The organism is Sorangium sp. So ce887 (assembly GCF_051521455.1).
GTDB lineage: Bacteria > Myxococcota_A > Polyangia > Polyangiales > Polyangiaceae > Sorangium.
On sequence record NZ_CP150354.1, the window covers coordinates 9236026 to 9293696 of the forward strand.

Consider the following 57671-nt stretch of genomic DNA (forward strand, 5'->3'; position numbering starts at 1 on the left):
CCACCGCGCTCGGCGTCCACCCGACCACCCACCATCGAGCCATCCTGGCTGTTCCACAATCGTCGCCGGAACTGGCCTGATCGAGGGGCCGGAATCTCGGAGTTTTCGAGGGCTCGAAGGAGGATCGTGCGACGTGGCGGAAACGGTGGTCTTTGCAACGAGAGCCGCCGCTGCGAACCGCTCCATTATCCGCTCCGGGCCTTCGTCATCCCTATCTGCGGCCTGCTCACCTGGCGCATGGACATCGCTCGATGGCGAAGCTCAACACCAACAACACCGGATTATCGAAGTTGCAGGGCCTGGGCGATCGGCTCCCCAACCCCACCGGCTTCGGCGTCTTCACGTGGCGCACGGTGCGGATTCTCTACTCGGCAAAGACCACTGGTGCGAACGCCGGCGCAGGCTCCCTCACACTCTGGCACGGAGGAGGACAGCAGTCACCTGAGTTCGATTCATCTTCTGGAGCCAGCACAGGCGATGGGGGCGAGGGCGCCTCCCAACCTCTACTCTTCCTTACTCCGCCACTCCCTGAACCCGACCGTCTCTAGACGCCGAACGACTCGGTCCACATCGGTGGATTCAGAATGTTCCTGCGCTGCGTACACATCGTTCAGCACGATCCCGCGATCCCTTCCCGTGAGCTCCGCGGCGACGATGACGACATTCTCATCGCACAGGTATCGTGCCAAGACGGTGAGTAACGGCATGTACTCATCCTCGGCGACTCCGTCTCGAAACGCACGCAAGAGGAGCGCGAACGTATCACGCAAATGATCGGGCACGGTCATGATGGCTTCCTCCTATTTTCCACGCAGCGAAATGGGACGATGAATGAAGGCGGGGAATACCACGCCCTGAGCCTTGGCACCCTTCACAAAATTTTTATCGTTTGACATAGTCACCGCGCCAATCTGATCTCCCGTCCCGAAGATCCCAATTATCATTTGCTCCGACTTTCTGCGTCGGCCGAAGGGCGATCGCTCGCGCTGACGGCTCGTCAGACAAAATCGTTACCCTTCCGAGAAGGCGCTCCGCTCTTGCCAACTCTGAGGGTCCCGCAGCTCGAAGATTGCCGCGGAACTCGGTCAAGGCAGTCTGACTCATGACCATGTCTTTGCCCTCAACAAACTGCCGCAACTCACGCCGTATCGGCGAGCCCTCCGCGACGAATGCCACAGCTGCTCCGATATCCAGATTCACTCTAGGCCTCACCTGACCCGACGCTTGAATCCGATACCCACCGACGGGATCTCGCTCGATCGGACCCGGTAGGATCGCCCCCTTAGGTCCAGTGAGCCGCGGCGGGAGCACGCCCCGCTTCTCAAGGTCCGCCTGGATCTTGATCGCATCCGGATGGACGCTCACCTCCTTCGCCTCAAGAGACTCGATCTCGGCCTCGATCCTGTCTTTGGCCGCTTCGCCTTCGAGAAGGACGGCATCTACTGGACCATAGCGAAGGTACTGCGCAGCATCCTCTCGAAGCTCTCTCTGGTCGGGTGGAATGGACGACAGCTCCGCCGCCCGTCGGACTTTCTCCATGTCGCCGGCAAGCGGGTGCTCCGGCCGGAGCTCCTGGACCGGGAGAGCGGGCGCTTTCGTTACCTTTACGGGGGTCTTCTTGACCTCCGCCAACTGTGCCTTCTTTTCTTCTTCCGTTTCGACCTCAAGGCCCAGTTTTGCCGCGTTCACTGCGTTGATGTTCTGGAGCGCTTCGCGCCCATAGCTCGGCTCATCGCCGGCCATGCCACTCGGATCAATCATCCCAACGGGATTCCCCCGCACGTACTCATACAGGTTCGGTCCATCCACCATTCCCGCTGGATCCGCGCTCGTCCACCTCCCGAGCCACGGCGCATAGTACCGCGCCCCATAGTAGTAGAGCCCCGTCTCCTCGTCCTTCTCCTTGCTCGTGTACCTGTATCTCCTCTGCGAGACCTCGATCCCCGATGCCGCCGACCAGTACGACGTCGTCCCGTAGGGGTGGTACTCCTCGTACCCGATCACCAGCCCCGCCCCGTCGACCTCCAGCGACGCCGACCCGAGGTGATTATCGAGCTGATACCGCACCCGCGGCGTCACCGTGAACGGCCCCGACGTGTCCACCGTCTTCGTCTCAACCATCGCCACCCGCCGCGCGCCATCCATCACGTGCAGCGTCTGCCGCTCCAGCTCCAGCCCCGACCCGTTGCGCCTGCGGTACACCTCGTAGCCGCCGAGGTAGATGCGCTCGTCCACGAGCCCGTTGTGCTCCCAGACCTTGCGCACGCGCTGCCCCGCAGCGTCGTAGTCGTAATAGACATCGCCGCCGCCGTCGAGATCCGTGCTCCGCACCTGGTCGCTCTCGTCCCAGGTCAGCGCCGTGATGTGCGGCATCGACGTCATGTTGCCGTGCGCGTCATGCGCATAGGTGCTGAACGGCCCGTGCTCCGGGTCCCCGGTCGTGCTCGTCAGCCGGTTGCTCGCCGTCTCGTACGCATACCACCGCGTCCAGCTCCCCGTCCCCGCCTGGTGCACCATCCTCAGCAGGTTGCCCACCGCGTCGTAGACGTACTGCTCCGTATAGTTCCTCAGCGCCTGCGCGTTGTTCGGGTGCGGCAGCGACTGAATCGGCAGGTCGTTCTGGTCGCGCGGCGCGTCCGACAGCCCGCCCGCGTGCTCCCGCCCCGTCCCCTCGATCAGCCGGTAGACCGCGTCGTACACATACTGCGCGCTCGGCGACACCACATCGTTGTTGAAGAACACCGTCTGCTGCGCGCTGTCCCCGATCTCCACGATGTTCCCGACCGGGTCGTACACATACGTCAGGTTCTGCAGCACCGCGCTGTCCGCGCTCCGCGTCGTCTTCAGGCGCGCGAGCCGGTACGTGAGCGAATCGTACGTGTAGGCCGTGAAGGTGCCGTTGCCGGGGACAGAAGGCCCGCGCCGAGGTTCTGCTTGTAATAGAGCGCCTCGCCCTCCTCGATCAGCACGCCGGGCAGCGCCAACGAGCACGATGACCGTCGTCAGCATTCGCGAAGCCTGCGATGGCAAGTTGGCGATTGCCGGCGCAAGGAGGGTTCAGCGGGATGGTGGCGATTGCCGAGACGAGAGCACCACCAGCGGGGCGCGAGAGGTCACCGATGTCAAGCCCGGCCTCACGGGGACCAGAGCGGCATCGCGCCGATCATCGGCGCCCCCAGCTCCGGCAAGAGCTGCGGCAAGAACTTGATATAGCTATCCAAAGATCGCATCATGCAAACACGATAGGATCTCTTGTTCTTCCCACGGAAGTCTCCCTCCTTGACAGCGGGCTGAGCGAGTGCGGCATGCAGATGCTCTAGAGCATTGCCGAGCTCACAAGCATCGGATCGTGAGCACCATGTCGGCGCGAGAGAACCGCAGGAGGAGATCGTGTTAATGGTCCTCACGGGACGACCTGAGGCGGCGTTTCAAGATCTCTTTTCTTGTTTTCAGATCAAATGGATTACCGACGCTCACGCCGGCTTCGAGCATGCGCCGGACGACCTCGTGCGCGACCTCGTTATCTTCGATGATAACCCCATGATTCGTACTAATGTCGACGATCGCATACCTCTTGCTCGAGAAGTCGCCGCCTTCGACTTCGCTCAGCATGTAGCACTCCTTGTCCGATTGCCACATATGCTCAAACTCTTTCAGTTTGCTGTCGTCCATGATCCAATTTCCTCTATTGCTTCTTGGGGCGAGGCTGGCCGAATGTGATCACGTTCATATCATGCTCTATCACCGTAGACACGTTCTGTGGCGAGCCCGCTTTGCGCAAATTCCTGAGGAATCCGCGGTCCTGCTCGCTGGGCCCGTAGTCACCGCCCTTTGGATGAGTGTGGCTGATGAGACGGATGTTTGGCCCAATGGGCGGCCTGACCCCTGCGACGGACCCAGAGTAAAGCCAGTACGTGCCGCCTCCACCACCTCGTCCCATTCCGGTTCGATAGACCAGAGCGAACTCGACTCCGAACTCCTTCTGCAGCGACCACATCTCCGTTGGGGTGAGGCGTCTTGAGATCATGACTCCGACTTCGCCGGGTGGCTCGGAGACGATGATCGATGGACTCCGCTGCTCAAGCGTCGCGATGGGGCGCCCTCCTGGGGATCTGAAAGCCTTGCCGGACGGTAACACGTAGGATGCTGACAGGCCTGGGGTGCTCTCTCGCCCCTCATTTTTCCCCGCCGCAGGTCTCCGCGTCGGCGAGATATTCGCCCTGGCGGCGGAGCTGAGAGCCCGAGCATCGGAACGGAGCATGAGAATCGCTCCTGCAAGCTGGACCGCACCCACGACGGCCCCAAGGACGGGGTTCTCCTCCGTCAGGTATCGATAGACCGCGGCGGTCTCCGGGGACATCCCATCAGTCGGTCCGCCGCTGCTCCTGCCAGGCGGCACATAGGTAGCTCCGGCCGGGCTTGTTCCTCGTCCCGGCGGGGTCGAGTGAATCGCTCGCGGAGACGATGTGCTCGTCTCGGGAGGCGGGGCAACCTGGAGCTCACCGATCTGCTTGATGTCCTTCCTATCCCCGAAGATGCTTCTCGTCTTGTGCTGGACGGGCTTCACCGTGTCATCGTCAGCGGATACGGTCTTCAGCTGAAGCCGCAGGCTGGCCTTGAAGTCATCGGCCTCCTTCGAATCGCTCCCGTTGGGGTCCACCAACTTTATCGGATTCCCCCGCACATACTCGTAGAGGTTTGGCCCATCGACCATCCCCGCCGGATCTGCGCTCGTCCACCTCCCGAGCCACGGCGCATAGTACCTCGCCCCGTGGTAGTAGAGCCCCGTTTCCTCGTCCTTCTCCTTGCCCGTGTACCTGTACCTCCTCTGCGAGACCTCGATCCCCGACGCCGCCGACCAGTACGCCGTGGTCCCGTAGGGATGGTACTCCTCGTACCCGATCACCAGCCCCGCCCCGTCGACCTCCAGCGACGCCGACCCGAGGTGGTTGTCCAGCTGATAGCGCACCCGCGGCGTCACCGTGAACGGCCCCGACGTGTCCACCGTCTTCGTCTCCACCATCGCCACCCGCCGCGCGCCATCCATCACGTGCAGCGTCTGCCGCTCCAGCACCAGCCCTGAGCTGTTGCGCCTGCGGTACACCTCGTAGCCGCCGAGGTAGATGCGCTCGTCCACCAGCCCGCTGTGCTCCCAGACCTTGCGCACGCGCTGCCCCGCAGCATCGTAGTCATAATAGACATCGCCGCCGCCGCCGAGATCCGTGCTCCGCACCTGGTCGTTCTCGTCCCAGGTCAGCGCCGTGATGTGCGGCATCGACGTCATGTTGCCGTGCGCGTCATGCGCATAGGTGCGGAACGGCCCATTCGCCGGGTCCCCGGTCGTGCTCGTCAGCCGGTTGTTCACCGTCTCCTCGTACGCATACCACCGCGTCCAGCTCCCCGTCCCCGCCTGGTGCACCATCCTCAGCAGGTTGCCTACCGCGTCGTAGACGTACTGCTCCGTATAGTTCCTCAGCGCCTGCGCGTTGTTCGGGTGCGGCAGCGACTGAATCGGCAGGTCGTTCTGGTCGCGCGGCGCGTCCGACAGCCCGCCCGCGTGCTCCCGCCCCGTCCCCTCGATCAGCCGGTAGACCGCGTCGTACACATACTGCGCGCTCGGCGATACCACGGCATTGTTGAAGAACACCGTCTGCTGCGCGCTGTCCCCGATCTCCACGATGTTCCCGACTGGGTCGTACACATACGTCAGGTTCTGCAGCACCGCGCTGTCCGAGCTCCGAGTCGTCTTCAGGCGCGAGAGCCGGAACGTCAGCGGGTCATACGTGTACGCCGTGAAGGTGCCGTTGCCGTACTCGATCCGCTCGCGCTGCCCCTTCGCGTCGTAATCGATGTCGTCGACGAACGTCGTCCACGTCACCGCGCCCCGAACTCGCGCCTCGACCCGATCGAGCAGCCCCGCCTCGTTGTACGTCGGCTTGACCTCGCTCGTATCCGGCGCCGTCACGCTCGTCGGCCGGTTCAGCGCATCGTACGCCGTCTGTGTGCCGAAGCTCTCCACCTCCAGCAGCGGGTCGGCCGCCATCACGATGGCGGACACATCCGTCAGCGCCGACAGCACCGACCAGTCGGCGTCCGCGTGCACGTCGCTGCGCAGCCGGCGCGACGCCTGCAGCACGTTGCCCTTGAAGTCGTACGCCTGGCTCGTCACCACGCCCGCGCCATCATACACCTGATACGACCGTCCGCGCAGGTTGAGCGCCGTCGCCTGAGGATGGGCTTCACCGTGGACGTAGCGTCGCATGAGCCGCTCGCTGCCCGAGCCGAGCTGCACGTGCTCGTGCGTCGGCCGGCGCAGCCCATCGTACGACGAGCGGTAGACGAATCCCCGCCCGTTCCAGGCGCGCAGCCGCTGTCCCGTCGCGCCCGCCAGCATCCACCGCTCGCCGCTGTCGTTGCTCTTCTGGTAGAGCAGCTGCCCGCCGAGCCCGAAGCGATGCTGCATCGCCTGGTTTCCGCGCGCGTCGGTGATCAGGAGCGGCCGCCCCTCGATATCGAGCGTCGTCTGCGTGATGTACTGCCCCTCGGCCCCGTTGTCCGCCACCGCGCGGAACACCCGCCCCAGCGCGTCCAGGTGGCTCACCGCCGGCGTACCCGCGTGGGCCGCGGCCAGATCCGCCGCACGGCGCTCCGAGTCGCCCTGGGGCAGCGCCTGCCGCGCCGCGTACCACGCGCTCTCCAGCACCGTGTCGTTCGGATCCTGCGACGTCTGCTTCCACGCATCGAATACCACCCGCGAGAACGTGCCATTCGGCAGGTCGGTCCGGATGAGACGGCCGAGCGGATCGTACCGCAGGATCGGCGTGACCCCCCACGCCACGAGCTCCGCTTCGTCCTCGTACTCGTGCGTCGCGCTGAAGAACGGTTCGTACTGCTTGACCGGATTGCCCTTGTTGTCCACCACCGTGCGCCCGGTGCCGACCCAGCGCGACGTCGCGTGCGAAAAGACCAGGTTGCCCTGCGTGTCGTGCACCAGCGCGCCGTTCGCGTCGCGCTCGGGCGCGAGCCCCGGCTCCGCCTTCACCTTGCGCAGCACCTCGTTGCCCGAGCCGTCCGAGTAGATGTACGTGTCCAGCCAGCGCGGGTTGCCCGGTCCGTGCTGCTCACGGGCGCGGGCGTGCACCATGTTCGGTTTGCCGGTGAGCTGGAATCGCTCCAGGTCATACGCGAACGTGGCCGTCGGATCGTCGAGCGGGTCGCCCTCGCCGGCCCCCGGCTTGCCCATCACCGCCAACAGCGTGACCCTCCCCAGCGCGTCGAAGCGCACCTCGCTCACGTTGCCGTTCGCGTCCGTCAGCTTCGACGGGGCGAGCACACGGTAGTCGGGGACGGCTTCCACGACGTTGCTCAGGGGATCCGTCACCTGCGTCACGAGCAGGCAATGCGCATCATAGACGACCTGCGACGTGTTGCCGAACGGATCGACGAACGTCGTCGGCAAGTAGAAGTGAGCCGCCGAGGGCACCGCCCGCCCCGAGGACACCCAATAGTCCGGATCGTCCGGGAGCTGGAGATAGCCCCCCTCCGCGAGCATGCCGCTCGTGACGCGAGAGCCGAACACGGACGCGGTCAGCGAAGGCGTGAGGACCTTGGCGAAGCTCTCGTAAACGAGCGCCCTGCCCCCGACCTCGCCGAACGGCAACGGCCCCGTGAGATCGTCGCTCCAGTACCTCGTGCGCGTGTGCTGCAACAGGCGCTTCTGGAAGCCCTCGCTCGGCGTCCCGTCGTACGCGAGCGTCGGCACGTCCTCCGCCGCGGCCGCCGCGTCGAAGACTGCCTGGAACCCGAGCACCCCCTCCGAGCCGAGCGGCAGGCCGTGCAGCTCGTAGGTCCGCGTCTCGGTCGGGACCCCGATCCGATAAGCACCCTCCTCGTCCGGGACCAGGTGCTTCACCTTGTTCTCCGTCAGCGTCGCCTTCCCCTGCCCCTGCTCGGGGAATACCGTCACCGCCGCCCGCCGGCGATACCCGATCTGCGCCGCCTGCATGACCACGCCGTAATCGTCGACCTTCAGCGTGAGCGCGTGCGTCACGCGCGGATCGCTCTCGCTGCGCTCGTAATGGTACTCCAGCGCCTCGCGCGCATGGGCGAAGAACGCTGCGTGCGCATTGCCCGCCGCGGGCTGGAGGCGCCGCATCTCGTAGCTGTGCTCCGTGACGACGTACGGCCGCGGCTCCTCCGCCGACCCGTCGAGCGCATAGATTTCCTGGCGGAGGGGCCGCCCCTTGAGCGCCCGGCACGCCTCGCGCATCTCGATGGCGCGAAGCTCCTCGGAAAGCACCGTATCCTCCAGACGGACCGCGCCTGCGTCACCGGCGTAATACTCGCTCTCGTACTGCGCCGAGATCTTCGCCCCCTCGATCCACGCGCCGGTATGGAACCACGTCTTCGTCAGCACCGGCGGCAGGTGCAGCTCGGGATCGGCGTTGGCCGCGGGCGGCGCGAAGCCGGCCCCGCTGAACGCCGAGACCGACTCGGTGTCCCGCTGCTCGACCATGCCAAAGCCGCGCATCTCCCGCTCCACCCCGTCGTAGTCGCCGTGGTGGTAAGCATACGTCGTGACGAAGCGATGCCGCGAGACGGCATCGAAGACCTCGACGCGCTCGATGACGTGGACCACGAACGGGAGCTTCGTCACCCACGGCCGGCCGGTCGCCCGGTCGGCGAGGTAGAACTTCGTCGACGGAGCGTAGGTCACCGTCGTGGTCCTTCCGAGATTGTTCGCGATCGAGGTCAAGAGGTGCGGCTTGTTGCTCCCGAGCAGATCGATGTAGCGTATCCGCGGTCGCGCCCCGGGCAGCGATGAGGCCCATACGAGACACCCGGTCCCGGAGCCGAGCAGATCGATCACGTCCACCGCCGCGAGATCGCTCACGTCCGGCAGCCGCGGCAAGATCACCGGCGAAGCCAACGTATTTCCCGCGTTGTTCGCATAAAAGCGCACGCCGTCCGGGTGCAGGTAAAGGATGTCGGTCGTCCCCGAGCCGTCCACGTCGGCGAGGCGGATGCGCTTCGGGTCGAAGCGGCCCTCGTGGTCGAACCGCATGCTGCCGCCCATCTGCACCTTGGCGCCGAAGCGGCAATGGCCGAGGCTGGGCCAGTAACACACGTTGCCGTTCCGGATCCGCACGAGGTCGACCAGCCCGTCGCCGCTCATGTCGGCCAGGAAGATGCTCTGCACCGCGTCGGAGAAGACGAGCGCCGGCCCGCGCTCCTCGTCACCCGGGCGCGAGATCGTGATCGGCCGGTCGAAGCCGCCCTTGGCGAGCGACGGATACCAGGTGAACGTGTCCGGCCCCGTGATGAGGATGTCCTCGTGGCCGTCGCCGTTGAGATCGATGAGGCGGAGATTCGGGTCGCTCCAGTCGACGTTCGGCTGCGATGCGAACGGGCGGAACGGCGCCCAGCCCGCGTCGGTGCGGTCGAAGTAGCCCGACACCGGCCGCTCGAACACCACCATCTCCTTGCGCCCGTCTCCGTCGATGTCGAGCAGCTGCCCACCGCCCAGGACCGCCGGCCGCGACGCGAGCGGCCGCGCCGGGGACAGAAGGCCCGCGCCGAGGTTCTGCTTGTAATAGAGCGCCTCGCCCTCCTCGATCAGGATGCCGGGGAGCGCCTCGCCATCGAGATCGACCCACCGCCGCCCGGACCCCATCGTGCCGCCGGGCAGGTCGCGAAGACTTTCGGGATCGAGCGACTTCACCTCGCGGTGAATCACCGGCTCGCTGTACGTCAGCGCGATGGGCGGCAGCGCCTCGCGGCTGTACGCCTGCGTCTGCGGATCGCGGAGATATCCCGCCTGCGTCGCGGCGGCGAGGCGCGTGAGGTGAGGGCCCGGCACGTACGTGAGATCGAGCGACCGCACGAGACACGGGGTCTCGCCGAGCTCGGACATATGGTGAAACATCAGCACGCGACGGCAGAGCCGGTACGTGCGGACCTCGAACCCGGCGCGGTACACCGAGAACGCGTCCTGGCGGACCGGCCACGGAGTGCTCTCCGCCGGCGCGGGCGCCACGGCGTCGTGCTCGCCGTAATCGAAGACGACCTCGAACAGGCAGCTCCCCGCGTCGCCCGGCGCGGTGTTCCCGTAGCGGACGCGCTTGAGGTAGCGGTTCGCGACCGCCGCGCGGCCCGCATGGCGGTGGCTCTCCGCGGCCTCGTCGCGCGCCACGCCCGTCAGATCCTCCGCCTTGTAGTCGTAGACGACGACATTGCCCTTGTCGTCCCGCGTCTCCTCCAGCAGCCACGAGAAGATGCGCTCCGGCCTCGCCGGGTCGGCGATCCGCGCATGCTCGCTCCGCCCGTAGACGCTCGTTATGTTGTCCGGCGTCGTCGCCGTCCAGTACACGTTCCCGCTCGCCTTGACCTCGCGGCGCTCGATCCGCGCGAACGCGCCCTCGACGCGCGGACGGTAGCGGATCACCCGCTCGCTCTCCGTCTCGTACCGGTCGAGCTCCGCGCCGTCGATCGAGCGGGCGGGCACCAGATCCTCCGCGCCGGACAGGACGAACACATCGCTCTCGTGCGCGTCGTCGTAACGGGGAAGGCCCTTGTCGGTCCTTCGCGTGATGCGCGGGATCGACAGCTGCCAGCCCACGCCGAACGGGCCGTTGCCAGCCCCGGAGTCGTACGTCACCGCGAGCGCCGGCCCGAACCCGGCGCGGCCGGGGCTCACCGGCAGCGGGATCGAGAACGACCCCGCGCCCGTCACCGGGTTCGCGGCGAATTTCTCATCCACCCCGCGGATCGCGCCGCCGCCCTTCGGCAGCGCGGGCGCGGGCAGCTCCGGCGTCTTGGGCGCGCCGGGGAGGCCCTTCGGAGCCTCGGTGTCTTTACCGGACCTGTCCCGGGCGAGGGACGCGGGGTCTCGGCTCTTGCCGCCGGCTCCGGCATCCGGCGCGGCCGGCGATGCGTTCGGAGCAGCGGTGGTTTCCTTCTTGGGCTCACGAGCGTTCATCCGTCTCCCTATTCCCTTGGCAATGGGCGGCCCGCGCGCACGGAGCGACTCGCTCCGGCACGACGGCGTAGGCCGCCGAGTCCGTGAGCGGCGCGGGGGCACGCGCCGCTCACGGACGATTCCAACTCTCCACGGCCCTGTCCTCGTCGCCCCACCGCCCCCCGGGACAAGGGCACGCACCCTCTGCGGGCAGCGCTACTTGTAGAACACGTTCACGACCACCGTATCCGCCGCGGGGTTGTTCTCGTCGCCGTCCGCCGAGTGCGGGGTCGCGCCGATGCCGATGCCGCTCGAGAACGCGATGCCGTTCGTGTGCTCGGCCGAGATCGCCTGTCCGGCGGGCACGTAGAGCGTCATGAACGCGGGGCTCAAGCCGACGGCCGGGACCGCCCCCGTGTTATAGAATTTCACGAACACGCCGCTCCCTCCCGTGTTGGAGCAGTGCCAGCCAAACACCTGCCCGGCGGAGCTCTTCACGCTCCGCCCCGAGGAGTTCAAGCCGAGGAAGCGGTAGACCGAGAGCCCACCTGCGGTGGCCGGCTTCACATTGACCGCGCCGACCGTGTTGCCGCCGGCCGGGAGCGGCTCGACCAGGCCCACCGGCAGCGGATCGTCCTGCGAGACGTCGATGGCGGTGCCGTCCACGCCTGTCTGCAGCTTGGCGCGCAGGACGTGGACGCCGAGGATCTCGTCGGTGGCGAGGAGCGTGCCCGCGCCCTCAGAAAGCGTGATGTTGTCCGACATATGCTGACTCCTTGATGAGAGATCGCCTGGTTTTATTCTTCGACCTCGACCGCGTCGGCGAAGCCGTACTCGCAGAGCAGGTAGATGTCCTGGAGCGTGTCGTTGAGCCGGTGGCTCGCCGGCGTCGTCGTCGTCGTCCTCAGCTCTTGCGCGATTTCGCCGACCGCGACGCTGCTCGCGCTGAGCGTCCAGGTGCCGAGATCCCGCTCGTTGTTGGACAGGCTCAGCGTGACGCTCTTGCCCGTGCTGCGCGCGTTATTGTCCGGATAGCCGGGGAGCGCGCGCTCGGTCGCCGTGGCCCCTGGCGGTGCCACCAGCACTTCGAGCGCAACGCCGCTCGTATAGGCCACTTTGCCGTTCCACCGCGCATAGAACGTGACGCTCGTCAACGCGACCTTCCGCGTCGCCGGCGCATAGGGGAACATCTCCGGCGTGAGCGGGATCGCGAGCTCCTGCGCCACGCCCGGATTCGGGGACGCCGCCATGAACCGGGCCCACTCGGCCGGCAGCTCGGACCGCAGGCTGAAGAGCCGGCGCCGCACCGGCGGGTGTGCGGTGTAATAGTCCTTCGCCACGCCCGCGAAGGCGCCGTCCGAGCGCGCTGTGTACCGGATGTGCAGGATCACGTCGCTCACCGCCGCGATGTCGAAGCGGTTGTTCGCCGCAGGGAGCTCGATCTTGTAGGTGCCGAGCACGCCCGCCCCCTCGAAGGGGAGATACCGCTCGTCGCGCAGGTTCGGCTCGAACAGGCCCGCGTCGTTCACCCCACCGCTCGTCGCGATCACGCCCGTCAGCGGCACGAGATCCGTCCGGAAATTCTCGGTTTCCGCATAGGTCTCGGCGGTCACCGGTGGCTGCTGCCCCTGCGGCGGCGGGCGCACGCTCGTGTTGCTCAGCGTGAGCGTGCAGTTCACGCCCGCGTACGGGCCGGTCACGGTCGGTACCGTGACGGCGACCGACTTGATGCGCCGGAAGTAGTGACCCGGGTAATCGAGATCGAACACCTCCTGCGTCAGCTCGAGCTCGCAGGTGCCGGTCTCGCGCAGCCGCATGAGCTGCTCGGGCGCGACCTCGGCGAGCGAGACGTTCTTGACGAGCTCCGCCTCTCGCGGCGTCTGCTCCAGGAACGCGACCTCCAGGCGGCGCAGGTCGTGCTGGAGCCGCTCGCCGGCGAGCAGGCCCTGCTTCAGGCTGTCCCATGCGCCGAAGCGCACCATCGCGGGCGTGCCGTCGGCCGTGCCGAGCTCGAACCGGAGCGCCCGTTCCGCGCGCCTGGCCATGTCGTAGGCGAGCGTGTACGTCTGGTAGTGGACGGTCGACAGCTCCGCCACCATCCAGTCGTACAGCTCCTCGGTCGTGCGCTTCCTGCCCTGGAGGAACTCGAGCACCTCGCGCGCCTGCTCGGTCTGCCGATCGTGGTTCCTGAGCTCCACCTCGGCCACCGCGGCGCGGATCTTCGCGGCGACGATCTGCTTCTCCAGCCCCTGCATCTCCTTCGCCGCGAGCCGCTCCTGCAGCGTCCACTCCTCGGCGCGCCGCTCGTAGCCGGCGATCGTGGACGCGATCGACGCCCCCTCGCGCAGCGCGCCGGCGGCCATGGAGAGCGCCTGCGACGCCGCCTCGATCGGCGCGCCCGACGCCTGCCCGCCGATCGTGGTGAGGGCCACCGGGCTCCCCATCGTGCCCGCGCCGCCGAACGTCGTCGCCGGGGTCGCCTCGACGCTGGGGGCGACGGCGGCGATCACCTGCGCCGCGAGCCCAAGCTCCAAGCCCATGGCGCTAATGGCCAGCGCGCCCTGCTCCGCAGCGCTGATCCGCGGCAGGCCCGCGTAATGGTCGCGGCGGAGCCGCGCCGTCTCGTGCGACCGCTCCAGCGAGGCGACCGTCGCCTGCGCCTCCTTGACCTGCTGCGCCTTGATCTCGCGCACCGCCGCGAGGAGATCGACCTCGTGGCCGGAGCGGAGCCGCGCGATCGCCTCGCCGTCCTTCTTCTCCATGGCGGCGAGCAGCGCGGCGCCGAGCCCGGCGACCGCCCCGCAGAGATCCATCGCCTTCGCGTGCACCACCTGGAAGCGGTAGGAGAGCCGCGGGGAGCTCGCCTCGCTGAGCACCGTCGTGAGATCCACGCCGAGCGCCCTGGCCTGCACGAGCAGCATCGGATCGATGGGCGGCTCGAACAGGGGCAGCGTCCGGACCATACCCTCGATGCTCATCGAGTGTCGGATCTTGAACAGCCGATCGGCGACCGTGTCCCACAGCCCCGAGAGCGCCTCGTCGCGGGGCACGCAGAAGTACAGCTCTCCGAGGTCAGGCGCCCGCTCGTGGATCGTGGGGTGCGGCGGCTTTATCAGGATCACCAGGCTCTCCGCCTCGACGCGGGACCGCGCCCCGATCACCGGGTCGGAGAGGTCTCCGAGCCCGAGCGCCTCGAGCTGCCAGTAGTTCCGCGGCGTCACTGCGTCCTGCCGCTCGATGCGCACCGGGCGCCGGCCGAGGATGTTGCCGGCGAGGACGTACATCTGCGTCGCCTCGTTGAGCGACTCGATGGTCTCGCGCCGGAAGAGCTGATCGCCCCAGGCGATCAGGTTCTCGACGTACTTCAACACCACCGCCTTCTGGTAGGCTATCGGCCGCATCCGCGCGACGAGGTGCGGATTGAACGGGTCCTTCCGCCACGCCTCGATCTGCGCGACGAGATCGAGCTTCTCCTGCTCGTCGCCCTGGTTCGTCAGGAGCGCGCTCATCAGCCTGGCCACCGTGCCCTGCTCCGAGGCCGGCAGCTCCCGGAGCTCGTCCTCGATCGAGGCGAGATCCTTGTTCTCGCGGAACGGCCGCACGTTCCAGAAGCGCTCGGGCGCCGGGGCCGGATCGCCCGTGGTCGGGTCGAAGATGAAGTGGAACCAGCGCTGCGCCTCGGCGTGCCGGCCGCTCTGCATCAGCCGGAGGGCGATCAGGAACGGCGCGTGGAAGAACAGCTCCCAGTTGTAGATCGAGTAAGCGCCCTGGAACGAGAAGTCGACCTCGTCCTTCGGATACGGCGTGAGCACGTACTCGGGATCGGGGTCGTACGTCTCCTCGAAGTGGTCGCTGGAGCTGCGCTGGATCGGCTCGGTCGGGTGGAGCGACCACTTGAGCAGCCCGTCCACCCCCGAGCGCTGCAGCTCCTTCCGGAACAGGCAGGCGTAGGGGTGATAGAAGGACATGAAGCGGTATCGCTTCGCGTCTTCGTAGACGTGCGCGATGCGCGTCACCTCGGGCGCCCTCTGCGCCCACTCGGCCGTCGTCGGCCCCGCGCGCAGGGCGAGCACGCCGATGTTCAGGCCGATGTCGCCGTACGCCGTCATCCCGGGCTGGGTCTGCGGCGCATCATGCCACTCGGTGTACTCGGTCAGGACGAGATCGGCGAAGAACGTCGACTTCGCGTCCTTGAAGAAGAACGACACGCCGGCCGAGGCGGTGTCTCTGAAGTCCCCACTGCCGATCTCGCGCGGAACGAGCGCGCGGAACGGGGTGACGCTGCCGAGCAGCGGGATCCGCTTCCGGAAGCCGTTGATCTTGATCGGAACGACGAGCTCGGTCGCATCTTTCGAGACCAATTGCTGCCCCCGCCAGCCGGTCCTGCTGGGCACTGAATCACCGAAATACAGGTAGTGCGGATAGTTGGAAATGAATTGGGTGCCCTCCAGCGCACCGCAAGCGCTCTGCGCGAAGTGCCCGAGGCGAGAGCCGCCGGTGCCGTCGAGAATCGTCACCGCGATCGCGGGCGGATCCTGCTCGTCGTCGCGCTGCACGAGCAGCGAGACACGATCGGTATTCGATCCCGACTCCAGCGTCACCTCCGAGCCGCCGCTCATACGGCGCGCACCCCACGCGCCGTTGCGGCGCTGGCTCGACGCGAGGCGGATGTAATGGCTCGTCACCGCCGTTTTGCCCGGCGTGCGCGTGTCGTCCGGCATCGGCTGCTCCGGCTCGGCGCGCTCCTCGATGATCGGCCAGTACAGGTGTGGCCGACGATCCACCACGGCGAGCAGGACCCTGTCCCCCTCGATGTCGAGATCGATGGGCTCCCAGGGAGTCCAGGACAGCCCGTCCACCCGCGTGCGGTAGAAATGCTTGTACGGCTGGGCCGCGGTGCGGCCGACGACGTGGAGCACGTCGATGGGGAGGTGCGTGTCGTCGCCATCCTCCTTCTGGTGGAACGCGCTCGCGATCTCGAGGTTCGCGACCTCGTCGAGCCTGTCCAGGTACCGCTCGAACGCGCGCTCCGCGGCGTCGTCGGTGATGTCCTGCTGCCGGAGCTCGGCCTCCAGATCCTTGAAGAACGGCGACTTGTCGTCGCGCAGCGACGGGTCGAGGTACAGCTCGGGCTGGAGGAGCACCTTGCGGCTCGCCTCCCAGACGCGGTAGCTCTTCCGCCACGCCCACTCGCGCGCCGCCTCCTCCGGGAGCGTCAGCTGTCCCGACTCCAGGTTCATGAGCGCGCGCTGCACGAACGTCTGCACCGAGCCGATGGCCTGCTTCAGGCGCGAGGTGATCACCGCGGGGCTCGTCTCGACGTCCACGAGGAGCTCGGCGAACAGCTCATCGCTGTCCTCGTATCCCCGCTTCGCCACGAGGTACGCCACCAGACTCGACCGGAGCCGCTCGCGCAGCACGTCGCGCAGCGGCGGCGCCACCCGCGCCCACTCGGCGTCGGAGTACTTCGCCTTCGCGGCCTGGACGATGCGCTTGGCGGGCCCGGTGTCGACCGAGTGCATCGAGATCTCCCAGGCGAACGCCTGCTCGGCCGAGATGCCGAGCCGCTTCAGCACCACGATCGCGCGGCGCACGAGCCCGAGGACCGAGACCAGCTCCGCGGCGTTGCTCGGGTCGAGCGCCTCGTAGCCGCGGGTGTAGAGCAGCCCCGCGACGTCCGCCACGGGCCATCCCGTGGCGGCGGCCAGATCCGCGGGCGCGGCCACGAACAGGCTCGCCAGCGACGGGTTCGGCCCGACGAGGTGGGAGCGGAGCGCGACGAAATCCACGAGCTTCTCCCAGTCCGCGAACGACGGCGAGCCGGCGCCGTCGATCTCGGCGCGCGGCAGCCCGTCGAGGTCGAGCGCCGGGGACGCGCCGGCGAACATGCGCTCGATCTCGTCGGCGCTCGCGCCGAGCTGCTGCACGATCGCCGCGGCCCTCGCCAGGTGCCGGTAGGCGGCGCGCTGTGCGGCGCGGCTGGGGATGTCGAGCGACGGCGGCGGCGAGGCGGGCAGCGAGAACGCGCTGCCGAGCGGCACGTCGCCGGGCTCGCCCGTCGTGAGGATGTCCGCGAGGAGCAGGTGCGTCGACCGCGCGTCCAGCTTCAGCGCCGCGCCGAGCGTGTCCTCGATGAGGGCCGCCTCGGCCTCGCTGTCCGGGTCGCCGTTCTTGCCGCGCAGCGCCAGCAGCGAGCCGAACATCGGGTCGAGCACGGAGTTGATGGCCTCGTCGGTCACGGCGATCCGCGCGCGCGGAGACGGCGGCGCCCGGAAGATGACCTCGAGGTCGGCGGGCGACAGCCCCGAGCGCCGGACGCGATCAACCGTGTCCAGGAAGCGCAGCGTATGCTCGGGGTTGCCGGCCTCGAACGGCTTGTAGGTGCTCAGGTTGTAGAGCGCGTGGAAATCGGGCAGCGACAGCCGCACCGCCCGCGCAAAGGTCACGTAGCGGTGGAGCTTCGCGAGCGTCACCGGCGCGAGGTCGGAGGTGTCCGCCGGGACGAGCGCGGGCAGGCCGAGCCCCGAGTGCGCGGTGAGCAGCGACAGCTCCTCCCGGCTGATGCGCAGGCCGGCGAGGATCGCTGGCGTGTGGGACTCGAGCAGGTTGGCGGTCGAGAGGCTGGCGACCCCCGGCAGCGCGAGCGCGGCGTCGACCGGGTTGGTCACGGCCTTGTTCTGGAAGAGTTGCTCGTAGAACGAGGGCGTCTCGCCGGCGTCGCGGCGCTGGGTGTCGAGCGGCCCGAACCAGCTCGCGAGCACCGCGATCGGCAGCGAGATGCCCCGCTCGGCGCGCAGCGCCTGGATCACCGCGATCACGCGCAGCGCGCGGCCGTTCACGACGTCGGTGCCGCTGGGCGCGCACGCGGCCAGCACCTGATCGAGCTCGCGGATCGACCAGCCGAGGCGCAGCCGGAGCCGCAGGAAGCGGTGCAAGATGTCCAGCGAGGCCACGGCGTCGCTCAGGCCGACGATGCTCTGCGCCTCGATCTTGCAGCTCCCAGCCGGCTGGATCGCCGGCGATCCGAAGCGATGGAGCACGGACGTCTCGAGCAGGTCGCGCAGCTCGCCGTAGGACAGCCCCGAGCGCTTGAGGAACACCGGCACGTTGAACAGCCCGCCTGGGATCACGGAGACGCCCCAGGCGCTCGCCAGGGTCACGCCCGAGATCCAGGTGCCGCGGATCAGATCGCGCTCGCGCCCTGAAAGCCCGAGCCGATGGGCGGCCGCGTCCTCGGGATACATGGCCTCCGGGCTGGACCAGCTCGCCCTCAGCTCGGTCAGGAACGCGTGCAGGGGCACGCCGAGGTGCTCGAGATAGACGCGCGCCTCGTGGTGCCGGTGGTGATACGGCAAGCTGAAGGGGAAGTCGCTTTCTGCCAGGCGCTCGTAAGCCTTCTCGTGCCAGTCCTCCTCGCCGCTCGGCGGGTTCGGCATGGCCGCGAGATCCTCGGCGGTGCCGACGGTCGCGATGTGCTCCGGGAAGGCGGGCGGGGCCTCGTTCTGGTCCAGGGTCTCGCTCACGAAGGCGTGGGCGAGGATCTCGTTCACCAGGTCCACGTACGGCAGCGGCGTGTCGGCGTTCTGGCAGGTGAGGTCGATCCGGCCGATGTCCGGGCGCCGCCCGGCGAGCGCCGGCGTCGAGCCCGGCGCGCTGCCGAGGAGCAGCTCCTTCGCGGTCCACTTGGTGCTGCCGCTCTTCGTGACCCTGGAGTTGTACCGGTCGAGGAAGCGGAGCACGTCGACGAGGTACGCCGCCGGGCCGTAGACCGAGGCGCAGTGCGCGCACGCGCACGCGTCGGAGGAGCCGAAGAGCGCCTCGTACGTCGCGAGGTCGGGCGCCGCCTGGCTCGCGCGGCGCGCGGGGTCGGGCAGGGTGTAGGCCGAGCCTTGGTTGAAGGCCGCGCCGAACTTGAGCGACAGCGCGAGCGCGACATCGGAGACGGCGACCGCCTTTTCGTAGATGTCGTTCGCGATCTCGACGCCTCCGAGGGCAGGGCCGAGCTCGGCGCCGACCCGGGGCTTGCCGCGGATGGAGATCTCCCGCGCCGACTTGAACCCGGCGTCGAGCAGCACCTTCGCCTCCTCGTACCTGGGTGTGAGCTTGTGCAGCCGCTCGACCGCCTTGAGATCGCGCACCGCGACCGTGGGGTTGGAGAGCCCCGCGACCGCCCCCGGGTTCGACGCGATGAAGTGGCCGGCGCGCGCCTCGCCGAGCTTGAACGAAGGGTTGTTGTTGAAGAACGTGGGCAGCTCGCTCCCGCCGACCAGGGCGATCGCGGACGCGACCGCCTTCGACGGGAACGCCTCCTCCAGGGCCCGCCGGAGGACCTTCGCGTAGGTCGCGCGCCTCTCGGCCACCGTCGCTCCGGGCGTGTCGGCCGGGTAGTTGATGGGCGAGCCGTTGCGCTGGATGGTGAGGATCGTGATCCAGTCGGCCTCGCTGTAGGCCGCGAGGTCCTTGAGCTCGGCGAACTGGGCGTCCTGCCGGCGCTCCCACAGCTCTTCGACGAGCGGGAAGTGATAGCGCGCGAGCGCGCCCAGCTGCAGCACGAGCTGGAGCCGCGGGATGTTGAGCGAGCCCTCGCTCTGGTACTCGGGCAGGGACGCGAGGTGGGCCCAGAAGGCCTCCGGCGTGCCATCGAACGCCAGGTACTCGGTGAGGAAATGTTCCGCGTAGCCCTCCTCGGACAGCACGAGCTCGACGAGCTGACCGAGGCTGCAGGTCGCTCCCGCGGGCGGCGCCCCCATGGCGAGGTCGACGGCGGCCTGGGTGAGGAGATCGGCGAAGCTATCGCTGACTTCGCCGCCCACGATCTTTGCTTCCTTCGCCTCGTCGAGCGCGCGGCGCAGCGCGGGTTTGGGGTACGACAGGAGCCCGCGCTGGGTGGCCGGCAAGCCCATGCGGACGAAGGGGTAAAAAGAATCGGCGGACCCGCCGACGCCGACGGACGTCAGGAGGGAGTCGGCCGCGACGAGCGCCTCGACCTGCCCGCGATCCACCTCGGTCGCCTTCGCGACGAAATCGACCTGCTCGCCCTGGAGGGTTCGGAGGACCGCCCCCTGCGTATGGGCCGCGGTGCGGGACTTGAGCTGCTGCAGCTCCGAGGGGCCGCGGTCTTCCTGGTTCTGGCTGGTGACCAGGTCGACGACAGCGGTCGACGGGGAGCGGACGATCAGCGCGGAGCGGCCCAGCTCCTGATTCGACATATCGTAGACGATCAGCCGGAGATCCGGCCGTTGCTTGCCGGACGCCAAGAGGCTCGAGTACGAGATCTTGTAATGGCCCGACGAATCCGTCTGAGACGAGCCGATCTCGATCTCTGACGCCAGGCTCACGTCGTAGGCGCGTACCATCACGAGCGGGACTACCGCGCCTTGCGCGTTCCGCACAGTGCCGCGCACGCCCGATTGGGCCGGAGCGCGCTTGGTCGAGGTCACCGCGAGGTCCACCTCGATCCGAAGGGTGACAGGCGTCGTCGATACCTTCCATTGCGTGTAGCGCGTGACGTACTCCTCGGCCCCGGGCGAGAACATGCGGAGCGCGATCGCCGGCTTCCGCCCCTGGAAATAGCGATCCACGTCGGCCTGATCGAGCGACATCTCGAAATCGCCGTTCTGTTGGGTCACGGCGACGGCGATGAGATCCGTGTAGACCTCGGCGCTGTCCCACGCCTCGATCCGCACACTGCCAACGCCGCGTTCGGTCTTGGCTCGGACGACTCGACCGGAGAGTTGATACGTGCTCATGGGAGCTCCCTTCGATTCCATGGTCAAGAATCCACAGATTGGCGCAATATTCAGCCGCCGAGGTCGATGCGCCTTGTCGCCGGCGGCTAACAGCGGAGATGACGACGAGGAGAGCCGGCCCTGACGCCTGCGGCGCGACGCTCCGCGCGCCGCTCGCCCCGAGCGAGCTCTCCTCCCGCGTCCGCGAGTACTCAGTTATTTCTTGCGATCCCCTGGCTCAATCCATGCGAGCGTCAGCGGCCACTCGCCGCCGCCGCTCCCGCAGGACGTGTTCTGAACTACCACGGCGCATCTCGTTGACCAGATCGAAACACGTCCCCGCCATCCGGCGATCCCGGGGTATGTCCACGCATCACGCGCAATCGACGATCGTCTGTCTCTTGCTGTCGCCGGCCGAGCGCGGCCGCACGGCTGCGGTCATGAGCTCACGCACGCGTGGCGGTTGGCCGGTCTCGTTGGACGCCCCCGCACGCGCGACGCGCCCTCACGCGCCGCCCTCGCGCAGAGCGTCAAGTCGTCCCGGTCACACCCCGGCGACATCTTGCGCGCGCCCCGTCATCTCTTGGCCAGGGATGTATTTTTTCGACTAGAATCGAGGGTCCCTTTCCGGGAGTGCTCATGCGCGGCGAACCCATTGCTGTTGTTATCCTCCTCTCAGCTGCGGTCGCCGCGTGCGAGCCGGCCGCCCCCTCTTCCGAGACGCCACGCGACCCGACGGCCGCCCAGCCGCTGTCCATTGCGGTGGCGCCGGTGATCCACGCCGTCACCTGGCCCCCTCCCGCCTCGGTCGATCGGAGCGCGCTCGCGGCGCTGCCCACGACGGCGGCGCACGCGGCCAGGACCTCGCAGGTCCCGGTCCTCGTGCCGTCCCGGCGCGCGCTCCTCGCGGCGCCGGTCATCGTGGCCAAGGAGCACTGGACCTCGTTCTGGGCAAGGACGGAGTCGATCACCGTCTCGCTCACAATGACCCGTCTCGCGCGCAAAGTTCCGGGTATTCCACCGCTCCAAGGGGCCCATTCCGTGCGCGGGGCGCCGGCGTTCATCACGGCGAACGAGGGTATCTGGACCGCGTCCTGGCTCGAGAACGGCGTCTCGTACGCGCTCGACGTCGAGTGCGCGTCGCCCGAGGCGCCGCCCTGCGCCTCGGACGCGCTCCTCCGCGAGCTCGCCTCGGAGCTCGTCTACGTGGGCGGCGTCGGCGCAAAGGTGGCGGGAGACAGGCCATGAGCTCCGCGCCCCGCCTCCGCCTCCCCCGCCCCGCCGCGGCGGCCTCGCTCCTCGCGACCGCCGCGCTCGCGCTCCTGCCCACCACGGCCGCGGCCGATCCGTTCTCCTACCATCCGGCCGGCGAGCTCGTCGCCGGCTCGGGAGCGGGGCGCGCCGACGGCGTCGTGTATGCGCCGTCCATGCGCTTTCCCCTCGAGGAGGGCCCGGCGTTCGCGAACTCACAGGTGTACAGCAAAGGCGGGAGCGCCGGCCCGCGCGGCGGACAGTGCGACGCGGACAACTACGCCTATCCGTGGCGCGACAACTACTGCGAGTCGCGGTCGTGGGACATGCCGCTCTGCCCCTCCGGCGCGGGTCACCAGGGGCAGGACGTCCGGCCGCCCACCTGCGAGGCGGGGAAGTACTGGGTCGTCGCGGTGGCGGACGGCATCATCACGAGCATCGGCAGCTACTCGGTGTACCTGACCGGCGAGGATGGGACTCGCTACGACTACCTGCACATGTCCGATGTCCAGGTCTCGCCGGGACAGGACGTGTCGCGGGGAGAGCGCATCGGCAAGGTATCCAACGTCTTCGGCGGCACGCCGACGACGATTCACCTGCACTTCAACGTGCGGCAGTCCTTGAGCGGCGTCGGCCTCGTGTATGTGCCGCCCTACACCTCGCTCGTGGCCTCGTACCAGGCGCTCCTCAACAAGCCCCCCGAGGGCGCCCTGGAGACCGCGGACTGCGCCCGCATCCGCGGCTGGGCCCGCGACCCGGACGCGGAGGGCGCGCCCGGCAGCGCGCGGCTCTACTTCGACGCCGCGGCGACCGACGCGGGCGCCGAGGGCCACACCGTCCCGGCGGACCGGCGCCGGGACGACCTCTGCGAGCCGCCCGGCCCGTGCGCGCACGGCTTCGAGGCGCCGATGCCGCTCAGCCTGCTCGGCGGCGATCACGCCGTCCGGGCCTACGGGGTCGACGCGCTGAGCGGCGAGGCGGTCGAGCTCCAGGGGAGCCCGAAGGCGCTCGCGTGCCCGCTCGATCTGCCCGACGGCGTGAGGCGGCCGCTCGGCGACGTCGAGGCGCTGGGCGCCTGGGGGTTCTCGCGGTTCTGGGACGTCGCCAGCGCGCCGGACGCGGCGCTCGAGGCGCTCCCCGAGGGCGACGCATTCCCGTCGTCGCCGCTGCTCGTGCGCGGCGACGACGGCGCTGCGTCCCTCTGGCTGGTCGACGGCGCCGAGCGGCGGGCGGTGCCGGACGCGGAGGTCGCCGCCGCATGGCGCCTCGATCCGGACGAGGCCCTCGTGTGGCCGGCCGCGCGGCTCGCCGCGCTGCCGCTCGGCCCGGCGCTGCCGCCGCGCCCGTTCCTGGCGCAGGGCTCCGCGCCGGCGCTCTACGTCATCGACACGCCGCCGCTGCCGGGCGAAGGCGGCGGTCCCGGCGCCGGCGGCTCCGGCGGCTCCGCCGGCTCCGGCGGCTCCGGCGGCTCCGGCGGCGCCGGGGGCGCTGCGGGCACGGGAGGCGCGGAGATCGATGCGCCCCACACGAGCGGCCGCATCCACGGCGAGCTCCGCTGCGAGTGCGGCGCGGCCGGCGCGGGCGGGGCAGCGGCGGGCCGGCCGCTCGGGCTCTTCGCCGCGGCGGCGGCGCTCGTCGCGGCGCGGCGGCGGCGCGCTGCCCGGCGTGTCAGCCCTCGTGGATCTTGATCCCCGGGATGCTCCGGAGCGGGCTCGCGTCGTCGACCCGCGAGCCCTCGAGGTACACGTTCTTCAGGGTTTTGAGATCCCGGATCGGCGACACGTCGCTCACCCGCGTCCGCTTCATCTGGAGCATCTCGAGCTTCTTCAGGCCGGCGAGCGGGCCCAGATCCGTCACCTCGGTCTCGTCGATCTGGAGCTCGGTCAGGCTGGTGAGGCCGGCGAGCGGGGAAAGGTCGTTCACGGGCGTGCGGCCGATGTCGAGCCGGTCGAGCTTGACGAGGCCGGCGAGCGGGGAGAGGTCCTTGACCAGGGTGGCCGAGACGCGCAGCGACTCCAGCCGGAGCAGGCCCTTGATCGGGCGGAGGTCGTCGATCTTGCCCGGCGGCAGGTAAAGCCCCTTGACGCCCGTGAGCTCGGGGAAGAGGCAGGGATCGAGCTCGTCGAGCCCCTGGGCGTCGGACAGGTTCATGGTCTTGATGTTCTTGAGCTCGGCGCGCTTGATCGGCCCCTCGGGCTTCTGAAGCTGCTGCCGCACCTTGGCCTCGAGCGCCGGATGCGTGAAGGTCACCGGGTCGCTCTTCGTGCACACGACCTCTTTCTTCGGCGGCGCGCTGGCCGCGGCTGCCGGGCTCGCGGCGGGCGGCGCGGAGGCAGGCGCCTGAGCGGCGGGAGCGGCCGAGGTGGCCGGGGCGGCGGGCTTCTGGGGCTCGTCGCAGCCCAGGAGGGAGACGGCGAGGCCAAGGGAGGCAAGGACCAGAGGACGAATCATCGCGGCGATGATACACGAGACGGCGGAAGAAAACCGCCGGCCATCAAGGACGCTCCTGGCTCGAATCGCCGATGTCCGACAGGTCCTCGCCCAGCGTGCCGGCACGCCAGGCGCGCTCGCGGGGGAGCTCGAGTGGGCGCGAATCGACTCCGAGCGTTAATCTTCGATCTGGACGGAGTCATCGTCGGCACGGAGCTGCTGAACGCGGAGGCGAAGCGGCCCACGTTCGAGAGATACGGGATCACGATGATGCAGAAGGAAGCCAGCGCCGGCAGAAGGGCGGACAGCCCCTCACGAGCTCTGGTCGCTGCTCGGGATCGAGGCAGGCAGCGCCGAGTAGACCGGGGCGCTCGCTACAGCGGCAGGAGCAGGAGCCCTTGCCGGGAGTCGAGCTGCTCCGAGAACCACTCGCGATGACGCCGCTCCACCGCGAGCGATTGGCGGAGGAGGTCGCGCGCACGGTCGGAGAGACCTTCACGGGACGATATCATCCGTTCGTAAGCGGCGCAGCTGTCCTCCTCGTAATGTCTCATCGCCTCCAGGATGGCGCGATCCCCGACCATCCCGTTCGTCAGCGCCTTGCACTTCAGCTTGGGTCGGACGACGGTCTCCACGGGCGGGTCGCCGAGCTCGTGGGCCAGGGCGGCGAGCGCCTCGAGGTGGCGCTCGTGATCGTTCAAGAAGGTCGCGAGTCGGCTCTTGTCGCCTGGGCGGCTCATCCGTGAGAGCGCCGCTCGTAGCGCGTCCACCGCGGACCAATTGAGCTCGATCAGTTCAGTCAAGGACCCGATGAACGCGGCTTCGCCGCCGATCACGGACGCCATGGAATATCGCTCCTCTCGCCCTGGAAGCAGGACCGCCCGCGAAGAGAGAGGTGGGCGGGTGCTTCTCCAGGTCGTCGATGCTCGCAAGCCCGGTGCCGGAGCCCGCCTGTGCAGCGGCTATCCATCGCGGCGCGCGCATCGTCCAGGAATCCCGCGCCTTTCCACGCTTGTCGCCGCCCGCCGTGCCCGCGACGGCCTCTCCGGGGCCAGGGCGCCCGGCGGATGCGAAGGCTCAGCCCAGATCGAGGCCACGGTCGCGCCGCGCGAGCCGGACCAGGACGGAGCCGTGAAACGCCGGGGGCGCAGGAGGAGGCGTGCTCACGCCGGGCGAAGCGGCGAGGCCCGAGCGCGTCCTGGACATGAGCGCGCCTCTGCCTCGAGGAGCGGAGGCCGCGCCGCCGAGGTCAGGAGCGGGTGAGGAGCTCGGTGGAAGGGAGAGGGCGGGCAGCGCCAGCGAAGGAGGCGATGCTACTTCTTGCCGAAGAGGCCGCCGAGGGAGCCCGCGAGGCTGCCGACGTCCAGGTTGGCGATGGCCGGGGCCGCCGCGCTGAGCGCGGTGTCGACGTGGGCGGCGAGCGGAGCGGGGAGCTTCTCTTTGAGGAAATTGACCACCGTCTCCACGGCCACGCGGGCCTTGTCCTCCGAGATGCCAACCTTCTCCGCGACCTGTCGTACGAGCTCGTCCATGGCCTCGACGCTCATCCTTTCTGCGCGACCCGCGCATCCGGGGGGAGCATCCACGCGCCGATCGGCGCCGGCAAGCGAATTCAGCGCCGCGCGCTCGGTGACGTGGTCCCTCGCACCAGCGCCGGCGGGCGGCGGCTCACGGCGGAGGCCGCTGTTCGAGCGCTCAGCGAGCGTTGCAGGCGAAGATGTGCTCGATGGCGTCCACGCACATCTGCTCCGCCACCTCCTGGGTGATCCGGGACAGCACCCGAAATCGCGTGAGCTCGGTCAAGGTCTGGCGAACGTTGACCTCGGCGATCACCTCTCCATCGCCCTCGGCGTCGGCGCTGGAGAAGAGGCGGATCAGGTTGTTGGCGTCCGCCGGCACGCCCCGGAGCAGGATGTGAAGCTCGATGCTGGGGGCCTGTTCGCCCACGTCACGCTCGATCCGGTAGGCATGGCCCGACGAGGCGAGCTCATCGCCGATGGCCTCGAACGCGGGCACGATGATGTCGGCCAGGATCCGCCGAAAATCCCCATTGAAACGCTCGCGCCGGTCGGGCAGGTCAGACCCGCTCGCACCCTGGTCCAGCCGATTTCCGTATTTTTTTTGAATGATCGCCAAGCGGACGCGGGCGTGCTCATTGATGGCCATGCTTGTGTCCCTCACCGGGCAGAACAGCGCAGGGTCTGGGGTCGTCCTCGCGGACGACCGGGCGGACGTCAGAGAAGCAGAACCTTGACCTGGCTCGGGACGATGGTCGTACCGTTCGTGTTGATCTGGTTCTGAATGCCCGTGGCGCCGAGCCGCACCGCCGGCTTGTTCTGCACGAGCAGCTTGGGATAGGGGACAAGACGCCGCGAGGGGCCCATGAAGCGACGGGAGACCACGCCGCCGAGGACCCCGGGGTTATCGCCGAAGGAGATGGGAATGGTGGTTTGCAGGGTATGGGCGGGACCGCGTCCCAGAAGGACTTTGCGCGCGAAGGCCGTCCCCATGGATTTGTTCGCCATGTTTGGGTACGGGACGGGCCCAGGCAAGCAGACATCCGGGCAGCCGAAGTCGAGTCCACCGCCCGAGGTAATGGCAAAGCACATATTCGGTCACCCTACCTGGATCTGGTCGCCATCGATCTTCACGAGGTGCGACGCGGTGATCTTGGCGTTCTCGCCGTGGATGGCGAGGTTGCCCTTGGCCGCGTAGTCGATGCGCTCGGCGCGCACATGGTCGGCCTCTTCCACGATACGGTAGGAGCGCTTCACCCTCTGCAACAGCCGTTCGAGCTGCGAGTCGAGGCTCCGGCCAATCAGCTTGGCCCGGTCGACCTCCGCGCGGACCGCCTTGCCGAGGAACGAGAACACCTCCAGCGCGACGTGCCCCTCCTTGGCCTGGACACGGAAGGTCGACGCGACCATGGAGAGGTCCTTGCCGGAGTGCACGTGTACGCCGTCCGGCGCTGCGAGGCCCAGCGAGCCGCTCCGCAGACGAATCTGGAGATCCCCTTCGGAGACGAGGTGTGAGGGCGCGCCTTCCTCCCGCTCGAGGACGGCGAGGATGTAACGCGCGCCGTTCACGGTGGCAAGGAGCACCAGGTCTCCGGTGGCGGGCTCCAAGAGACAGCTCGTCGCCCGCCTCGCGCGGACCTCGCCCTCCTCGGTCTCGACGATGTACGCGGAGTCATCGAGACGGATCACGGCGCCGTGCTCGCCGTAGGCCGCCTGCTCGTACTGTCTCTTCCTTGCTACGCTCTGCATGGTTTCCTCATGAGTGAGGGGTACTTTGACCCCCGGCGGGCCTCCCGAGAACGTTGGCCTGCCAGTCTTCTGCTTCTTTGAGATCCTGGTCGTCGCCGTGCGCCAGCGCCTTGCTCGCCGGCCAGATCGTGCCCTTGTCGTTCACACGATGCAGCCGCGCGCGCGATAGCGTCGCACCGGAGAGGTCAGCAAAGGACACGTCGGCGTGGGTGAGGTCTGCATAGCTCAGGTCTGCCCGGCAGAAGCGGGCCCCCGGGCAGCTCGCCCGGTGCCAGACGCTCGCTTCGAGCCGCGCGCCTGAGAAGTTCGCGACGTCCGCGCGCGCATCGACGAAGAGCGCCTGGCTCAGGTCGGCCTCGGCGAGGCTCGCGTTCATCAAGGTCGCCTCGACAAAGACGGCCATGCGGGCGGTGGCTCCATCCAATCGAGCCGCGGTCAGGTTGGCGCCCGTGAAGTTACATTGCGTCAGCGTGGCCCCGGAGAAGTCGCAGCCGTGCAGGTCGGCGTTGGTGAATTGCGTCCTGCTGAGGTCCATCCGACGGAAGTCCTTGGGCCCCATCCGCACCTCGACCAGGATCGCCTCCACGAATGTGGCGCCCGTGAGGGTGGCCTGGGACAGGTCCTGACGGAACAAGACGACCTTGGTCAGGTTGGCCTGCGAGAAGTCCGCGCCTCCGACCTCGGCCTGAAACAGGTTGGCGTCGGTCAGGTTGACACGGACCAATCGGGCGTTCTTGAGGTTCGCTCGCGAGATGTCGGCCAGCGAGAGGTCAGCTCCGGTCAGATCGGCCGATTCAAGATCCACGTCCGATAAGCCCGCTCCCACCAGCGAGGCGCCGGCGAGCACCCCCCCCGCGAGCGTACAGTTCACCGCGCTGCCAAGGTGAAAATCCAGCCCCTGCAGGTTGGCGCCGGTGAGGTCACAGCGGTGAAAGATCGCCTCGCGCACCTTGACGCCCGCGAGGTTGGCGCCCGTGAAGCGGACATCCTCGAAGATCCCGCCGGAGAGGTCGAGACCCGAGAGGTCGCGGCCCGACAGGTCCAGCTCCGAGACGACCTCGCCTTGTTCAATCAGCTCGCGCAGCGCTTCCCTATCCATGTTGCCTCTAGGCCTGTATCAACCGAAGTCGCTTGAGGTTGGCCCCCGCGAAGCTCGTGTCGCTATCTCCAACCATCCGGTCGGCGCACACACCAAACAGGTTGGCTTTCTCGAAGTTGGCCCCACGGACGCAGGCATCGTTCATGACGCTCTGCCTCAGGTCGGCGGCGTAGAGGGACGCGCCGGTGAGGTTGGCTCCGGTCAGCATGGCGTCGACGAGGTTCGCGCGATCCAGGGCCGCCTCGGTCAAGTCAGCCTCGTTGAGCAGCGCGCCGCGCAGGTCGGCGTCGGAGAAGTCGCTGCCGCAAAGGCGCGTCCCCATCAGGTTCGCGCCGGTGAGCGTCGCGCCGCCGAAGTCTGCGCCCGCGAAGGACGAGCCCTTAACGCTCGCGAGGTCCTTCGCCATGACGTTCCGGAAGATGGCGCCGTCGCCCTCGACGGCGATGAAGGTCGCGGAGCTCAGGTCGACCCCCGTGAAGTCGACATCGGTCACGTTCACCTCGTTGAACGTGCACCCCGAGAGCCGCGCGCCCACGAGGCGCGCTCCCGTGAGGTCCACGTTCTGGAAATTCGCCTTCTCTGCGACGACGTGCTCCAGGTTGGTATCGCAGAAATTGGCCTCGGAGAGGTCAGCACCCGAGAGATTGGCGCCGGACAAGTCCGCTCCCCAGAGGTCGGCCTTGGCGAGCACGGACTCGCCGAGATCGACGCCTCCAACGGCCTTCACGTCCCGCAGGCACGCCGAGCCGAGATTCACCCCATCGAGCTTGGCCTCCGAGAGATCCGCGCCCACCAGGGTTGCGTGCGCCAGGATGGCCCCTGTGAGCGTCGCCTTTCGCAGGTTGCTCCCGGTGAGGAAGGCCGACTCGAGGATGGCCCCCGAGAGGTCGATCCCCTCGAGGTCGAGATGAGAGAGGTCGGCGCCCGTGAGGTCGCACCCCGCAAAGCTCCGCCCCTCCTTGTGGCCGGCCTCCACTTCGTGGCGAAGTCGCAGAGCTTCCTCGCTGTCGAGGGGCGCGGACGCCGGCAAGAGGTGCGCGAGCAGCGGCCCTCCTTCGCCCCGATCAGCGAAGAACGAAGACCTCTCGTCCAGTCCCTCCGCAAACGCAACGTCCTCGTCCCCCGTGAGCTCACCGCCCAGGCCCTCGTCCTCTGGCAGGGGGTCGCCGGCTGGCGCCTCGGGCAGGGCGTGGGCGACCTCGGGCGCCTCGTCGGGGAGGTCGTAGGTGCCGTGGAGGTCGGCTTCATCGGCGGCCTGGGTTTCGTCCTCGAACGCTCGCCAGTCCACCGTCGACACGAGCTCTTCGGTCTTCTCTGGCGTGACGCCCTCGCTCTCCAGCGCCTGCCGCAAGCGCTCGCGGATCTGCGACACCGCGACCTCGCTCGGAGGCTCGGCGGCGCTCTGACGCGCTTTCGCGAACAACGCATCGACGTCGACCCCGTGCACCTTCAACCCAGTGCGGGTCTTGCTATCGACCAAGCTGACCAGGGCCTCCTCGGATTCATCGAGGGGCGCCAGGTCGTCGGAGGGGCCCTCTTGCGCGAAATGCGCCTCCGGATCGATGCCATGGTCCCGCAGGTGCTTCCTGGCCCGTTCCACGAGCGCATCGCGCTCTCGAAGCGCTTCGACGTCCTCGTCGTCGTCTGCCGCGACGGGGGTTGTCGTCGGGGCCGTGGACGCGATCGGCTCCGCGTCCTCCTCGTGATTTACCCTGGCGTCCGCCTCGGACCACGCGAGGCTCTCCTCTTCCTCAGTGTCCTCCGGGAAGTCCATGGCCGGCTCCGCGTCGTCCTCGCCGGCTGCGGCGGCGAGGTGCTCGGGGTCGATCCCCATCTCGGCGAGCTCGGCCTCCATCGCCTGGACGTCGGGGTCCTCCTCTGCTCCGGCTGGGCGGACACCGGTGGCGACGACACCGGCCCGAGCCGCGGCCACGGCCGCGCCCTTGACGGATCGAGCCGGAGTACCTCCCAGGAACCCCTCCCGCCTCAGCCTTGACGCGAGCCCGGAGAGCTTGTCATCAGGCAGCGGCGGCGCCTCCGGATCCTCGGGCTCCGGCATGAGCATGTCGTCTTCGTCATCCGGGAGGGCGTTGTTCAGGGGGCCAAGCCGGGGGGTCAGGTAGTCATGGTAATACGCGACCGGCCTGGGGGCGCCCATGGCTTCGCAGGCAACCAGCACGGCCACCACGTCCTTCGCGTCGTCCGAGGTGATCTCGATGCCGCCGCGAAAGAGAACGACTCCCCGCTCGCGGTGCGGGAACAGGCGCACCGTGTCGAGCTTCATGGCAGGCTCGCGGATCGCCACGCCGTCGCGCGTCTTGAGGCAGACGAAGCATCGGCTCGAGACCCCGGGGAGGGCGCCTTCAATCCGAGGCTTGTCGGGGTGCATGTTCTCGACCACGAAGGTCTCGTCGCCCCGGAAGAACCCGTCGATCTGCTGGTCGTCCGGGGCCATGTTGAACAGCGTCGGGTCCAGATCCCGCGCAAAACCGGGGAAGCACTCGTCGAGCCACGCTTTGTCGTGGGTGCCGATCTTGGAGAACCTCTGGGGCCAGGTCAGGTCGTAGCCGTCGAGACCGGCGGGCGTCGGGCAGTCGTTGCGTGCGTGGATCAGGTGCTTGGGCGACTCGATGTTGGGGAGCGGTGCGCTCTTGTCGCCGTGGCCCTTGCCCAGCGGGTTCCTGGCAAAATCCTTTCCGCCGAAGGCGTTTCGCCAGGTGACGGGCATCTCGGTAAAAGGCGTCGGATCCGACATGCCCAGCAGACCCCACGTTCTGTCGCCGATGACATAGAGGCTCTTGTTGATGGGCCCGAGCTGGACGCGGACCGAGCTCGCAGGGCGAGCGATGCGCCCCGGCGGATAGCAGCGGCCCGTGACGAGGAGCTCGCCTCGGGTCTTGGGATTGAACTCGTCGAGGAGGCCATCTTCGCCGAGCTCCTCCGCGGCCATGGTCCAGACCGTCGGCTCATAGAGCAGCCGGGCCGGCCGATCATAGGAGAAGCCGACGAAGGTGGTGACCAGCAGGTGCGGGGTGCGCTGGTTCATGAAGACCCTCGGCAGCACCCCGAGACGCATGGGTTTGACGATTTTCATCCGGCGGAATCCAGGGTAGCGGGCTCGATGGTTCGTGCGGCTCAGCGGTGGGCGCGAGCCGGTTCCACACGCAGCAGGTGGATCACTTCAGGATGTGCAAATCCGCGTTCGAGAGGCCGAGGCGGGTCTTGATCAGATGGATCTCGGACGAAGCTTTGTAGCCCTTCGTCGCGATCTCCGCCACGTTCAACTTCTTTATCTCCAAGGGGGAGCGTTTGAATGCCAGCCCCTTGATGTTCTCGTATTTTGTTCCGTGGATGATCTCGACGCGCGACCCAATTTTGGTCGTGTAAAGGCCGGTCACGACAGCTTCGGCGGGGCCCCTGACAGTCTTTTGGCTCGGTCCAACGATTGTGGATTTTCTTGGGCCAATGACCTTGGTGGTGCTACTACCTCTGATCGTTGTGTTGCTCGCCCCTACAACAGTAGTTGTTCGCCCTGCGTAATAGTTGTTGGTGGCGGGGCCGCGGATGTCCGTTTTTCGCGCACCTGTAACATCGGTCTCGCTACGACCGTTGATCGTCGTTTTGTTCAGTATGTCGACCGTCGTCTCTCGACCGGCGAGGAAAGTGCTCCTGTCGTGACCTCTGATATGGGTGGTACGCCTCCCAAGGATATTCAACTCGCTGCTGCCCATGATCCGTACGTCGCGATCGGCCAGGAGCAAGGCCTCGTCGTCACCCTTGATCTTCGTGGTCCGCTTCCCCTTGATGAAGGTGCTTCGGTTCCCATGAACGGTCGTCTTTTCATTGCCAAAGATGCTTGTCCTGCGATAGCCCAGGATCACGTTCTGTGAGTATCCAGCAATGAAGTTTCCGGAGTATCCCCCGGTGACGCTCAGACGGAAGCCCCCCACCACATTCTCGGAGATGCCCACGGTGAGCGCCGTTCGGTTGCCACACACGACGTTCTCGGAGGAGCCTCCGATGAATGTGAAAGCGTGGCCCTCCGTCTTGACTTCATACGTCGCGCCGGCGTTGGGCGCCCCCATTCGGACGTAGGTGTTCGCATGGGGCGTTGACAGGGTGATCCGCTCTTGCCCGGCCTGGTCTTCCAGCTCGAGCCGGTTCCGCCCGCCCGTCTGGATCACGTTCCGCGTATTGTTCCCCGCCGTGACCGGGCTCGGCGTCAGCGCGTTGGGCGCGACCCCGACGATGGCCGGCCGGTCGGGATCGCCTCCAGCAAAGGCGCACATGACCTCGACGCCAGCTCGCAGCGGGAAGTGGAAGCCCTCGATGCCACCGCCATGGGGCTGAAGCATCCGAACCCACGTCGACGCCTTTCCCCCGCTCAGGTCGCTCTCGTCGAAGAGAAACTTGACCCGGTAGCGGCCATGGCTGTCGATCTGGGCGTAGTCGCTGACCGCCGCGCCGTCGACGACCGCGGTCTCGGTGCCGTAGATGCGCGGCCACTCGGTGACCTGCGGCGCGCGGAACTGCACCGTCGCGGCGATGGCCTTGGCCTCGATGCGATAGAGGTCGTCCCACGGCGCGAGCGCGCGAAGCTCGGGCATGTCCGGGGCCTGGTTCGACCAGTGCTCGACCTCGGTGGTCAGATACTTCGTGTTGAACGCGGCGCGCGGATGGTCCTCGAGCTCGAAGGTGAACCCAGGAAGCAGCATCGACGCCCCGCCCATCGCCTGGTAGACAACGCCGGCCGCGGAGAGGCTCTCGGCCTTGACCCGCGCCAGCCGCTCCCCTTCGCCCGCCGAGAAAAAGCGCGCGCCGTACAGGCTGACCTCACCAAAGCCGTTGGCGCAAACCGACGCCTGCCCGGCGACCGGTACGGCCGGCGTGGCATAGTTGTAGTCCTTGAGGCGGACCGAGGTGGGCATGGCGTCATGCCGGCAGGTGAAGGCGTAGACGGAGTCCTTCGCGGTGTTGGCACCGCCGGGTTGCGGGTAATAACGAGCAGGCTTGTTGCCATAGGGCTGGTGGCCGGACCGATCGTCGGTCAGCACCAGCGTCTCGCCGCCCTCTCCGTGCTCGAAATAGTAGTAGATGCCTTCGCGCTCCATCCACCGGGCGACGAAGGCATAGTCACTCTCGCGGTACTGGCAGACGTGCTCTTCGGCGCTGTACGCGCCCCGGAGCTGGAAGGCGCAGTCCGTGACGCCGCCCTGTTGAAGAACGCTTTGAATGATCGTCGGGATGGTCTTCTCGCTGAAGATACGGCTGTGAAGCGACAGGGTAAGCAAGGCGAGGCGCGGGACCATGGTGGCCCGGAAGACGCACCGACCCGCAAAGTCGTTGATGAGCTCGATCCTTCCCAGGACGCCACTTCGAAGGAAGCGCTCGCCGCCGTCGCTCCGCTCCAGGGAGATGGTCAGCGGCTTGCCTACGGCCGCGGCCATATCAAAGCTATGGCCGACATCGTTCGTCATCACCAAGTAGAGCTCGAAGCGATAGAGCTTCGAGATGCCTTCGGTGCCATGAAAAGCTACGAGCTTGGTGGAAGACGGCAGGGCGCTTGAGTGAACGACAAACATGTCGGGCATTGGGAGCCTTACGGGTGGGGAACAGCTGCGGGAAGAGAGGACGCGCGCCATGTAGCGTAGACGGAAATTGTGTCGATCGTGTGTCGGTACGCCTGCTTGTTGCTGTCGTCCAGCGAGGCGCCGGTAACCGATCGGAAATCCCCGTGGGGTCCGCTCGTGATCTCGTCATGCGGCGGAAATCCGCGCGTATGTCGGCGCGTTCGATGGCCACGTGGCCGGGTCGAGGGCGGCGCGACGGAATGGCCAGGGGCTTCCCCTCGACGGCGAGGCAGGCCGGGACGCTTGTCCTTCTCCCTCGATGTCGGCTTCTCAGGGACAGCTGGGTCGCCACGCGTCGTCGGCGAAGTACCTGGCGATGAGATCGTGGAGCGGGCGATCGTATTCGCGCAGCTCCACGCGGGTGTTGATCTCGTTGTGGATCCCGTTCCCCGGGATCGATTCGATGTTGGTATCGAACCAGTCCTGGACCCCCTCGGCCCAGTATTCGTCCTTGTTCGTCGCGGCGTAGGTGTCCGCCCATTTTCCAGCCTGGAGCGCGCCCTCGAACACATCCGCGAGCTCCTGGTCGAAGGTCGGCTCGGCGAAGGCGATGCCCATGATCGCGATGGCGTGCGAGAACTCGTGCACCAGGATGTCCTCGCCCGTGTACCGATCGCTCGGATAACACAGGACGTTCTCCTCGGCGCAGGAGCTCGCCGGGCGGGCGGGCGTCGCGCCGAGGCCGCGGGCCCGTGTGTCCCAGTCCGTTCCCGGGAACGCCTCGTAAAGATCGCTGTGCTCGGGGATGTCGGTCGTCACCTCCGTCTCCGCCATCACGGCGACGCGTGTGCGGTTCGCGATCATCGCCTGGCGCACATCGTCGCGCAGGCCGAGCATGCGGACAACGACCGAGCACGCGCGCAGCAGCGCTGCGTCCGGCGGGCTCTCGGAGCTGACGACGGGAATTCCCGAGGCGTCGATGTACTTCTTGTAGAAAGGGTCGAGCCCCAGCTCGGGCGGTACCTCCGAGACGCTCGCGCACGCGCCCTCGGGTGCTCCTCCGCCTCCCCCGGTCCCGGCGCCTGTCGCGGCGCTGGAGCTCGTGCCCTCCGCCGCGCTCGAGCTGGTCTCCGCGGCGCTGCCGGCGCCGCCGCTGCCGGCTGGACCTGTGCCACCGCCGCCCGCGCTGTGGTCGGGCGGCGACTCCGAACAGGCGGCCAGGGCACACGCGAGAACCGCTACCGATACGCATCTTTCACGCATGCTCGCGATCTTACATGAGCTCATGCCAGCGTCCAGGTTGCGCGAGGCGCCAGCGGCGATGTTCGTTGTAGGCGCCAGCATCGCGGGTTGCGGTGCTGACACGTCGGATACGCCCGGCATGGGCGGCGACCTGACCGGCGGCGGCGATCAACGGCATCGAGGACGAGGCGGTGGCCGCCTATGACCGCAAGCGCTACGGCTTCACCCCTCCTGACGACCGGCAGCTCTACGAGGGTCTGCAGAACGGCTGCTGCCCGCTCGTGTCCACCGGCGACAACCCGGCCCCTAATCCCGCGCACGGGGACGAGCCAGGCTCCGCGCTGACCGGGGCCGACAGGCATGCAGGCACCTGTATGATGGCACACAAATTGCCTCAAGGGTTCTGAAAGAGGAATTGGATAGCACGATCCGATCTGCCGCGATTACGTTCAGTAAGCTGGACAACGTGTGCTGTGCAGGAGTAGTCTCGCGCTGCCGCTGGCGCCGAGCGTGGGCGCGGAGATCGGTACCGGAGTCGTGTCGCCGGCATGCCGGCAGCGCCTCGCAGGAAGCGAGCCCTCGCATCGAGGCAGTACGAACATCCAGGATGCCGATTCCCGAGCCTGTCTGGGGCGCATCAGCCCGCATAGGTCGAGGTCACGATCCTGGGGCTCGTGGAATGGGGAGATCTCTCCTGGTTCCAGCGACGAACTGCGCAGGTTGAGGCGGTCCCGATGCGATGACCGCACGCGTCCTCGCGTCGGGCAGTCGCATGTCACGTAGGAAGTGCACTGGAGGAGGCTTTCGTGAAGAAATCGTGTGTGATGGTCAGAACGCTGTTGCTGGTGAGCTTGGGTGCAGCGGGCTGCGTCGTGGACAGCGTCGATGGCGCGGGGGAAGAGGACGCCCTCGGCGAGGCAGCCCAGGCGTTGACCTCCAGCCCGGCGGTTCGTGACTTCGGTACGGTCTCGGGGCAGTCGACGGTCTGGAGCTCGGTCGTCGTCGATAGCCAGGGTGCGAGCCTGTCGGGCTGCCAGTGCAGCATGTCGAGCCAGTACTTCGGGTTCTCGAGCTGCCCGACCTCCTTCCAAGGCACGCGGACCGTCGGCGTGAGCTTCACGCCGCCTTCGACGCCGGGGGCGTATACCGGGACGCTCAGCATCATGTGCAGTGGCTCGGTCTCGGGATCCAGCACCGTGAAGGCCGTGGTCCCCATCGGCGCCAACCACAACGGCACGCTCCTCCGGGTCGGCGGCGCGAAGAAGGCCGGGGGCAAGGCCGGGCGGCGGGCACGGACAGCGGGCGCTGCGCCCTCGAGCCGCCGCCCGCGGTGACCCGCGGCGCGTGACGCCGCGGGCCGGGGGCAAAGCCGCGCCTGAAGCCGCCGCGACGCCATGCGCGGCGGCTCGTCAGGCCAGCGGCGGGGCGGCGCAGCCCGCCGCCGCGAGGTTCTCCCGGCAGGCAGCGAGCGTCGGGTGTCCGGGGCCGAGCGTCGCCTCGTAGATGGCGAGCGCCCTCTCCAGCAGCGGCCGCGCCGACGCGCGCTTGCCCTGCCCCAGGCGCAGCACGCCGAGGTTGTTGAGCGCCATCGCCAGGTCGGGGTGGGCCGGGCCGAGGAGCTCCTCCATGATCCGGATCGCCTTGCGGAACAGGCGTGCTGCGGCGTCGAGCTCCCCGTTCGCGTAGAGCAGGGCGGCGAGGTTGCTCGTGGTGAACGCGACCTCGTGATGCGCGGGGCCGTGCGCGCGCTCGAAGATGGCGAGCGCGCGCCTGTAGAGCGCCTCCGCCTCGCCGCGCTTGCCCTGGGCATCGAGGATCGCGGCGAGCGCGGCGGCGTCCTCCGCGACGAGCGGATGCTCCGGTCCGAGCGCGGCCTCCCGCAGCGCCACCGAGCGGCGCGCGAACGGCTCTCCGCGGGCGGCGCGGCCGCGGGCGTGCTCGATCCCACCGAGGTTGTGGAGCACGGGCGAGAGCTCGGGGTGGTCCGGCCCGTGGACCCGCTCGAGGATGCGGAGCGCCCGGCGGTAGAGCCGCGCCCCCTCGGCGAAGCGTCCGCGGTACTTGCAGCTCATCGCGAGCTCGTTCAGGCAGGCGGCGACCTCGACGTCGCGGGCGCCGAAGGCCGCCTCGACCAGCCGGAGCGCGCGGCGGGCGCGCCCCGCGGCGTCGACGTAGCGGCCCTGGAGTCGAGCGCTCGCGGCCAGGGCGCGCCACGCCTGGACGCGGAGCCGCGCGATCTCGCCGCGTCCTCGGGCCGGCGCGAGGACGCGGACAGCGCGGCGCGCGTGCGCCTCAGCGGCCGGATGGTCGCCGGACGTCGCCTCGATCTGCGAGAGCAGGAGGAGCGCGCCGGCCGACTCCGGGGGGTCAGGCCCGAGCTCCCGCTCGATGAGCGCGAGCGCCTCGCCGGCGTCCGAGCGCGCCTCCCGGAGCATGCCAGTGGAGAGATGGTGGAGGGCGCGCTCGCGGAGAGCCCTCTGTGTCCCCTGTGGCGCTGTGGTTCCCTCTCTCATGAAACCGTGGACGAGCCTGGCGATACGGTAGTTGAATCGCCCGTCGCCGGAGGTGCTCTAGGTCTCCCGCTCGAGCGCGCGCACCAGGAGCGGCGCCACCGAGCGCAGGGCGCCGGGCGGTTCGGCGAGCTGCTGGCTGCCAGGGTGCGAGTCGGTGCCGAGCAGCGTCGTGAACACGCCGGCCTTCCTGATCTTCTCGAGCGAGTCGCCCGGCAGGACGAGGTGGCTCGCGACGGCGTGGACCTTGGAGGCCCCGGCGGCGAGGTAGGCGCGCCCCGCCTGCACGAGCGACGAGCCGGTGCGGACCATGTCGTCGTAGATGACGACCTCGCGGCCCGAGACATCGGCGTTGACGCCGGTCACGCCGAGCCCGTCGCCCCGCCGCTCCTTGTAGACGAACGCCGGCTCGACGCCGAGGCCGCGGGCGAGGCTCTGCACCCACTTGGCTCGGCCGGCGTCCGTCGCCGCGAGCACGTACGGGCGATCGCCCATCAGCTCGCGGACCGCCTGCGTGATGAGCGGAGCGCCGTACAGGTGGCGCGTCACGTGCGAGTCGCTGAAGTAGAACTCGATGCCGTCGGTGTGCAGATCGAAGAGGAAGATGCGCGTGCCCGCGTCGCACGCCGGGATCGCCGAGATGAGCCGCGCCCGCGTCTTCGCGGTCACCACCTCGCCCGGCTTCACGGCCCTCTCCATGGTCGCGTAGCCGAAATAGGGCATCACGATGGAGAGCGATCGGGCGCCGGCGCGCGAGATGGCGCAGCCGAGGTCGTAGATCTCGAGCCAGTCGAGGTCCTGCGGGGCGCCGCCGAGCAGGACCACGTCGCGCCCCCAGCAGTCGACCGCGACGCGCAGGTAGCGCTCGCCGTCCGGGAAGCTCTTGCGCTCGACGAGGCCGCGCTCGAAGTCGCCCGCGGCGAGGAAGGCGGGCTCGAGGTACGCGTACGAGCGGATCGTGATGAGGAGACGGCGCTGGCTCATCGCGTCCCCCGTCGGGGCGCCCGGGCCGGCGCGGCGGGCCCTCGCCGAGCGCCGCGGGCCGGCGCGGCCTTCGCGGGCGGCGCGCCCTTCGCGGGCAGCCCGGCCTTCGCAGGAGGCGCGCCCTTCGCGGGCAGCCCGGCCTTCGCAGGAGGCGCGCCCTTCGCGGGCAGCCCGGCCTTCGCAGGAGGCGCGCCCACGCTGGCGAGGACGCTCTTCAGGTGGGGCTCCATGCCCGGCTCGCTCGGGAAGTCGACAGGATCGGGGAGATCTTTCATCTGCACGACGTCGCATCCTGCTTCACGCGCGGCCTCGTGCAAATGGCGCCGGAACTTGGCGCGCACGATGCCGCGGTGGTTTGTGCACGCGAGCAACCGGCCGCCCGGGGCGAGCAGGCGGAAGGCGAGCGCGGCGAGCGCACCGAAATCGCTCGCCGCGCTGAAGCGGCTCTTCTTCGTGGTCGCGAAGCTCGGCGGATCGATCACGATGAGATCGAAGCGCTGGCCGGCCTGGGCGGCGGTCTTCAGCCACGGGAACACGTCGGCCTCGACCACGACGTGCGCCGCCGCGTCCGCGCCGATCGCGTCGAGGTTCTCGCGCGCCCAGGCAACAGCGCCCCGGGACACGTCGACCGTGACGCTCTCGCGCGCGCCGCCCGCCACGGCCGCGACGGAGAAGCCGCCCGTATAGGCGAACAGGTTCAGCACCCGCGCGCCCCGGGCGAGCTCGCGCACCCGCCGCCGGTTCTCGCGCTGGTCGAGGAAGATGCCGGTCGAGAGCCCGTCACCGAGCCGCACCTTGAACGGCAGCCCGTGCTCGAGGACGGTGAGCTCCTCCGGCGCGCTCTCCCCGCGGACGGCGTGCCGCGGGGCGAACTCCTCGCGCCGCGCGTCCACGATGACGCTCGCGTGCTTCGGGCGCACCTTGACGTAGACGCCCCTCGCCCCGAGCCGGTGGGCCGCGTCGAGCACGACGTCGCGCGGCGGCGCGCCCGGCTCGCCCTCGCCCGCGCCGAACAGCGACACGACGAGGTGCTCGCCGTAGAGGTCGACCGAGACGAAGGGCAGGCCGTCGCCCGCGCCGTGGACGAGCCGGAACGCCGTGGTGTCGCCGGCGCGCGCGACGCCGTAGCGCCGCTCGGCGGCCTCGCGCATGGCGCGCTCGACGGCCGCGACGCCCCCCGCGTACGGGTCCACGGCCGAGGCCGCGAGCCACGCCTCGAAGGCCGCCGGCAGCTGCGATCGGAAGGTCGCGGCCGCGCCCGTGGCCGGGTGCTCGAGGCGGAGCTCGGCGGCGTGCAGGAGCAGGCGCGGGGCCTCGGCGCCGCCGTAGAGCGGATCGCCGGTGATGGGCAAGCCGATCGCGGCGAGCTGCACCCTGAGCTGGTGGGTGCGGCCGGTCTCGGGCCGGAGCTCGAGCAGGGCGCGGTCGCCGCGGCGCTCGAGCAGCCGGTAGCGGGTGATCGCCAGCACGCCGCCCGCGCCCCGATCCTCCCGCCCCGCGCCCCGATCCTTCCGCCCCGCGCCCCGATCCTCCCGCCCTGCGCCAGCCTCGGCGATCGCGCGCATCGCGCCGCCCGGCGCCGGGACGAGGCGGTGCCGCAGCGTGCCGCGCGGCGCGCGATCGCCGAAGCCGGAGACGGCGGCGACGTACGTCTTCTGCACGGTGCGCCCCTCGAACTGCCGCGCGACGGCGGCGTTCGCCTCGCGCCGCCGCGTGAACAGGAGGACCCCCGAGGTGTCGCGATCGAGCCGCTGGTGGATCCCGAGGTACGCCTCGGCGTCGCCCCGGCCGCGGAGGAAGGCGCGAAGGCGCGTCACCACATCGTCGATCCGGTCCGCCTCCGGCGCGTGCGTCGACAGGCCAGCCGGCTTGTCGACCACGATGAGATCCGCGTCCTCGGCGAGGATCCACTCCGGATGGAAGTCGGGAAAGAGCTCGGAGAGCGAGAGGGGCGGTGTCATCAATTCTGCTTGACGTCGGTGCCGGGCGGCGCGGTGAACTGGAACTCCGCGGGATCGATCGACGCGGGCTGCGACGCGTCCTCGAAGTCGAACCGGTTCCGGTTGCCCTGCGCGTCGACGATGAGGACGCGGCGCACGACGCCCGGGTCCTTCTTCGCGAGGAGCGCCCTGTCGATATAGAACATCACGAATTCGTAGTGAGGAGTCGGCGCCCGCGGCTTGCCGACGAGCACGGGGCCGCCCGCGAAGCTCGCCTTCTCGTTGAAGGTGAACGTGAACGACGGGCGGAGCCCGTGGCCCATGAGGAACGAGAGGGCGCCCGGATACTCCGAGTTCTGCACCCGCGTCACGAACATCTGCCGGTCCTCGGCGACGTAGACCTTGAGCGACACGCCGTCGGAGACGATGCGGTTCTGGTTCGGAGGGTCGTAGCGAAACGAGATCCTGTCCGGCTTCGCGACCGAGAGCGTGCCGCTCTGCTTCTTGACGGCGCCGGAGATCTTCTGCGTGTGCTCCTGCTTGAAGCGGGCGAAGTACGTCTTCTTGCCGACGAAGATCGCGTCGACCTCCGCCGCCACGGCGTCCGCGGATCCGGCCTCGGCGGGCGGCACAGGGGGCGGCGCCCCCGCGCCCGGCGCCGGCGCGGTGGTCGCCGCCGGCGCCTCGGCACGCGCACCCCCCGCATCGCCCGCTGCCGTCGCGCCGCCCGCGTCGCGTGCTGCCGTCGCCCCGCCCGCGTCCACGGGCGGCTTCCGGCCCGCGTCTTCCGCCGGCGCGCCCGCGTCCGCCGGCGCCGCCGCGTCGGCCGCGCCCTCCGCGCCCGCGGGCGCCGCGGGGGCGCTCGCCGGCGGCGCGACGGCAGGGGACGGCGGTTCCGGCGGCGCGGCGGCCGACGGCGCGGCGTCGGCCGCCGCGCCGGCCGGAGCGGGCGGCGCGTCGCAGGCCGCCGCGGCCAGGGCAGCGGGCAAGGCGAGGGCGGCGAGGCGGAGGCGGATCATCGAAGAGCTCGCTTTCAAGGGGTGTGCGTCGCGTGTTCTAGGACAGGTAGGGCCGAGGTGGTAGCGCCGACGACGCCACCGCCCGCGCGCCGCCGCGCTGACCTCGATGGCGATCTCGCGTCGTCGCCGGGGCGCGCTCGACCACCGCCGCTCGAAAAATAGCGGATGGCGCGCTGCGAAGGACGCCGGCCCGACCACGGAACCGCGAGGGAAATCACGATGGAATCACGATGAAAACGGCCGCGGCAGCGACGGCGGACGCGACACGCGCTGGTCGACGAGCTCGCCTCGAGCATCCCGGGCGAGACCATGTCTTGACCCCTATTTCCACGTAGCCCAAACTCTCCGACCGCATGCGCGTGGGCACTCCTTCCCTGATCGATGCGTCGTCGCTCATCCTGATCCTGGACGTCTCGCGCAAGCTCGCGGCGCCGTGCGACCTCACGGAGCTGCTCGAGCTCATCATCAAGACGGGGCGGGAGGTGATAGGCGCCGACCGCGGGAGCGTCTTCCTCTACGACGAGGAGGCCAAAGAGCTCTACTCGCGTGTCGCCACGGGCGAGGCGCAGATCCGCGTCAGCATCGACAAGGGCATCGCCGGCGAGTGCGCGCGCAAGCGCCGGACCGTCGTCGTCGACGATTGCTATACCGACCCGCGGTTCAATCCGGAGATCGACCGCCGGACGGGATATCACACGAAATCCGTGATCACGGTGCCGCTCATCGGGCTCGACGACAAGCTCGTCGGCGTGCTGCAGATGCTGAATTCGGCGGCGGGCCACTTCGGCCCGGACGAGAGCGACGTCGCCGAGCTGCTCGCGGCGCAGGCGGCCGTCGCCGTGCAGCGCACGCTCCTGCTCGAGGAGCGCATGATCAAGATCAAGCTCGAGCACGACCTCACCATCGCGCGCGACATCCAGCAGAACATCCTCCTGCGCCGGCTCCCGCGCTGCCCCGGATACTCGCTGTCGGCGTTCAGCAAGCCGGCGGACGACACCGGCGGCGACATCTACGACGTCATCCGGCTCGACGAGCGCGCGGACATGTCCCCGATCCTCCTCCTGCTCGCGGACGCGGCCGGCCACGGCATCGGCCCCGCGCTCAGCGTGACGCAGTTCCGCGCGATGCTCCGCATCGGCCTGCGCCTCTCGGCCGACATGGACGCGCTCATTCACCACATCAACCAGCAGCTCATCGAGGACCTGCCGAACGACCGCTTCATCACGGCGTTCCTCGGGGTCCTCGACCCGGTCACCCACCAGCTCCGCTACCACGCGGCCGGGCAGGGGCCGCTCCTCCATTACCGGGCGGCCGAGGGCCAGCTCGCGTGGCGCGATCCGACGACGGTCCCGCTCGGCATGTTCAAGGACCTCGACCTGCCTCCGCCGCCCCCCCTCGTGATGGCGCCGGGCGACCTCCTCGTGCTGCTCACCGACGGTTTCTACGAGTACCAGGACGCCGCCGGCCAGGTGTTCGGCAAGGAGCGCGTCGGCGACCTCATCCACCGCCTGCACGCGCGCCCCACCTCCGACATCCTCGGCGCCCTCCTCGCCGAGGTGCGCCGCTTCGCCGGCTCGGCGAAGCAGATCGACGACCTCACCGCCCTCCTCGTGAAGCGGGACGCGTAGAGCGCGCTCACGCGCTTCCCATCCCCCCGTCCTTGCGCTAGCTAGGCTCGCGATGAGCGCTGTCGCTGCCGCACCTGTCACGTCCCCCTCCCCCTTGCCCGGCGATCCGCCGGTCGACATCGCGCTCGCGCAGGCGCACAAGCTCTCGGCGAGCGAGTGGGAGCGCGCGCGCGAGCACCTCGGACGGCAACCGACGTTCACCGAGCTCGGGGTGCTCAGCGTGATGTGGAGCGAGCACTGCTCGTACAAGAGCTCCCGCCTGCACCTCGCCCGGCTGCCCACGACCGGCCCGCGAGTCATCCAGGGGCCCGGCGAAAACGCGGGCGTTGTCGACATCGGCGACGGGTTCGCGGCCGTCTTCAAGATGGAGTCGCACAACCACCCGTCGTACATCGAGCCGTACCAGGGCGCCGCCACCGGCGTCGGCGGCATCCTGCGCGACGTCTTCACGATGGGCGCGCGCCCCATCGCCAACCTCGACTCGCTCCGCTTCGGCCGGCCGGACCACCCGCGCACGCCGCAGCTGCTCCGCGGCGTCGTCGCGGGCGTCGGCGGCTACGGCAACTGCATCGGCGTGCCGACCGTGGGCGGCGAGCTCTTCTTCGACCGCGCCTACGACGGCAACATCCTCGTCAACGCCTTCACCTGCGGCGTGGTCCGCACAGACCGCATCTTCTACGGGCGCGCGAGCGGCATCGGCAACAACGTGCTCTACGTCGGCGCCAAGACGGGGCGCGACGGCATCCACGGCGCCACCATGGCCTCGGACGAGTTCTCCGAGGGCGGCCCGAGCCAGCGGCCCACGGTGCAGGTCGGCGACCCCTTCATGGAGAAGCTCCTGCTCGAGGCGTGCCTCGAGATCTTCGCCGAGGACCTGCTCGTCGGCGTCCAGGACATGGGCGCCGCGGGGCTCACCTCGTCGTCGGTCGAGATGGCGGGCAGGAGCGGCAGCGGCCTCGACCTCGACCTCGACCTCGTCCCGCGGCGCGCCGCCCGGCTCACGCCGTACGAGATGCTCCTCAGCGAGTCGCAGGAGCGCATGCTCCTCGTCGCGAAGCCCGGGTGCGAGGCGCGCGTCATCGAGATCTGCACGAAGTGGGAGCTCGACGCGGCGATCATCGGCCAGGTGACCGACACGGGCCGCTGGGTCGTGCGCGCCACGCCCGGCTACGACCCGCTCGGCGGCGCGGCCGCCGGCGTCGCTCGCAGCCCGGTCGTCGTCTGCGACCTCCCGGTCGACTTCCTGACCGACGCGGCGCCGAAGTACGATCGCCCGCAGCGCGACGACGCCGCGCTGCCGGCGCGCCGGGCGTTCGACCCGCGCACCCTCCCGGCGCCGTCCTCGTGGTCCGAGCTCTTCCTCGCGATGGCGGGCTCCCCGAACCTCGGCTCGCGCGCGTGGGTGTGGCGGCAGTACGACCAGATCGTGCGGGGCGGCACCGAGGTCCGCGCCGGCAGCGACGCGGCGGTGGTGCGCGTCCCCTGCGACAAGGACGACCAGCGGTACGAGAAGCTCCTCGCGTTCTCGAGCGACTGCAACGGGCGCCTCTGCGAGCTCGACCCGTTCCAGGGCGCGGCGATGGCCGTGGCGGAGGCGTGCCGCAACGTCGTGTGCTCGGGCGCGGAGCCGATCGGCCTGACCGACTGCCTCAACTTCGGCAACCCGGAGCGGCCGGAGATCATGCGGCAGTTCGCGCTCGCGATCGACGGCATGGCGGCGGCGTGCCGCGCGCTCTCGGTGCCCGTCGTGAGCGGCAACGTGTCGCTCTACAACGAGACCGACGGCCGCGCGATCCTGCCGACGCCGACGGTCGCCGTCGTGGGGCTCGTCGCGGACGCGGGCGACGTGCTGCGGGCGTCGTTCCCGGCCGCCGGCCTCTCGGTGCTGCTGCTCGGCGACCCGCGCGGCGGCCCGCTCGGCGGCTCGGAGTACGTCGCGCGCCACACCGGCGAGGTGAAGGGGCCGAGCCCCGCGATCGATCTCGATCGCGAGGTGCGGCTCCAGGGGCTCTGCCTCGCGCTCGCCCGCTCGCGGCCGCGGCTCCTCCAGAGCGCGCACGACATCTCGGACGGCGGGCTCGCGATCGCCCTCGGCGAGTGCTGCGCCGCCGCCGACGACCCCGCGGCGATGGTGGGCGCCCGCGTGCGGCTGCCGGAGGGGCCGAGCGATGAAGCGCGCGAGGAGCTCGCCGAGGCGCTGTTCGGCGAGGCGCCGAGCCGCATCGTCGTCAGCGTCCGGCCCGAGGACGCGCCCGAGGTCGCGCGGAGGGCCAGGGAGGCCGGCGTGCCCTGCACCGAGCTCGGCGCCACCGGCGGCGACCGGCTCACGATCGCGGCCGCCGGCGGCGCGCTGACGATCGACGTCGAGCTCGGCGCGCTGCGCGGCGCGCGCGACCGGTGCCTCGAGTCGATTGTCGGCAGCTAGCGAGCAGGCAACTCGGGGTCTGCCCTTCGATGTTCCGGGCGGTTCCCCACGCGCTGCGTGCACCGTCCAACTTGCGTCCTGCGCCGGGACAAAGGAGATTTGTGCCCATGGCGCTCCGCAAAGCAGTGATCCTCCTCATCGAGGACAGCGAGATCGATCGCAGCCTCTATGGGCGCTATCTGAGGGACTGGGCGGACATCGACGTCACGCTGATCGAGGCGCCGACGGCCAAGGCTGCCCTCGAGGAGTGCCGGAAGAGCCCGCCCGATTGCATCCTTCTCGACTACCGCCTCCCCGACATGGATGGCCTGGAGCTGCTCGAGCAGCTCAAACGCGTCACCGATGCCCCGGTGATCCTCATCACTGGCCAGCCGGCACCGATGATGCTGACGCGGGCCCAGTCGCTCGGCATCGCGGGCTATCTCTGGAAAGAGGTGGCCGGCTCCGCCCGGCTCCGCGAGGCCGTCCTGACCGCCCTCAGGGTGGGCGTCCTCGCCGTGGTGACGACCAGCGCCCGAGCGGACGCGCTCGCCGCTCCTGCGCAGACGGGCTCCGCGCCCCGCGCCGGCAGCGCCGGAAGCGCCGGAAGCGCTGGAACCTGACGCGCGGCTGCGCTCCGCCCGGGGGGTTTCGCGCGCCCGCGCGGCGCCGGTCGCCTATACTTTCCTGATGAAACGCTGGCTCCCGCTCGGGCTCATCGCCCTCGGCGCCGTCCTCGCCGTGGTGGCGCTGCTGTTCTCACCCTCCGAGGAGGACCGGATCCGCGACCGGCTCACCCAGCTCGAGGCCGCGGTGCGCATCGACGACGGTGAGCGGAACCCGCTGGTGCGCCACGGCCGCCTTCGCAAGGAGTTCGCCGAGATCTTCACGAAGGAGGCGAGCGCCCGTGTCGTCGAGATCGGCGATCGGCTCAGCGGCCGCGACGACCTCGCGGCGGCCGCGACCCAGGCCGCGGTCGTCTATCAGACCGCGGACGTGAGCTTCGGCGACACGGAGATCCAGGTCGATCCGGCCGGCATGACCGCCGAGGTGACCGCCACCGCGACCGTCACCGGCGCCCGGCACGGACAGCCGGCCCGGCGCGACGAGCTGCCCGTGGCGCTCCGGCTCGAGAAGGTCGACGGAGACTGGAAGATCGTCTCCGCCACCGTCCACCCCCGGCGCGCTCCCGGCGACGACGGCCTCTGACCGCAACGCCGGGGCCCCGGCCGCCACGCTGGTGCGCTGGCGGGTCACGGGTCCGTGAGGGGCGCCCCGGCGAGGGCGAAGTAGAACGCCGTGCCCCCGGTCGGGGGTGAATCCGCCCAGATCCGCCCCTTGTGACGCTCGATGATCCGCTGGGTGATGGCGAGCCCCGAGCCGGTCCCCTCGCCGTACTGCGCCGCTGTCGAGAGCCGCTCGAACATCGTGAAGAGCCGGTGTCGCTCATCCGCGGGGATGCCCACGCCGTTGTCCTTGACGTAGAAGACGGTGGGAATCGAGGTCTCGTCGAAGCCCACCTCCACCCAGGGCGCGGGGCTCGCGTTGTACTTGATGCCGTTCGAGATGAGGTTGGCCAGCACCTCGGCGATCCGGATGCGGTCGCAGACCACCCTGGGGAGCCTCCGCGGCGCACGGATCTCGGCGCCGCGCTGCAGGAGCGAGCCGGCCAGCCGCCGCTCGACATCCGCCAGCACCTCGCTCAGGTCGACCTCCCCGAAGGAGAAGTCCACGTTGCCGATGCGGGAGTATTCGTAAAGAGAGCTGATGAGCTTCATCGTGCTCACGGCGAGGTCGCCGATGCGCCGCATGTAGCCCTGCGACTCGGCCGAGAGGGCGGCCCCGTCGTCCTCCATCACGAAGGTCGCGAACGACCCGATCCCGCGGAGCGGCTCCTTGAGGTCGTGCGCCACGATGTACCCGAACTGCTCGAGCTCGGCGTTGCTCCGCTCGGCCGCGGCGCGCGCGCTCTTCTCCCGGACGACCTGCCGCGTGAGGTCGAGCTCGATGAGCGCGCGCCGGAGCAGCTCGGCCGCCTCGATCTCGGCGGGCTTCCAGGCGACGGCGGTCTGCTCCACGACCTGCTTCCACAGCGCGAAGGAGCGCCTGGGACCGAGCACCGCGCCCTCGGCCGAGCTCTCGACCGGCTTCTCGGGGTTGCCGCCCCAGCTCACCGTCTGGATCACCTCGGGCCGGAACCAGACAACGTACCAGGGATCCGGCTCGGGGATGGAGAGGCAGAGCACGCCGCTCGCCACGTCCTTGATACGGGCGAAGTCGGGCTCGACCCTCGACAGGGACTCGGCGTGAAACACCGGCTGATCGGCGACGGTGCGCCGGAGCCACGCGTGCAGGCGCCTGAGCTCCTCCGGCCCGGGTGAGGCGCCGAGCGGGGTCGCCGCCTCGCCATGGAGCACGGCGACGCCCGGCGCGTCCGCGAGCTCCATGAGCGATCCGGCGCTCGCCGCGAGCCCGACCATGAGATCTTCCTGGCGCGAGACCGTCGCGACGATCTCGTCCGTCAGGGCCTTGAGCGCCTGCTTCTGCCCCCCGTCCTCGAGCTTCTCCTTGGCCGTGAGCTGGATCGACAGGAACCTGCCGCAGAGCTCGCAGCCCTGCCGGATCTCGAACGACAGTGGCCTTGCCGTGCGGTGATGGCAGGCGATGAGCCCCCAGAGGACCCCCTCGCGGATGAGCGAGACGCTCATCGAGGCGCCGACCCCCATGTTCTTGAGGTACTGGATGTGCATCGGCGAGACGCTCCTCAGCACGGAGAAGCTGAGATCGATGGGCTCGTCCGGCGGAGGGACGATGTCCGACGGCCGGTAGTCGACGTCCGGGATGATGCGGAGCCAGCTCCGGAGGTAGAGCTCCCGCGCCTGCGCCGGGATGTCGGAGGCCGGATAGCGCAGCCCGAGGTAAGGCTCGATGTCCGGCTCCCTGGCCTCGGCGATGACCTCGCCGTTCCAGGCGCGATCGAACCTGTAGATCATCACCCGGTCGTAGCCGGTGAGGCGCTTGATCTCCTCGGCCGTCGCCTCGCACGCGTCGAAGAGCCCCGCCGCCGACTGGATCCGCTCGATCGCCGCGTGAATCACCCGGTACACGCTCGAGAACGACACGTCGCCCGGCGCGCCTTGCGGCTCGAGCTCCACGATCAATTGCTCGCCCGCCCGGTGCGCGATCGCGTCGAGCCACGCCGTCGCGCCCTTCTTCCTGGGGCTCACCTTCAGCGGGTTCAGCGCGCCGGGCGCCGGAGACCGGAGGATGGACTCGAGATCTCCTCCCGTCGCCGGAGCGATGAAATCGAGGAGAGAGCGCCCGAGGAGGTCTTCGGGCCCGCTCCCGAGCACGGCGCCGACATTAAGGCTGACATGCCGGACGGCGAGGTCGCGGGGAGAGAGGGCGACCAGCGCTCCGTGCGGCTGGATCCTCCCGGGGATATGGATGGGCTCCACCGCGCAATTCGAGAGGTCAACGCCCGGTCCCGGGCCACCGCGCCCCTGCATCATGTCCCGCCCTCCGCTGGACCACGCCCCCTCGACGGGACCTCGCGAGGGCGAGGAGGGCGCGCGGCTCGTTCGAAGGGCTCGTCGTTACTGTACTTCTGCGGCCGGGTCGAGCGATTCGGCCGCTGCCGCCCCGGTCGACCGGCGCGCGGTCGCTCCCCGGCGGGCCGCTCCCGGCAACACGGACGTCGGCGCGTGTTCGCGCCAATCGCCAAAAAAAAGAAAGGCCGGTCGGGAGAGCCCGCCGGCCTGAGGTCCGCTGCTGCGGCCCCACCGGAGCCGCTCAGGAGCGCCGGTGGAATGGGAATCCACCGGAGAGACCTGAAAGACCCGCGGTCACAAGAAACAAGTCAGGAAAGCCAGGAAAGTGACAGAAAGCGATAGAAAGCGCAATCAAGAACGAAAGAACGAGCAAAGAAGAAGTCGAAGTGGAGGCGAAGAGTAATACAATCCAAGAAGTGAGTCAAAGCAAAAGAAGAAGCGAAAGCAAAGGATGAAGCGCAGACCGGAATTGTAGGGGCAAGCTCAAGCGAAGCAGAGGGCAAGCTGAAGCGAAGCGCGAAGCAGAGTCGAACTCGAGAGCCGCAAGAGATAAGAGAAGCTCAGACCAAGGTCGACAAGCCGATCACGATAAGCCATCTCGTTCGGCAACGCGCATCGCGCGTGCCTCGCTCATCCCTCCTTAATCGCCTCGCAAGGCGGTTATCGTCACGCAAACCGAAGCTCTCTCCGCCGGCGCCCGGCGACAAGTCAATCAAGGAGCCGACAGCAAGGTCCATCGCATCCAGGTGGCGGCGGGGTCACGATCGCTCGGCGTGGGCTGCCGTCGATCCCCTCGCTCGGCGCCCCTCAACGACTGGGGCTTGCACTGCGAACGATGTGCCAGAGGGGCCGCTCCCTTCGAATCCTCATGAAACCGAGCGGCGAACGGGAGCGACATCTGGGGGATACATTGAGCAACCGGCGGGCCAACCTCGAGCCCCCCGCACGAACGGGCCCCGGAGGCAAAAAAACCCGCAGAAACCCGCCTCCCGCCGCGGACCGCGCCGCCCGGAGGTGCGATGCTCGCCATACATTTCCGCAGGGACTGGTCCGATCCACGGATGGGTTCAGATCCAGAACTGAAATATCACCTGGACATGAAAACGTTCACTCACCGAGGGCCGGTCACCCTGCATTGCGCCGTGAGAGTGAACGATTGCAATGATGCGGCACGCACCGCGCGACGCACCGCAGCGTATTTTGACGCTGCATGCGGGTTCCAGCGCGCAGCACGGTACGCGGCGCGCAGCGCGGCACGCGCGCGCAGCGCACCGCGGCACGCGGCGCGCTGCGTCGGCGAGCGCGCAGCGCGGCACACAAGCCTACGTAGGCACGGAGCTACCTGCACCCGGCCCGGATCAGCGGCTCGACCACCCGGCCGATGTTCTCCTGGGGCGCAGAGAACCTGTGACCCTCGAGCTTTCTCAGCGCGCCCAGGAACCTTGGCCAGCTGCCGCCGCAGGTCGAGAGCAGCGCCTGGAGCTCCGGGGTCCCCGAGTTGTAGACGCGGAACTGCACGAGCGAGGCGTTGTTGAGCGGGCGGCGCGCCCCGATGTCCTCCTTGAGCCGGGCCAGCACCGCCTTCTTCTCGGCCCGCTTCTCGGCGTCTGACGCCGGGGACGCGTACAGCCGGTTGAGGTGGACGTAGGCGTCGTGCAGCGCGCGCGCCCGGGCCTCACTCCTCTCCTGCTCCCTCATGTAGGCCGTCTTCTCCGCGGAGAAGGGGCCCAGCCGCTCATCCAGGTAGACCTTGGCGAGCTCGTCCCCGACGAAGCTCGCGAGGCTCTCGTTCAGCCTCGTCTGGCCCTTCACGTAGAGCGTCGCGTGCAGCGACTCGTGCAGCACCACGTTGGCGAGCTCGCCGAGCGCCTCGTCGCCGCTCGAGATCATCGTGGACAGGACCGGATCCTCCAGCCAGCCGAGCGTCGAGTACGCGCCCGCCGGGCGCACGTCGACGTCCCAGCCGTCCGCCTTGAGCGGCGCCGCGAAGGCCTTGGCCTCCTTGAGATCGAACCAGCCCACATAGGGAACGTTGCCGACGATGGGGAAGCTCCACGTCTTGGAGCGGAACCGGAGCGGCTCGCACGCGCTCACCACCCACACCGCGGCCGGGCGATCGAGCTCGACATACGTCCTGTAATTGCCCGTCGGAGTGAGCCCATGGCGCTCTCCGAAGCGCTTGATATGCGGGACCTCGCGCAGCAGCGCGCGCGTCCGCCACGGCCTGCGGGCGTCGCCGACGGCGTCCTCGAGCGACTCGGCGCTCCACGCCATCGAGAGCTGACCGAGGCCCGCCTGCGCGATGTAGCGGATCTGGGTACACGAGGAGAGCAGGGAGCAGAGCGCGACCGCGAAGAGCACGGAGGCCGCCTTGCCCGCGCGCGCCAGGCGGCGAGGGCGCGACGCAGACCACGAGGGCACGGCGCCGGGACGGGCGCTGGCCGGTAGCCGTTCGCTCATACTCTAGCTGATAGCTGGCCGCGCGGGCTTCACAAGATCTTCCGCGCGGAGGGCGCGCGTGCCGGCGGGACAGCACCACCCGGCAGATCAGGACGGCGCGGCCGCCCCCCACGAGCTGAACTGCACGGCCGGGACGATCGGCGCGCGCTCCCGCGGCGACGGCTCCTCCGCGGCGTACAGGGGCTCACGCGCGAGCGGGTAATCGCGCGGGGCCCCGTTCGACAGCACCATCTGCACGGCGCCCAGGTGCCCGCTGCGGAACGCGGCGGCGGCGCAGGCCAGGTAGAACTCCCATGTCCTCAGGAAGACGGCGTCAAAGCCGGTGACCCGCTCGATCTTCTCCCGGTTGTCCAGGAAGTTGCGGCGCCAGCAGCGCGCCGTGAGCGCGGAGTGGCGCCGCAGGTTCTCCGCGTCGAGCACGTCGAGGCCGCGCGCGGCGGCGCGCGCCGCCATCCCCTGGATCGATGGAGGCCAGTACCCGGGGAAGATGTGCTTTTGCACGAAGGGGTCAGTCCGCGGCGACTCCTGCTCCCGGGTGACGCTCTCGAGCAGGCAGACGCCGCCCTCGGCGAGCAGCGCCTTCACCTTGTCGTAGAACACGCCGATCCGGCGCGCGCCGGCGTGGCACATCGAGCCCAGGGAGACGAGCCGATCCCACCGCGGCTCGCCCTCGAGCTCCTCGCAGCTCATCACGCGGACCTCGACCGGGAGCCGCCGCGCCGCCGCCTGCTCGCGGATGTACTTCGCCTGGTTCTCGCAGAGGGTGATCCCGAGGCATTGCACGCCGTAGGTCTCCGCGGCGTGGAACATGAGGTGGCCCCACCCGCAGCCGAGGTCGAGGAGCCGGTGCCCACGCCGGAGCGCGAGCTTCCGCGCGACGAGGGAGATCTTGTGCGCCTGCGCGTCGTCGAGCGCCTCGCCCGGAGACCGGAAGTAACCGCACGAGGTCTGGAGACGCCTGTCGAGGTAAAGAGGATAGAAGTCGTTGCCGAGCCCATAATGGCGCTCGACGGCGAGCTTCTCGCGCTTCGCCGAGCCGGAGAACAGCCCGAGCCGGAGCGCGTCGAGCACGCCCGAGAGGCCGCCCTCGCACGACGGCAGCGCCGGCGCGAGGCGCAGGCGCGACTCGACGGACCGCAAAGGCCGCGCGAGCTGGAACAGGCCGGCGAGCGAGTCCTCGAGATCTCCGTCGAACGTGACCTCGCGCCGGATATACGCCTCACCGAGACCCAGGGTGCCCCGGAGCGCCGCCTCGCAGAGCGCCCGGCGCGTCCTGAACGTCACGGCGAACGCCGGCGCGCCCGCGCCGAAGCGCAGCCGCTCGCCGCCCCACAAGCGCAGCTCGAACGGGGTCCCGTCATGGCGCTCCAGCAGGCGCGAGGCCGCCTCCTTCACCCAACGGGACAACAGCGGAACTTCGCCCTTGCTGACGATGAACATCGGACCCCCTCCGCGACCCCCCGGCCGCCCGACGAGCTGAACCGAGCTGCGCTTTCCCGTCAAGCGACATGTCATCTCCGTCAACACCACGGCAACGAGTCCCGTAACGCCCACAACGGCCGGCGGACAACCCGGACACGCGCTGTCGTCGGGGAGAGGAGGAACGTATCGCTCGGCGCGATCCGCATCACAGCGGTGTTCGGGGGACTCCCGACAACGGATTCGTGTCGGGGAGGTTTCATGTTTCAGGCGAAGGGAAGAAATCGGGAAGAGGATTCCAGTTTCTCCTTACCTTCTTCGGGTCGCGACCCGTCGCCGTCGCCGGCCCGCTCGCGGGTCCGGTCGTCTGCTCCGCGGGTATCCGCCGCCGCGATCGCGACGTCTCGGCGCGCGCGTTCACGATCGGGATCGACGGCCCGTCGGGCGGCTGCGCGCACGCAGCGATCCGCGAGGACATCCGCCGCGACCGCGTCGCGCGCGACGAGCTCACGGACCGCGTCGCGCTCGATCTCCTCCTTGTGGAGAGCGGCAGCGACGCCCTCGCTGCCCAGCACGACCGGGAGCGCGTTGACACCACGATCGACAGGACCGACGTCGCCGGCGGCGACCCGCAGAGCATCGACCACATCCTCTCCGCCGTGCGGCGCGCGACCACACCACGGCGCCTCCGCGAAACAGGCCTTCCGACGCGCGCCCCCCGCGCTCTCGCCCTGCGAGGAGCGCTCACACGGTCCACTGGAGTCGGCATACCGGAGCACATCCGCGCCGGGCGCGCGGCGCCGCGTCCTGTCAAAGGAGGACTGTGTCAACGCCGCTTCGACTTCCGTTTCGCTGGAATACCGGTTCTATTGGACTGTAGGCGAACTTTGGACAGCTGGTAGAGATTCGGAGGGGGCTCCGCCGGGTGGATCGACATCCGCCGCGACCGACGCGGTCGTCGCGCGATCACCGCGGCGCCGGACGGCGCGGCGGCGCGGCACCCCCTGTAGACCCGAGGAGGAGGCATCAGTGAGCCAGGCCCGACCCCATGTGCTGGTGGTAGACGCCGAGAAGAGGATCCTCGACAGGCTAGCGGTCGAGCTCAGCGACGGCGGCTTCGACGTCACGTGCGCCGAGAGCGGGCTCGCCGCGCTCGAGCTCGTCAAGGCGCGCCGGTTCGACCTCGCGGTCGCCGACGTGAGGGCGCCCGGCATGGAGGGCGCCGGGACCATCGCCGCCCTCAAGGCGATCAGCCCGGACCTCGAGATCATCGTCGGCGCCCCGTGCTCGAGCGCGCAGGCCGCCGTGGAGTGCATGAAGAGCGGCGCGTACGACATCCTCGAGAAGCCGTACGACATCGAGGACATGAAGCGGCTGCTCGGGGCGGCGATGCTGCGCACCCACCTCGACGCCGTGGCGGCCGTCCACCAGGCGAGCGCCGCCCTGGTCGCCTCGCTCTCGCGCGACGACTTCCCCGAGCGGGCCGTGGATCTCGCGGCGAAGGTGGTCTATACGACCGGCGCCGCGCTCTCCCTCGCGCTCGATCACGGGGTCGCGCTCTACCAGGCGGCGTCCGGCGCCGAGGTGCCTGCAGCGTTCATCGCGCGGCTCACCGGCCAGGTCGAGGGCGCGCTCGGCCCCGTCCGCCTGTCCGCGGACGACGCGCCCGACCTGCTCTGCACCGCGGAGGGCGATCGCTTCGGCGCCGCCATCGTGGCGCCGCTCCGCCTGGGCGAGAGCTCGTTCGGCGGCCTCGTGGTGCTCCGCGACGAGCACCTGCCGGCGTTCACCAGCCAGGAAGAGCAGGCCATCGGCATCTTCGCGATCGCGCTCGCGCTCGCGTTTTATGGGCACAAGGTACGGCGCGCGGGCCCCCGCGCCGCCTGACGCTGACGCTCGCCCCCGCGCCGCGACGGCGCGGGCAGCGCGCTTCGCTCGGCCGAGATCTGCGGCCGACGCCCGCAAATTCTGCGGTGAGCGGGCTCGAGATTCCCTCTGGCTAACGCGTTCGCGCCCCACTAAAGGAGGGGAGCGATGAGCCCCACTGCTGCCCCATCGACTCTCCCCACCAGGGCCCAGCGCGTCGCGCTCTTCTACCGGGATCTCGTCGGCAAGAAGTTCGCGATGGCGCTGAGCGGCGTCGTCTTCTTCGGCTTCGTGATCGGCCACATGGCCGGCAACCTGCAGGTCTTCCTCGGCCGGCAGAAGTTCAACGACTATGCAGCCTTCCTCCACGGGACCCCCTCGCTGCTCTGGGGGACGCGGCTGGTCCTCCTCGCCGCCCTCGTCGTCCACGTCTACACGGGCGTATCGCTCGCGCAGCACAGCCGCGCTGCCCGGCCGATCCGCTACCAGGTGAAGGGGCAGAGGCACCCGAACCTCGCCGCGCGCACGATGCTGCTGAGCGGCGGCGTCCTCGCCGCCTTCATCCTCTATCACCTGCTCCACCTGACGACGGGCACCGTGCACCCCGACTTCGTGCCGCTCGACGCCTACGACAACGTCGTGAAGGGCTTCAGCTCGGCGCCGGTGGCGATTGCCTACATGGTGGCGATGGGCCTGCTCGCGCTGCACCTCTACCACGGCGCGTGGAGCATGTTCCAGTCGATGGGCCTCAGCCACCCGCGCTACACGCCGGCGCTCAAGAAGTTCGCGGCCGCGTCGTCGATCCTGCTCGCCGTCGGCTTCTCGTCCATCCCGTTGGCCGTCCTGTTCGGCCTCGTCCGCTGAGCCCGGAGCGTCCGTCACCATGCAGCTCAATGCGAAGATCCCCGAAGGTCCCATCGAAAAGATGTGGGACCAGCACCGCTTCAACCTGAAGCTCGTCAACCCGGCGAACAAGCGGAAGTACACGATCCTCGTCGTCGGCACCGGCCTCGCCGGCGGCGCGGCGAGCGCGACGCTGGCCGAGCTCGGCTACAACGTGAAGAGCTTCTGCTTCCAGGACTCTCCGCGCCGCGCCCACAGCATCGCCGCGCAGGGCGGCATCAACGCCGCGAAGAACTACCAGAACGACGGCGACAGCATCTACCGCCTCTTCTACGACACCGTGAAGGGCGGCGACTACCGCGCGCGCGAGGCCAACGTATACCGGCTCGCGCAGATCAGCGTGAACATCATCGACCAGTGCGCCGCGCAGGGCGTGCCGTTCGCGCGCGAGTACGGCGGCGTGCTCGCGAACCGCTCCTTCGGCGGCGCGCAGGTATCGCGGACGTTCTACGCGCGCGGGCAGACGGGGCAGCAGCTCCTCCTCGGCGCCTACCAGGCGCTCGAGCGGCAGATCGGCCTCGGCAAGGTGAAGATGTACCCGCGCACCGAGATGCTCGACCTCATCGTGGTCGACGGCAAGGCGCGCGGCCTCGTCACCCGCGACCTGATCACGGGGGCGCTCGAGACGCACCTCGGCGACGCGGTCGTCCTCGCCTCGGGCGGCTACGGGAACGTGTTCTTCCTCTCGACGAACGCGAAGGGGTCGAACGCCACCGCCATCTGGCGGGCGCACAAGCGGGGCGCGCTCTTCGCCAACCCCTGCTTCACCCAGATCCACCCGACGTGCATCCCCGTCTCGGGCGAGTACCAGTCGAAGCTGACGCTCATGAGCGAGTCGCTCCGGAACGACGGCCGCATCTGGGTGCCCACGAACCCGGGCGACACCCGCGCGCCGGAGCTCATCCCCGAAGGCGAGCGCGACTACTACCTCGAGCGCCGCTATCCGAGCTTCGGCAACCTCGTGCCGCGCGACGTCGCGTCGCGCGCGGCGAAGGCGGTCTGCGACGAGGGCCGCGGCGTGGGGCCGACGCGGCTCGGCGTGTACCTCGACTTCTCGGACGCCATCCGGCGCCTCGGCAAGCCGGCCATCGCCGAGCGCTACGGCAACCTCTTCGACATGTACGAGCGCATCACCGGCGACGACCCGTACGCCGTCCCCATGCGCATCTACCCGGCCATCCACTACACGATGGGCGGGCTCTGGGTCGACTACAACCTCATGAGCACGATCCCCGGCATGTACGTGCTCGGCGAGGCGAACTTCTCCGACCACGGCGCGAACCGCCTCGGGGCGAGCGCGCTGATGCAGGGCCTGGCCGACGGCTACTTCGTCATCCCCTACACCATCGGCGACTACCTCGCGTCGACGAAGCTCGAGCGGGTCGACGACCTCCACCCCGCCGTGAGGGACGCCGAGCGCGACGCGGGCGCCCGGCTGAACAAG

Annotated in this window: 38 protein-coding genes (2 of these 38 only partly in view); 12 read left to right on the plus strand and 26 right to left on the minus strand. The window is 69.2% G+C overall.

Features of this window, described 5'->3' with window-relative positions; all coding sequences use genetic code 11:
- A protein-coding gene (locus tag WMF36_RS34470; protein ID WP_437575042.1) for a recombinase family protein crosses the window boundary here: on the plus strand, positions 1-80 show its 3' portion. 268 nt of this gene lie to the left of the window's left edge; the window shows 80 of its 348 coding nt (coding positions 269-348); the start codon falls outside the window, past its left edge; it ends in the stop codon at positions 78-80.
- Between the two features lie 423 nt (positions 81-503).
- Here the strand turns inward: WMF36_RS34470 and WMF36_RS34475 are convergent, their stop codons facing one another.
- The 7 genes from WMF36_RS34475 to WMF36_RS34505 all read right to left on the minus strand — a co-directional run bounded on the left by WMF36_RS34475 (position 504) and on the right by WMF36_RS34505 (position 20706).
- The gene (locus tag WMF36_RS34475; RefSeq protein WP_437575043.1) at positions 504-788 is read right to left on the minus strand and encodes a DUF3349 domain-containing protein; all 285 of its coding nucleotides are present in this window, start codon (positions 786-788) and stop codon (positions 504-506) included.
- A gap of 12 nt (positions 789-800) precedes the next feature.
- Positions 801-944, minus strand: coding sequence for a DUF1308 domain-containing protein (locus WMF36_RS34480; protein WP_437575044.1), 144 nt, complete (start codon positions 942-944; stop codon positions 801-803).
- Positions 883-2817: an RHS repeat-associated core domain-containing protein gene (locus WMF36_RS34485; protein WP_437575045.1), complete on the minus strand. Its 1935-nt coding sequence runs from the start codon at positions 2815-2817 to the stop codon at positions 883-885. The genes WMF36_RS34480 and WMF36_RS34485 overlap by 62 nt, the downstream gene beginning before the upstream one ends.
- Before the next feature lie 576 nt (positions 2818-3393).
- Positions 3394-3672, minus strand: coding sequence for a hypothetical protein (locus WMF36_RS34490; RefSeq protein WP_437575046.1), 279 nt, complete (start codon positions 3670-3672; stop codon positions 3394-3396).
- A 13-nt stretch (positions 3673-3685) separates the two neighbouring features.
- A complete protein-coding gene (locus tag WMF36_RS34495) occupies positions 3686-10978 on the minus strand; it encodes a SpvB/TcaC N-terminal domain-containing protein (protein WP_437575047.1) in 7293 nt (2430 codons plus the stop codon).
- 195 nt (positions 10979-11173) lie between these two features.
- On the minus strand, positions 11174-11722 hold the full coding sequence (locus WMF36_RS34500) for a hypothetical protein (RefSeq protein WP_437575048.1): 549 nt from the start codon (positions 11720-11722) through the stop codon (positions 11174-11176).
- Between the two features lie 32 nt (positions 11723-11754).
- Positions 11755-20706, minus strand: a complete 8952-nt coding sequence (locus WMF36_RS34505; RefSeq protein ID WP_437575049.1) for a neuraminidase-like domain-containing protein — start codon at positions 20704-20706, stop codon at positions 11755-11757.
- A gap of 750 nt (positions 20707-21456) precedes the next feature.
- Between WMF36_RS34505 and WMF36_RS34510 the strand changes: the two genes are divergently transcribed.
- Both WMF36_RS34510 and WMF36_RS34515 read left to right on the plus strand, forming a co-directional pair.
- The gene (locus WMF36_RS34510) at positions 21457-21933 is read left to right on the plus strand and encodes a hypothetical protein (protein ID WP_437575050.1); all 477 of its coding nucleotides are present in this window, start codon (positions 21457-21459) and stop codon (positions 21931-21933) included.
- Entirely contained in the window at positions 21930-23624 is a 1695-nt protein-coding gene (locus tag WMF36_RS34515) for a M23 family metallopeptidase (protein WP_437575051.1), read from the plus strand. The genes WMF36_RS34510 and WMF36_RS34515 overlap by 4 nt, the downstream gene beginning before the upstream one ends.
- On the opposite strand, the gene WMF36_RS34520 is transcribed toward WMF36_RS34515, so the two are convergent.
- The 11 genes from WMF36_RS34520 to WMF36_RS34570 form a co-directional block, all read right to left on the minus strand.
- On the minus strand, positions 23605-24387 hold the full coding sequence (locus WMF36_RS34520; protein WP_437575052.1) for a leucine-rich repeat domain-containing protein: 783 nt from the start codon (positions 24385-24387) through the stop codon (positions 23605-23607). The two genes, WMF36_RS34515 and WMF36_RS34520, sit on opposite strands and share 20 nt — an antisense overlap.
- Before the next feature lie 353 nt (positions 24388-24740).
- A complete protein-coding gene (locus WMF36_RS34525; protein WP_437575053.1) occupies positions 24741-25211 on the minus strand; it encodes a ferritin-like domain-containing protein in 471 nt (156 codons plus the stop codon).
- A gap of 232 nt (positions 25212-25443) precedes the next feature.
- Positions 25444-25572: a hypothetical protein gene (locus WMF36_RS34530; RefSeq protein ID WP_437575054.1), complete on the minus strand. Its 129-nt coding sequence runs from the start codon at positions 25570-25572 to the stop codon at positions 25444-25446.
- A 107-nt stretch (positions 25573-25679) separates the two neighbouring features.
- Positions 25680-25898 carry a hypothetical protein gene (locus WMF36_RS34535; protein ID WP_437575055.1) on the minus strand — a complete coding sequence of 73 codons (219 nt, stop codon included), beginning with the start codon at positions 25896-25898 and terminating at the stop codon, positions 25680-25682.
- Positions 25899-26061: 163 nt separating this feature from the next.
- Entirely contained in the window at positions 26062-26532 is a 471-nt protein-coding gene (locus tag WMF36_RS34540; RefSeq protein ID WP_437575056.1) for a hypothetical protein, read from the minus strand.
- A gap of 68 nt (positions 26533-26600) precedes the next feature.
- On the minus strand, positions 26601-26975 hold the full coding sequence (locus tag WMF36_RS34545) for a DUF4150 domain-containing protein (RefSeq protein ID WP_437575057.1): 375 nt from the start codon (positions 26973-26975) through the stop codon (positions 26601-26603).
- A gap of 6 nt (positions 26976-26981) precedes the next feature.
- Positions 26982-27632, minus strand: coding sequence for a DUF3540 domain-containing protein (locus WMF36_RS34550; RefSeq protein ID WP_437575058.1), 651 nt, complete (start codon positions 27630-27632; stop codon positions 26982-26984).
- Positions 27633-27639: 7 nt separating this feature from the next.
- Complete coding sequence (locus tag WMF36_RS34555; protein WP_437575059.1) at positions 27640-28731, minus strand: pentapeptide repeat-containing protein; 1092 nt, start codon at positions 28729-28731, stop codon at positions 27640-27642.
- 7 nt (positions 28732-28738) lie between these two features.
- Complete coding sequence (locus WMF36_RS34560; RefSeq protein WP_437575060.1) at positions 28739-31825, minus strand: DUF2169 family type VI secretion system accessory protein; 3087 nt, start codon at positions 31823-31825, stop codon at positions 28739-28741.
- An 82-nt stretch (positions 31826-31907) separates the two neighbouring features.
- On the minus strand, positions 31908-34322 hold the full coding sequence (locus WMF36_RS34565) for a type VI secretion system Vgr family protein (RefSeq protein ID WP_437575061.1): 2415 nt from the start codon (positions 34320-34322) through the stop codon (positions 31908-31910).
- Between the two features lie 309 nt (positions 34323-34631).
- Positions 34632-35564 (minus strand): hypothetical protein, encoded by a 933-nt coding sequence (locus WMF36_RS34570; RefSeq protein WP_437575062.1) that lies wholly within the window; start codon positions 35562-35564, stop codon positions 34632-34634.
- A 170-nt stretch (positions 35565-35734) separates the two neighbouring features.
- On the opposite strand from WMF36_RS34570, the gene WMF36_RS34575 reads away from it, so the two are divergent.
- Positions 35735-35950: a hypothetical protein gene (locus WMF36_RS34575; protein ID WP_437575063.1), complete on the plus strand. Its 216-nt coding sequence runs from the start codon at positions 35735-35737 to the stop codon at positions 35948-35950.
- Positions 35951-36349: 399 nt separating this feature from the next.
- Positions 36350-36877, plus strand: a complete 528-nt coding sequence (locus WMF36_RS34580; RefSeq protein ID WP_437575064.1) for a hypothetical protein — start codon at positions 36350-36352, stop codon at positions 36875-36877.
- Positions 36878-36952: 75 nt separating this feature from the next.
- On the opposite strand, the gene WMF36_RS34585 is transcribed toward WMF36_RS34580, so the two are convergent.
- From WMF36_RS34585 to WMF36_RS34600, 4 genes are read right to left on the minus strand one after another with little or no spacing between them, the layout of a single operon-like run.
- Positions 36953-38056: a tetratricopeptide repeat protein gene (locus tag WMF36_RS34585; protein ID WP_437575065.1), complete on the minus strand. Its 1104-nt coding sequence runs from the start codon at positions 38054-38056 to the stop codon at positions 36953-36955.
- Between the two features lie 57 nt (positions 38057-38113).
- Entirely contained in the window at positions 38114-39037 is a 924-nt protein-coding gene (gene prs, locus WMF36_RS34590) for a ribose-phosphate diphosphokinase (RefSeq protein WP_437575066.1), read from the minus strand.
- The gene (locus tag WMF36_RS34595; RefSeq protein ID WP_437575067.1) at positions 39034-40998 is read right to left on the minus strand and encodes a class I SAM-dependent methyltransferase; all 1965 of its coding nucleotides are present in this window, start codon (positions 40996-40998) and stop codon (positions 39034-39036) included. The genes prs and WMF36_RS34595 overlap by 4 nt, the downstream gene beginning before the upstream one ends.
- The gene (locus tag WMF36_RS34600; RefSeq protein WP_437575068.1) at positions 40998-41996 is read right to left on the minus strand and encodes a LolA family protein; all 999 of its coding nucleotides are present in this window, start codon (positions 41994-41996) and stop codon (positions 40998-41000) included. Before WMF36_RS34600 ends, WMF36_RS34595 begins: the two co-directional genes overlap by 1 nt.
- 353 nt (positions 41997-42349) lie before the next feature.
- On the opposite strand from WMF36_RS34600, the gene WMF36_RS34605 reads away from it, so the two are divergent.
- The 4 genes from WMF36_RS34605 (at position 42350) to WMF36_RS34620 (ending at position 47237) form a co-directional block, all read left to right on the plus strand.
- Positions 42350-43624, plus strand: a complete 1275-nt coding sequence (locus WMF36_RS34605) for a SpoIIE family protein phosphatase (protein ID WP_437575069.1) — start codon at positions 42350-42352, stop codon at positions 43622-43624.
- A gap of 52 nt (positions 43625-43676) precedes the next feature.
- Entirely contained in the window at positions 43677-46049 is a 2373-nt protein-coding gene (gene purL / locus WMF36_RS34610; protein ID WP_437575070.1) for a phosphoribosylformylglycinamidine synthase subunit PurL, read from the plus strand.
- Between the two features lie 107 nt (positions 46050-46156).
- On the plus strand, positions 46157-46651 hold the full coding sequence (locus tag WMF36_RS34615; RefSeq protein ID WP_437575071.1) for a response regulator: 495 nt from the start codon (positions 46157-46159) through the stop codon (positions 46649-46651).
- Between the two features lie 67 nt (positions 46652-46718).
- Entirely contained in the window at positions 46719-47237 is a 519-nt protein-coding gene (locus WMF36_RS34620; protein ID WP_437575072.1) for a nuclear transport factor 2 family protein, read from the plus strand.
- A 44-nt stretch (positions 47238-47281) separates the two neighbouring features.
- On the opposite strand, the gene WMF36_RS34625 is transcribed toward WMF36_RS34620, so the two are convergent.
- The 4 genes from WMF36_RS34625 to WMF36_RS34640 all read right to left on the minus strand — a co-directional run bounded on the left by WMF36_RS34625 (position 47282) and on the right by WMF36_RS34640 (position 54033).
- Entirely contained in the window at positions 47282-49486 is a 2205-nt protein-coding gene (locus WMF36_RS34625) for an ATP-binding protein (protein ID WP_437575073.1), read from the minus strand.
- A gap of 1431 nt (positions 49487-50917) precedes the next feature.
- Positions 50918-52039: an aminopeptidase gene (locus WMF36_RS34630; protein WP_437575075.1), complete on the minus strand. Its 1122-nt coding sequence runs from the start codon at positions 52037-52039 to the stop codon at positions 50918-50920.
- A gap of 87 nt (positions 52040-52126) precedes the next feature.
- Positions 52127-53479, minus strand: a complete 1353-nt coding sequence (locus WMF36_RS34635) for a class I SAM-dependent methyltransferase (protein ID WP_437575076.1) — start codon at positions 53477-53479, stop codon at positions 52127-52129.
- A gap of 245 nt (positions 53480-53724) precedes the next feature.
- Positions 53725-54033, minus strand: coding sequence for a hypothetical protein (locus tag WMF36_RS34640; protein ID WP_437575077.1), 309 nt, complete (start codon positions 54031-54033; stop codon positions 53725-53727).
- A gap of 454 nt (positions 54034-54487) precedes the next feature.
- Between WMF36_RS34640 and WMF36_RS34645 the strand changes: the two genes are divergently transcribed.
- The 3 genes from WMF36_RS34645 to WMF36_RS34655 all read left to right on the plus strand — a co-directional run.
- Positions 54488-55345 (plus strand): response regulator, encoded by an 858-nt coding sequence (locus WMF36_RS34645; RefSeq protein WP_437575078.1) that lies wholly within the window; start codon positions 54488-54490, stop codon positions 55343-55345.
- 147 nt (positions 55346-55492) lie between these two features.
- Positions 55493-56188 (plus strand): succinate dehydrogenase cytochrome b subunit, encoded by a 696-nt coding sequence (locus WMF36_RS34650; RefSeq protein ID WP_437575079.1) that lies wholly within the window; start codon positions 55493-55495, stop codon positions 56186-56188.
- 19 nt (positions 56189-56207) lie between these two features.
- Positions 56208-57671 carry the 5' portion of a fumarate reductase/succinate dehydrogenase flavoprotein subunit gene (locus tag WMF36_RS34655; protein WP_437575080.1) on the plus strand. Its footprint extends 450 nt past the window's final position, so 1464 of the gene's 1914 nt are visible here — the first part of the coding sequence; its start codon is at positions 56208-56210; its stop codon lies beyond the right edge, outside the window.

Excerpts from the sequence above, each read along its gene's own strand:
- WMF36_RS34475 (WP_437575043.1), bottom strand. The coding sequence starts at position 788 with ATGACCGTGCCCGATCATTTGCGTGATACGTTCGCGCTCCTCTTGCGT.
- WMF36_RS34480 (WP_437575044.1), bottom strand. The coding sequence starts at position 944 with ATGATAATTGGGATCTTCGGGACGGGAGATCAGATTGGCGCGGTGACT.
- WMF36_RS34490 (WP_437575046.1), bottom strand. The coding sequence starts at position 3,672 with ATGGACGACAGCAAACTGAAAGAGTTTGAGCATATGTGGCAATCGGAC.
- WMF36_RS34495 (WP_437575047.1), bottom strand. The coding sequence starts at position 10,978 with ATGAACGCTCGTGAGCCCAAGAAGGAAACCACCGCTGCTCCGAACGCA.
- WMF36_RS34500 (WP_437575048.1), bottom strand. The coding sequence starts at position 11,722 with ATGTCGGACAACATCACGCTTTCTGAGGGCGCGGGCACGCTCCTCGCC.
- WMF36_RS34505 (WP_437575049.1), bottom strand. The coding sequence starts at position 20,706 with ATGAGCACGTATCAACTCTCCGGTCGAGTCGTCCGAGCCAAGACCGAA.
- WMF36_RS34515 (WP_437575051.1), top strand. The coding sequence starts at position 21,930 with ATGAGCTCCGCGCCCCGCCTCCGCCTCCCCCGCCCCGCCGCGGCGGCC.
- WMF36_RS34520 (WP_437575052.1), bottom strand. The coding sequence starts at position 24,387 with ATGATTCGTCCTCTGGTCCTTGCCTCCCTTGGCCTCGCCGTCTCCCTC.
- WMF36_RS34525 (WP_437575053.1), bottom strand. The coding sequence starts at position 25,211 with ATGGCGTCCGTGATCGGCGGCGAAGCCGCGTTCATCGGGTCCTTGACT.
- WMF36_RS34530 (WP_437575054.1), bottom strand. The coding sequence starts at position 25,572 with ATGTCCAGGACGCGCTCGGGCCTCGCCGCTTCGCCCGGCGTGAGCACG.
- WMF36_RS34535 (WP_437575055.1), bottom strand. The coding sequence starts at position 25,898 with ATGGACGAGCTCGTACGACAGGTCGCGGAGAAGGTTGGCATCTCGGAG.
- WMF36_RS34540 (WP_437575056.1), bottom strand. The coding sequence starts at position 26,532 with ATGGCCATCAATGAGCACGCCCGCGTCCGCTTGGCGATCATTCAAAAA.
- WMF36_RS34545 (WP_437575057.1), bottom strand. The coding sequence starts at position 26,975 with ATGTGCTTTGCCATTACCTCGGGCGGTGGACTCGACTTCGGCTGCCCG.
- WMF36_RS34550 (WP_437575058.1), bottom strand. The coding sequence starts at position 27,632 with ATGCAGAGCGTAGCAAGGAAGAGACAGTACGAGCAGGCGGCCTACGGC.
- WMF36_RS34555 (WP_437575059.1), bottom strand. The coding sequence starts at position 28,731 with ATGGATAGGGAAGCGCTGCGCGAGCTGATTGAACAAGGCGAGGTCGTC.
- WMF36_RS34560 (WP_437575060.1), bottom strand. The coding sequence starts at position 31,825 with ATGAAAATCGTCAAACCCATGCGTCTCGGGGTGCTGCCGAGGGTCTTC.
- WMF36_RS34565 (WP_437575061.1), bottom strand. The coding sequence starts at position 34,322 with ATGCCCGACATGTTTGTCGTTCACTCAAGCGCCCTGCCGTCTTCCACC.
- WMF36_RS34570 (WP_437575062.1), bottom strand. The coding sequence starts at position 35,564 with ATGCGTGAAAGATGCGTATCGGTAGCGGTTCTCGCGTGTGCCCTGGCC.
- WMF36_RS34585 (WP_437575065.1), bottom strand. The coding sequence starts at position 38,056 with ATGAGAGAGGGAACCACAGCGCCACAGGGGACACAGAGGGCTCTCCGC.
- prs (WP_437575066.1), bottom strand. The coding sequence starts at position 39,037 with ATGAGCCAGCGCCGTCTCCTCATCACGATCCGCTCGTACGCGTACCTC.
- WMF36_RS34595 (WP_437575067.1), bottom strand. The coding sequence starts at position 40,998 with ATGACACCGCCCCTCTCGCTCTCCGAGCTCTTTCCCGACTTCCATCCG.
- WMF36_RS34600 (WP_437575068.1), bottom strand. The coding sequence starts at position 41,996 with ATGATCCGCCTCCGCCTCGCCGCCCTCGCCTTGCCCGCTGCCCTGGCC.
- WMF36_RS34605 (WP_437575069.1), top strand. The coding sequence starts at position 42,350 with ATGCGCGTGGGCACTCCTTCCCTGATCGATGCGTCGTCGCTCATCCTG.
- purL (WP_437575070.1), top strand. The coding sequence starts at position 43,677 with ATGAGCGCTGTCGCTGCCGCACCTGTCACGTCCCCCTCCCCCTTGCCC.
- WMF36_RS34615 (WP_437575071.1), top strand. The coding sequence starts at position 46,157 with ATGGCGCTCCGCAAAGCAGTGATCCTCCTCATCGAGGACAGCGAGATC.
- WMF36_RS34620 (WP_437575072.1), top strand. The coding sequence starts at position 46,719 with ATGAAACGCTGGCTCCCGCTCGGGCTCATCGCCCTCGGCGCCGTCCTC.
- WMF36_RS34630 (WP_437575075.1), bottom strand. The coding sequence starts at position 52,039 with ATGAGCGAACGGCTACCGGCCAGCGCCCGTCCCGGCGCCGTGCCCTCG.
- WMF36_RS34635 (WP_437575076.1), bottom strand. The coding sequence starts at position 53,479 with ATGTTCATCGTCAGCAAGGGCGAAGTTCCGCTGTTGTCCCGTTGGGTG.
- WMF36_RS34650 (WP_437575079.1), top strand. The coding sequence starts at position 55,493 with ATGAGCCCCACTGCTGCCCCATCGACTCTCCCCACCAGGGCCCAGCGC.